Consider the following 43,205-nt stretch of genomic DNA (forward strand, 5'->3'; position numbering starts at 1 on the left):
AGCCCAGTTGAATGCTGCTACGGTATTGAGTACGGTGGAGGGAACAGTTGTTGAAGTGAATCGTAACGTTTCAAAATCTCCAACAGGAAATAGTCAAGTTTTGGTTCATATCGTAAGTAACGATAACTTGCAGGTCAAGGGAGAGCTTTCTGAGTACAACCTTGCCAATCTATCTGTAGGTCAAGAAGTCACTTTCACTTCCAAGGTTTACCCAGATAAAACTTGGAATGGTAAGATTAGCTATATTTCAAATTATCCAAAAAATAACAGTGAAGCAAGTAGTAGCTTGGCTGGTTCAAACACAGGGTCTAAATATCCATATACAGTCGATGTAACTAGTGAAATCGGTGATTTGAAACAGGGCTTTACAGTCAGTGTCGAAGTGAAAAGCACTAGCAAAGCATTGATTGTTCCGATCACCAGCGTAGTCATGGAAGAAGAGAAAAACTATGTTTGGATCCTTGATGAAAATCAAAAGGCCAAAAAAGTTGAAGTTGGATTGGGCAATGCAGATGCAGAAAATCAAGAAATCACATCTGGTCTGACAGATGGAGCAAAAGTCATCAGTAATCCGACAGCTTCCTTGCAAGAAGGAAAAGAGGTGAAGACTGATGAAGCAACTAATTAGCCTCAAAAATATCTGTCGTAGCTATCGCAATGGTGATCAAGAACTTCAAGTCCTTAAAAACATTAATCTAGAAGTTCACGAGGGAGAATTCGTAGCAATCATGGGACCATCAGGTTCTGGTAAGTCCACCCTCATGAATACCATCGGTATGTTAGATACACCTACAAGTGGTCAGTATTTTCTAGATGGAAAAGAAGTAGCTGGTTTAGGTGAAAAACAATTAGCCAAGGTTCGAAATCAGGAAATCGGCTTCGTCTTTCAACAATTCTTTCTCTTGTCCAAGCTCAATGCTCTTCAAAACGTAGAACTGCCCTTGATTTATGCGGGAGTTTCAGCTTCAAAACGTCGCAAATTAGCAGAAGAGTATCTGGAAAAGGTTGAACTGACAGAGCGTAGTCATCACTTGCCTTCGGAGTTGTCAGGTGGTCAGAAGCAAAGGGTTGCCATTGCGCGTGCTCTAGTCAACAATCCTTCAATCATTCTAGCAGACGAACCGACTGGAGCACTTGATACCAAAACAGGAAATCAAATCATGCAACTCTTGGTTGAATTAAACAAAGAAGGAAAAACCATCATTATGGTTACGCATGAGCCTGAAATCGCTGCTTACGCTAAGCGTCAGATTGTCATTCGTGATGGCGTCATTTCATCTGATAGTGGTCTCGTAGAAAAGGAGGAAAACTAAGATGCAGAATCTGAAATTTGCCTTTTCATCCATTATGGCCCACAAGATGCGCTCCTTCTTGACCATGATCGGTATTATCATCGGTGTTTCCTCAGTTGTCGTGATTATGGCCTTAGGTGATTCCATGTCTCGTCAGGTCAATAAAAATATGACCAAGTCCCAGAAAGATATCCATGTCTTTTTCTCACCTACAAAGAGTAAGGACGGTTCCTTTACACAAAGACAATCTGCATTGACCTTGTCTGGTGGTCGAGAAGAAGATTTTGTTGAACCACCAAAACCTCAAGAAGCATGGGTCAAGGAAGCTGCTAAGCTTAAGGGAGTGGATAGCTACTATGTGACCAACTCAGCCAATGTGACCTTGACTTATAAGGATAAAAAGGTCGAACACGCTAACATGACGGGTGGGAATGTCACCTATATGGATGCGGTCGAAAATGAAATCATTGCAGGTCGTGGCCTTAGAGCGCAAGATTATAAGGATTTCGCAAGTGTGATCATTTTAGATGAAGAGCTTGCCAATAGCCTTTTTGGTTCAGCACAAGAAGCTCTCAACCAAATTGTTGAAGTAAATGAAATCAGTTACCGTGTTATTGGTGTTTATGCAAGTAAGGAAGCTAAGGCTGCGAAAACATTTGGTGTCGGAGGACTACCAATCACGACCAATATTTCCTTAGCAGCTAATTTTAACACAGATGAGATTTCAAATATTGTCTTTCGTGTCAATGATACTAGCTTAACCCAGACTTTAGGACCAGAGTTGGCAAGAAGAATGACAGAGATTGCAGGTCTTCAACAAGGGGAATATCAAGTTGCAGATGCGTCTGCTGCCTTCCAAGAAGTTCAACAACTCTTTGGCTTCATAACAACGATTATTAGTGCCATTGCAGGGATTTCCCTTTTTGTCGGTGGTACTGGTGTTATGAACATTATGCTCGTTTCAGTGACAGAGCGTACCCGCGAGATTGGTCTACGGAAAGCACTAGGAGCAACTCGGGGTAATATTCTGGTTCAGTTCTTGATTGAATCCATGATTCTAACCTTGTTAGGAGGGGTCATCGGTCTGGTGCTGGCTGCAGGGGTGACTATGCTTGCAGGTGTCCTTCTTCAAAACATGATTGCAGGAATCGAAGTTGGCGTATCCATCCCAATCGCTCTCTTTAGTTTAGCTGTCTCAGCTGGTATCGGTATGATATTTGGTGTTTTACCAGCCAACAAGGCTTCTAAACTAGACCCGATTGAAGCCCTTCGATATGAATAAAATAAACAACAGGAAAAACAAGATGGACACTTGTCTATCTTGTTTTTTGTATGGATTTCCATTTCGAAAATCACTAAAAATATGGTATAATGAAGTGTTAGAAAAACAGGTTTCATTAGCCTGGAAAGGAAATATTATGTCTGAAAAGAATTTTTATATAACAACACCGATTTACTATCCATCTGGTAAACTTCATATCGGTTCTGCCTACACAACTATTGCCTGTGACGTCCTAGCACGATACAAACGCCTTATGGGATATGACGTCTTTTATCTGACTGGTCTTGACGAGCATGGTCAAAAGATTCAACAAAAAGCAGAAGAAGCTGGGATCACACCTCAAGCCTATGTTGATGGCATGGCAGTTGGAGTCAAAGAACTCTGGCAATTACTGGATATCTCATATGATAAATTTATCCGTACAACTGATGACTACCATGAAAAAGTAGTGGCTCAAGTTTTTGAACGCTTGCTTGCTCAAGATGATATTTACTTGGGTGAATACTCTGGTTGGTATTCAGTTTCAGATGAGGAATTCTTTACAGAAAGTCAACTTGTGGAAGTTTTCCGTGACGAAGCAGGAAATGTAACCGGCGGTATCGCTCCATCAGGTCACGAAGTGGAATGGGTATCTGAAGAATCATACTTCCTTCGCCTCAGCAAATACCAAGATCGTTTGGTTGAATTTTTCAAATCACATCCTGACTTCATCACTCCAGATGGACGTCTCAATGAAATGTTGAAAAACTTTATTGAGCCCGGTTTGGAAGACTTGGCAGTATCACGTACAACCTTTACATGGGGTGTGCCAGTTCCATCAAATCCAAAACACGTTGTCTATGTTTGGATTGATGCCCTTCTAAACTATGCGACTGCTCTTGGTTATGGTCAAGAGGATCATGCTAACTACGATAAATTCTGGAATGGAACAGTCTTCCACATGGTTGGAAAAGACATCCTTCGTTTCCACTCAATCTACTGGCCAATCCTTCTCATGATGTTGGATATGAAATTGCCTGATCGATTGATTGCCCATGGTTGGTTTGTCATGAAAGACGGTAAGATGTCTAAGTCTAAAGGAAATGTCGTTTATCCTGAAATGTTAGTAGAACGTTATGGACTTGATCCACTTCGTTACTACCTCATGCGTAGCCTTCCAGTGGGTTCAGACGGAACCTTCACTCCTGAGGACTACGTCGGCCGTATCAACTATGAATTGGCCAATGACCTTGGAAATCTCCTCAACCGTACGGTTTCAATGATTAACAAGTACTTTGATGGTCAAATCCCTGCCTATGTAGAGGGTGTGACAGAGTTTGACAATGCTCTTGCTGATGTTGCAGAACAATCAATCGCTGACTACCATACACACATGGAAGCAGTTGACTATCCGCGTGCGCTTGAAGCAGTCTGGATTCTTATCTCACGTACTAATAAATACATCGATGAGACAGCTCCATGGGTACTGGCCAAGGATGAAGCTCTTCGTGACCAATTGGCAAGTGTTATGAGCCACTTGGTAGCCAGCCTTCGTGTCGTAGCTCACTTGATTGAGCCATTTATGATGGAAACCAGTCGTGCAGTTTTGACTCAACTTGGACTTGCAGAAGTTTCTAGCCTTGAAAACCTGAGCTTGGCTGATTTACCTGCAGGTGTAACTGTAATTGCCAAAGGAACACCTATATTCCCACGTCTGGATATGGAAGAAGAAATCGCCTATATCAAGGAACAAATGGAAGGTAACAAGCCAGCCGTCGAAAAAGAATGGAATCCAGATGAAGTTGAACTCAAACTCAACAAGGATGAAATCAAATTTGAAGACTTCGATAAGGTTGAAATCCGTGTTGCTGAAGTCAAAGAAGTTTCTAAAGTAGAAGGTTCTGATAAGTTGCTTCAATTCCGCTTGGATGCTGGAGATGGTGAAGATCGTCAAATCCTCTCAGGAATTGCTAAGTACTATCCAAACGAACAAGAATTGGTCGGCAAGAAAGTCCAAATCGTTGCCAACCTTAAACCACGTAAAATGATGAAAAAATATGTCAGCCAAGGGATGATTCTCTCAGCTGAACATGATGGCAAATTAACCCTTCTCACAGTTGATCCAGCCGTACCAAACGGAAGTGTGATTGGATAAGATTTAAAAGAACCAGTTTGAACTGGTTCTTTTCTTTTGTATGACTATAGTTGATAAAAGAGGCATTCTGCTTTATAATGAAGAAAAACGGAGGAAGTTGCCATGAAATACATTCCATTCGGTCAAGAGAAAAGAGAATTGTCCGAAATCGTCCTAGGCATGATGCGAATCAGTGACAAGTCGGTCAAAGAAGTTGAAGAGCTGGTAGAAACAGCCCTATCTGTGGGAATCAACGCCTTTGACTTGGCAGATATCTATGGTCGTGGTCGGTGCGAAGAATTGTTGGGTCAAGTGTTAAACAATCGTCCTGACCTGCGTGAAAAGATGTGGATTCAGTCTAAGTGTGGCATTCGCATAGAAGAATTTACCTATTTTGATTTTTCAAAAGATTATATTTTAGAGTCAGTTGATGGGATTCTACAACGATTGCAGGTTGATTATCTAGATAGCTTGCTTCTCCATCGCCCAGATGCCTTGATGGAAGCTAACCAAGTGGCAGAAGCTTTTGATATTCTACAAAAATCAGGTAAGGTTCGAGACTTTGGTGTATCCAACCAAAATCCAATGATGATGGAATTACTGAAGAAAGAGGTTAAACAACCTTTATCTATCAATCAATTACAGCTAAGCGCAGCTTTCACGCCAGGTTTTGAATCAGGTTTCCATGTCAATATGGAAGGTGACAAGGCAGCTTTGCGTGATGGTAGCGTCTTTGAATACTGCAAACTGAATGATATGGTCATTCAGGCTTGGTCAGTCTTGCAGTTTGGCTATTTTAAGGGTAATTTTGTTGGAAAAGAGCAATTTCATGATCTAAATGAAGTTCTAAATCGACTAGCCTTAAAATACGGTGTAAGCCCATCAGCCATTGCTATCGCTTGGGTGTTACGCTATCCAGCCAAGATGCAAGCTGTAGTAGGGACAACAAATCCAAAACATTTGCTAGAAGCAAGCCAAGCAAGTAACTTTAGTTTGACTCGAAAAGAATGGTATGAGATTTACCTAGCAGCAGGAAATGATTTGCCTTAGAATTAAAACGAAATCCATTCAAGAGCGAGATTTTATCTCGCTCTTTTTGTTAAAAAAAATTTATATAATTGTTTGAAAATACAAACTAATAATAGTATAATAAAATAAATATTTTTTTGAAAAGGAAGTAAATATGAAAAAAATTGTAGTAGTCATATCAATTATGATATTTGCGATACTAGGTGTTGGTTTAGGTTATTACTTTTTATCTTATGTACCTTATAAAACTGCTGTCAGTAATTTTGAAAAAGCTTCGGTATCTCTAAAAGAAAAAAATAAGGATATTGAAGACTTAGTATCTGAGGCCGAAACGGTAGTTGAAAAAGGCGAAGAAGCATTAGAATCAAATACTTTAGATGACTTAAAGAATTCTGTAGAAAAAACTCAAAAATCAATAAGAAAAGTACCAGAAATGGAGAAAAAAACAAAAGATATTGAAAATCAAATTAATGAAATGAATCAACCAATAAGTTATGAAGAAAATCAAAATGAATTAAAGAATAAACTTGAAAAATACAAAAATAGCGTCACTCAATTAAAACAAATTACGAATCCATCTAGTACATTTATTGAGGAAAGACTTAAAGAAGTTGATACAATTACTGGAGTACAATCTGTGACAGAAAGTAATGATCCTAATAAGCATCTAAATAAACAAGGTGGTTATACGGCGTCTGTTTATTTTGTAGATAATCAAGTAACTCCTCCGGTGGAGGGTTCTGATATTATTCAAAAAGGAAATGATGCAGGCGGAAATATAGAGGTATATAAAACAAAAGAGGAAGCAGAACAGCGTAATAAATATATTAGTACATATGATGGAACCTCTCTTCAACCTGGTTCTCATTATGTATATGGTACAGTTCTGATTCGTACCTCTTCACGACTAACAGCAAGCCAGCAAGAAGAATTAACTAAGAAAATATATCAGAAATTTATAGAAATAAAATAATCAAAAGAATTAAATTTTTAAAATATGATTTAAGCTTTTCTATTTTTACATTAACTTTTATTCAAGAGCGAGATTCTATTTCGCTCTTTTTGTTTAAAACAAAGTATAAATTTCTAATTATCTTTTTATATTTTCTTAAATGCTCGTAAAGCCTTATTCTATGTGCTTTCGAGTATTTTTACTGTAGGAAGATACTTCACGTTTCTTTGCATATTTCCTCATGTCTTAGCTGTCAGAAGTGGTAAATAAGTAGTAAATTCATTTGTACTACTAAGCAACAAGACGCTCCTGTTGCTTCTCTTTATTCAAGCGTTTCATTTCTGCCATTGCAGAATCGAATGTTGCATGTGCGTAATAGTTCAGCGTCATGGCTATATTAGCATGTCCCATAATGTACTGTAATGCCTTTGGATTCATTCCTGCATTTGCATAGTTGGTACAGAATGTATGTCGCAAACTATGTGGAGTGATGTGTGGCAATTTATCCTCGTTATACTTATTGTATTTCTTAACAAGACCTTTCATCATGCCGTTGTAATCACTTGCCACTTTTGGATAGTTCTTTCTATTTAAGAAAGAGGAAATCACTATATCCATCAATCTCAACACGCTTATCATTCTTTCGATTCGCTAACACTCGCTTAAATGCTTGATAGGCTTCTTCAACCATAGGAACTTGACGTTCGCCACTTTTGGTCTTTGGTGTTTCAATGTAGTACCCAATTTCAGTATCTCTCAATAGCTGATGGTCTATATTGACAAGACGATTCTCAAAATCTAAATCTGGAAGTGTCAAACCACCAAACTCTGAAATACGAAGACCTGTTTTTAAGAGTATCAGAATTTCATCATAATTTTTGCTGTAGGTTTTATCAGCTTTTGCAAAGGCTAACAGTTTTTCTTCCTGTTCTTCTGTTAGTACGGTCTTAGGGACAGTATCATCATCAAGAACTGCTTTCAGTTGAAAGTCAAATGGATTCTTCCGAACACAATCATCTTGTATAGCAATATAGAATGAAGCCTTTAAAGAACGTTTGTAGTTATTGATGGTTTGATAAGCATAACCATTTTCACTCATTCTAATAGCCCATTCTTTAGCGTCTGATGGCTTAATACTGTCAATACTTCTTACACCTAACTTGTCTTTCTTCAAAATATCCATAAGATATTTGCGTCCAGTTTCAGTGTTTTTTCTAACCTTTGGTCTTTGAGCGTTCTGTTTTGCGTAAAGCTGGCAGAGTGTCATTTTCTTTCCTACAACATCAATACCATCATGAATGTCTTTCTGTAACTCTGCGATTTTCTCTCTAAGTGAGATACAATCACGCTTTCCTGCTGGTACTCGGTCTGTAGCCACAAGTTTCCACGAGTAAACAAATTGCGGTTCTCCAAATGAATCTATATATTTGTATAAGTATCTTCCGTCTTTTCGTTGGCTCTCTCCAGTCTTTAAGATTCGACCTTTATTGTCACGTCTTTTTTCTGACATGGCATTTGCTCCTTTCCTTTATGGAAAGAGCCTTGATACGACTTAATACTATTTTATCATATACAAGACCCTTTGGCGACGCTAGATTGCGTCCAATGTATCTATAATTTTTTCAAATTGTTTTCGTTTAATCTGAATACGATTGCCATTCATAATCAGCCAATTTGCATTTTTATTTTCCTCTGCCAAGCGTCGTAGCTTGTTTTCGCCAATACGAAAATATTTTGACGCTTCTTCAATGGTTAGGGTATAACGTTCCCAAATAGGAATGTCAGTCTGCTTCATAAAATCCTCCTTTCCAAATCACTTATTTGGATTTCATAAAAGTTGTTTTACCAGCAATCGAACAGCTTTAGCAAAGCTCACGGGAGTTCCACCCCTGCATGGTTCTCATGTAGCCATACTCATTGCCTGCGACGGTTTTATCACGCTCGGACTATTGACTGTATGGGAGTATCATTATCACGATAAGAATGTCGTTGCAGGCAATCCTGCTAAAGATTGCTTCTCGGATCACTAACATGAATCGCTCGCTATCTTTATAAGATAGGTCATGGCGGTTAGTTCCGTTGGCTCTTTTCTTATCGAAACGTATTCGATTACTTTTATTCAGTTTTCAAAGAACAATGGCTCGTTAGCCTATCAAAACACATTGAAAGCTCAATATGCTTTGGTGGAATAACAAACCTCCCTGTTCGGGAAGCGTGGAATGGTTTAGCACGCTTCCACGAAAGGAGAGAGGATATTACTTAATTTCAAATGACAAAATCTTTGTAATCAGTCTGGTTTCCATTCTTCCACGTAAGACTTCATCAACGACCATACTTTGATTGCCATATTCATCTTTCATAAGTCGTAGGGAACGCTTCGTTATGTACCCTCTGTAATGATGTAGAATCTGGTTAATCGCTTCGGTATCGCCATCTGTTGCCTTTACAATGAGAGGAAAGGGAATCATAGGATATTGTGTTTTCATTCTTCAAATTCCTCCATAAACTTTTTAATTAAGGCTAGTCCACTGGTTCTATGCCGATAGACAGTAGAACGGTTCAATTTCAACAGGTCTGCAATTTCTGAATCGCTCATGTCCATAAAGTAAAACAGCAGTAGAATTTCACGTTTCTTGTCTGGCAACTCACGTAATGCTTCACTCAACAAATCATTTTCAACGCCTACTGATAACCCATTGAGTGTAAAAATCTGAAAGTCAGTTGAATAGTTATCTGTTGTCGCAAACTGGCTAACAAGATAATCGCCAACATCCGAAAAGGACACCTCACGCTTTGCAATCCTTGAAAGATAAAGCATATAATTCTTTCGCTCGTCTTCCATAGCACGTTTACAGATATAGTCAAACTGATTTTCTATTGTGGTCTGAAAAGAAGATGGTTTCATGTTTCTCACCCCCTTTCTGTCTAGGAAAGGAAGTGAGCCTTGCTCGTTTATCTCCTTTCACTCTTAGTCCCAATGTGAAAGGGGGATTTGTTGCATTACTGATAAATAAACTTTGTAAAAAAGTTCTGAATAGCCAAAAAAGCATATAAACAGATTTATTTCTCTGTTTACATGCTTCTGTTATTCTATCTATATGATTTATAAAACCACATTGGTGGACGTACTTATCTATTGCAGATAGACGACTTTTTTTGACAAGAACCCAATGTAAGGAAATTTATTGTATATGATGTACTTCATGGCGACGTTGACCTCCAACAAACCGCCATTTGGAAGTAATATACAATATTTTAACAGCGTAAATAGCACTACCATATAACGGTTTTTTTTATTGGCGTTTAGTAGTGCTTTTTATTAAATATAAACCTATAAACCATATAACACGTTTTTCTATACCTGTTTTTAATTCAGTAGGAACAATAAAATGTATAGAGGTGGTCTACTATGCGTAAAAAAGAAGATAAATATGATTTTAGAGCCTTTGGTTTAGCCATTAAAGAAGCTCGATTGAAACGAGGTTTAACTCGTGAACAAGTGGGAGCATTGATTGAAATTGACCCACGGTACTTAACTAATATTGAAAATAAAGGGCAACACCCCAGCATACAAGTTCTTTATGACCTTGTATCGTTACTTCATGTTTCCGTTGATGAATTTTTCTTACCTGGGGTCCCGAGCGCTTAGTGGGAATTTGTATCGATAAGGGGTACAAATTCCCACTAAACCAATGTTTCAAGGCCTATTTATTTTTTATATTCAATTCTCTTAAGTGTTTAGGAATAGATAACAAGTCAAATTTATACTCTCCAAGAAAAGTGATATGCTCCCAATTAATAGGAGATACATGCTTCATATACTTAGTTACTTCGGGATCTATTTTGACGAGATAATTATAAGCTGCTTGTAAGTAGACGGCGTTCCATATACTTATTGCATTTATTAACACATTAAGCGCACTAGCACTTTGAAGTTGTCGGCGAATATCGCGCTCCATAAATTTTCCGCGTCGCCCAAAAAATAGTTCTCTAGCTAAAGCATTAATCGCTTCTGTCTTATTTAGTCCATGAGTGATCCTTCGCCGTAGCTCACTATCTGTAATATAATCTATCATAAAAATGCTCTTTTCAATGCGACCTAGTTCTCTCAGTGCAAGAGCTACTCTATTCTTACGTGCGTATGAGCCTAGCTTTCCTAATAGTAAAGAACTAGATACTTTTCCTGTTTGAATCGAATAGGCGATTCGTTTAATTTCATCATAGTTTTCTTCAATAATTTTTACATTGATTTTTCCGCTTATATCTTCTGATAAGTTAGGGTAGTAGGAAGGTGATTTGATAGAAAATAATTGTGATTTTTTTATATTTCTGATGCGAGGTTCAAAATCAAAGCCTAGTAATGCGGTCATTCCAAACACCTGATCAGAATACCCATTTGTATCAGTAAAATGTTCCTCAATATCTAGATCTGTTTCATGATAAAGTAGGCCATCAAGGGTATGAGTAGCTTCCCTTGTATTAGTTGAAGCAACCTCGATATGATGAGTCGTATGCCTATCATTTATTGATCGAATCATTGTAGCTCCTTTTTCCATACTTTTGTAATGTGGATTAACATCGGATTTTAGAGCTGAGACGCCCACTGGGACGCGCATTCCGTCTGAAGCAGTGGTTTTTCCTTCACCCCAAAAGTCTGCAACAGGAAGCTTTAACTGATAATTAACCAAAACAGATTGAGCACGAGTCAGAGCTTCTTTATAAAAGCGCCATTGTTTGGCATTGGCTAACTGAGAATAAGAAATTCCAGGAGTTGATTGGGCCATTTTTTCAAGACCAATATTCATCCCTAAACCCAGCAAAGCAGCAAAAATAATTTTTCTTTCTTGTTCACTCGGCGGTTTCCCTGTAGAATCATGACTAAATTCTTGTGAAAAGTTGGTCCAACTGTCCACCTCAATTAAAAGATCACTAAGCCTTATCTTAGGAATTATTGAATAAAGTTTTTTTCTATATATTTCTGCTTCGCTAGGTGTAACTTTTTCCAACTTTTTAAGGTTTGCTCTTGAAATTCTCTTATCAACTGTCGAATAAAATTGAAGCTGTAAATCTAAAATTATTTCCCGATCCTTTAAATAGTCCTCAAACGTGTCTGGAATAGTTTCTGAATCAATACAAGCAGATAAATCAACTAAGTAATCATCAATATTTCGATGGATCATACTTCCTTCAACTGAAATATCTCCTGATCGAATATTGTTCTTTAGCTCGGTGAAAGCTACTAACTCATAGTAAGACCGATCTATTTTCCCCTCTTCTGGCCGAACAAGGCTTTTCCATTTTTTACTCACAAAATCAGTAGAAGTATCTGCCGGTATTTTTCTTTTACCACTATTGTGTAAATCAGTTAGTTGAGTTAGGGCCATGAGGACTGGATTTGCTGCCGGAGTTGCTTTGAACGAAAGGGTCCTCAATAACATTGGCGTGTATCTTCGGAGGTAATTAGCTTTATTTCGAACCATTTCTAAATAGCCATGATTTTTATTACCTGTAATTTTTTTAGCTTCTTCTCCATCTTGTACTAAATCTTCCCAAGGCATGATTCGTTCAATTTCGTCAAAAGGATTACTATCATTATCTTTTGCAAAGTGAAGAGCATCAATTAAAGAAGCATAATGTTCCAATTTTTTAGTAGCCAATTTTCCTTTTTCTTTTAACTGTTCTTGTGAATCACGTGTCCCTTTGCGTTTAATACTTGCTAAAATGCGGTCATTAATCTCAATCAGTTGATCGATCAGATATTGATGATGATTGACTAAAAAAGCAATAAGTAAAGAGTATCTTTTTTCAAGCTCAAAACGGGAGAAGTCATATGCATCATAATTTTCCCCTAGTCTAGCTAGCTGAAGAAACCTGTTCCGATTAATATGGGAGACATTAATTGTCCCGAGTCCCATGGAAGCAATCACTTCCACTTTTTTACAAATACTCATAAAGCTTTCTGGATTTGCCTTACCTGGAATGTCTTTTAGCCAAGCGAGTTTAGTTATTTTCGTCTCTTCATAAATTTGAAACAAACTCTCTAGTTTTTCAATTTGTATATCTGTTAATGAACAGAGTAATATTGAAAATAAGTTGTTTTCTGCTTTATCTCGACAGCGGCTTATAATGTCTTCAAGTGTAGCTATAGATGGAAAAATAATTCTTTTTCGAGTTAAGAAATCAATTGTTTTTTTCATTAGATAGATAGAGTCATCATTTTCTAAAGCTAGTTCAATTAAATATTCTATTAACTGTTTTTGTGTATTAGCACTACCGAATCGATGATAGTTGAATACTTCTAAGATCTCGTTGAAGTGATTTGCACGTGTATTTCTATGATCATATGAATTTAAATCAATTGCATCAAGATGGAGCTGTCGACTCACATAAGAAGTTAGTCTGGTTGATTTAATCGGCCAATTACTTAAAGAACACCCAGGATACCGGGCCAAACAAAGTTGTATCGCAAATCCTAGTTTATTGACCTTTCCACGGTGTTGATTAATAACCTCCAGATCATAATCAGAAAAACTAAAATACGCTTTAAAATCCTCTTCTGATAAGTGGTCTACAGAAAGAAGTTGTTCACGCTGTGAAGTAGTTAAAATTCTTTTCATAGCCATATCTTAAGCATTCCTTTTATTGAGGTAACGGTAAAAGGTTGTTTTGCTTAATTTAGAGGCATCAAGAATTTGACGAATAGAATACTCTTTGCTGTCATACATTTTTAAAGCTAAATCAATTGATAGCTTACCTTTACTTGGACGGCCCCCTTTTTTTCCTCGGACTCTGGCTGCCTTAAGACCAGAGTTAGTTCGTTCAATAATAATATCCCGTTCCAGTTCTGCTAAACTAGCCATAACTCGGAAAAAGAATCTTCCCATAGACGTTGAAGTATCTACGTTATCTTGAATAGATATAAAATTGACACTAAGTTCTTCAAATAATTCAGAAAGTTCAATCAAATGTTTAGTTGATCGTGAAATTCGATCTAACTTGTAAATGACAACAGAATCTCCTTCACGTAGTAGGTTGATCATTTCTTCTAATTGCGGTCGGTCTTTTTTCGCACCAGTTACTTTTTCTTGAAATAATTTATCAATTCCATAATGAGTAAGTGCATCAATTTGTAAACTAAGATTTTGATCATCCGTACTCACTCGAGCATAGCCAAAAATCATAAAAAAACCTCCTTAATTTTATAATTTAAATGTACCATAACTCATTAAGTATAACTATATAGGAACTATGAAAAAGGAACGGATTTTGGTACTTGATTTACTTAAAAAACATTTAGAAAAAGCAGGAAAATGAAAAGGTACCATAAACGGTCGTTTATGGTACCATTCAAATTTATCCTTATTGTACAAAATAACAGCGAAATTTTTAAATCTATTCCTTATCGATACAAATTCCCCGTAGGCGCTAGGGACCTCTTTAGCTCCTTGGAAGCTGTCAGTAGTATACCTAATAATTTATCTACATTCCCTTTAGTAACGTGTAACTTTCCAAATTTACAAAAGCGACTCATAGAATTATTTCCTCCCGTTAAATAATAGATAACTATTAAAAATAGACAATACTTGCTCATAAGTAACGGTACTTAAATTGTTTACTTTGGCGTGTTTCATTGCTTGATGAAACTGATTTTTAGTAAACAGTTGACGATATTCTCGATTGACCCATTTTGAAACAAAGTACGTATATAGCTTCCAATATTTATCTGGAACATCTGTGGTATGGCGGGTAAGTTTTATTAAGACACTGTTTACTTTTGGTTTAGGATGAAAGCATTCCGCTGGCAGCTTAAGCAATTGCTGAATCGAGACTTGAGTGTGCAAGAGCAACCCTAGTGTTCGGTGAATATCCAAGGTACGCTTGTAGAATCCTTCTTCAACAATCAGATAGATGTCAGACGCATGGCTTTCAAAAACCACTTTTTTAATAATTTGTGTGCTTAAATGGTAAGGAATATTCCCAACAATTTTATACCTCTGTTTGTTAGGGAATTGAAACTGTAGAATATCTTGGTGAATTAAAGTGACACGAATGTTCAGTTTTAATTTTTCTGACGATAAGTTGAATAGATGACTGTCTAATTCAATAGACGTTACCTGTTTACTTATTTTAGCCAGTTTCGTCGTTAAATGCCCTTTACCTGTTCCAATTTCGTAAACGGTATCGGTTTCTTTTAAATTCAATTGTTTTATTATTTGGTTGAGTACTTTTTCACTCGTTAAAAAGTTTTGAGAATATTTTATATTTTTGTTCATGTAATCACTCCTGAAGTGATTACATCTATAAATAAATACAGAAGTTAAACGATTTGTTTGTAATTTTAGTTATCTGTTTAAAAAGTCATAAGATTAGTCACTGGTAGGAATTAATCTAACGTATTTATTTATCTGCGTAATCACTGTTTTTAGTCTGTTTCAAAACAGTAGATGTTTTATCTACATTACGCATTTGGAATACCAACATGACGAATCCCTCCTTCTTAATTACAAATTTTTAGCATCTAATTTAACTTCAATTCCTATTATACAAAATTTTAAGATAATGCACAATCAACACACTCTTAAGTTTGCTTCTAAGTCTTATTTCCATAACTTTAGGGTTAACCATACGCAAGACCAATCACTCTCGGACAATACTCATGATTTTAATGATAAAATCCATGTTAAACCCATAGATAAGAAATACACCTGCAATAACCGTTACCTGTTTGTGCCAATTTAAAAATGCACCACTTTTTTATAATTAAAACGGTTGAAAACTGTACCACTAATAACTCACAATAGAGAGATGTCACCGTCAAGTTAAATGTACAAAATAACAGCGAAATTTTTAAATCTATTTCTTATCGATACAAATTCCTCGTAGGCGCTCGGGACCCCTACCTGCTAATAACTTGGTAAAAAGCACCCGACGATTACAGATAGAGAAATACATGGATAGCTTTACAGACAAAGAACTATCCTTAATGGAATCTTTAGCCAGCGGTATCAACGAAGCAAGAAACATCGAAGACTAATTAAAAGAATCCATACATAACGGAAAGAGCCGATAAAATGAGATTGTATTAATCTCATTTTATCGGCTCTGCGTCTTTGCGTCTGGCTCTGTAATCACAGTTACTTTGAACTGCTTTATTTCAATTAAATTTTCTTGTCTGCATTTCGGACAATAGAGGGGGAATTTTTTTAATTCAGTATCTTCCCTTATCTTTAATCGTGTTTTATTTCCACATACAGGACACAATATCCACTTGTAGTTTATAATAACTATCTCCTCCTTTACACTTTAATTCAAATCTTTATTAAAGAATATTTCATCTTATTTAACAAGAAACCATATTTATATAACAACATAAAATACACTAAGTTATTTTATTGAACATATATCGTACTTTATCTATCCGACTATTTGGACGACGGGGCTGGCAAACAGGTTCACCGGTAGTAACATGGTACCCTTTTAACTCTGTTAAACAAACACTACGTCCATTTGTAAAGAAAGTTAAATCACTACGATATTCTTGAATACACCGAGCAGGGATTTCTCCACTAAGAATGACCTCATTATTTTTCAATTGAGTGTCTACGATGTTCGCACAATATTTAGGAGCATCGTTGTATGCTCGTGAAAGATATTCCTTTGGCGCATAAATTTTAAAACTAAGATATGGCTCTAACAATTCTGTTCCAGCTTTTTTTAAGACTTGTTCCAATACAATAGGAGCAAGCATCCGAAAATCTGCTGGGGTACTAACAGGGCTATAGTATAAGCCATACTTAAAACAGATTTTACAGTCCGTCACATTCCAACCATACAATCCTTGTTCACAGCCATAGCGTATCCCCTCCATAACTGCATTTTGAAACGATTGATTTAAGTATCCAAGAGAAACCGAGCTCTCATACTGTACTCCGCTCCCTAATGGAAGCTGTGCTACAGATAGACCAATGGAAGCCCAGAAGGGATTCGGTGGAACTTCGATGTGAATGGTATACTCTGCTTTTTTTAACGGTCTTTCCATATAAATGACTGTAGGCTCTTTTATTTCTATCTCCACATGATACTTTTCTTGCAGCAGAGCACAAGTCACTTCCATTTGTACTTTCCCTAAGAAAGAAAGTATGATTTCATGTGTCGCAGAATCCACATAATATCGCAGAAGCGGGTCACTGTCGGAGATTTCTAAAAGTGCATCAAGTAACATTTCCCTTTGTTGAGGTTTGCTCGGTTCAACAGTCGTTTGCAGCAGAGGGAGGGGATTTTCAATTCTCTCTCTCTGTGGCAATAGCTTTGTATCTCCAAGAACACTATTTAACTTCAAAAACTCATTCTGCAAAATAACAATTTCCCCGGAATAAGCCTTATCAATTTTACATAATTCACCATTTATTGAAGTATACATTTCTGTAATTTTTATTTTTTCCTTTTCCGATATTCTAACCGAATCTCGCAAATGCAGTACGCCACTATAAAGACGTATATATGCAAGACGCTGTCTTTTTTCCGAATACTCAATTTTGAAAACTTTTCCGCAAAGTTCAGACGGACCTCGATGTGTTGATGAATAAAATTTATTAGTAATAACTTCTATAAGGTTATCAATCCCTATATTACTTTTTGCACTTCCATGATAAAGAGGGAACAGAGAACAATTCTGAAATCTTATGCTTTCCTCTTGTTCGAGTTCCAATGCTTCTAATGATTTACCGGACATATATTTCTCTAAAAGGTCATCGTTTCCCTCTATTACCGTATCCCATTGTTCAGATTCGGTAAAGTTCGTCACACACATATTAGGATACAGTTCTACCTTCTGTTTGATTACAATTTCGGCAGAAAGTTTCTCTTTAATATCCTGATAAACCGTTGATAAATCAATTCCATTTTGGTCAATCTTATTGATAAAAAAGATTGTGGGAATACCTATTTTCCTAAGTGCATGAAACAATATACGAGTTTGTGCTTGTACGCCATCTTTTGCAGAAATCAGTAGAATTGCCCCATCTAAAACTGATAATGAACGATATACTTCTGCTAAGAAATCCATATGTCCTGGCGTGTCTATGATGTTCACCTTCGTATTTTCCCACTGAAAAGAGGTTATTCCTGTCTGAATTGTAATTCCTCTCTGACGTTCTAAAAGCGTATTATCCGTCCTCGTTGTACCTTTGTCCACGCTTCCTAATTCTGTAATCGCTCCACTGTTATATAATAAGCTTTCTGTTAAGGTAGTTTTTCCTGCATCAACATGAGCTAAAACTCCAATATTAATAATTTTCATGTGATTTTCCTCCATTCAAAAACCCAAAAGGGCATAAAAATCCCAGTGATAAATACTTTTATCACTGGGATTTTTATGCATAACCATAGGCATACAAAGCATACAGATATTCTCCGGATACTTTAGAATCACATGATAAAGGTATTCTTAAACTGGGTACAAAAAACTAAGCCCTCCTAAAAAAGGACATCCAATTATTTGTTCCCACTATCAAATTGACAGTTTATTTAAGAATACCTTGCCGCATATTTATTAACTCCTTTTAAATAGATACTTAAATTATAGCACGTAAGAGCATATTTGTAAAGGAATCTCCAATTTTTTATCAAAGAGAGTACGTGATTACAAAATAGCTGTAATAATGTACCAATATTTGTTATTCTATAATCTTCCAATTACTCCCGTTCTTTTCAAGTACCAAATCAAATTGAGATACCTGCGTTGCTTTGGTCTGCTGGTCGATATACTCCACTGTCAGCGATACCGTGACTTGATTATCCTTACGATTGTGAATAGGATTTACCAGTTCTTGAAAGATGTACTCTTTTCCGATTGGTTTTAATATCCCGTCATTCACATAGTAGGAAAGTTCACTGGCTGTCGCTGTAGGATAGAGCTTGAAGAACGTCGTTAAAAACTCATTGATTTCATTGGTTGTAATGGAATCAACCGTCCCCTCACTTTCAATGGCTTTTGGTTTATAACTTGATTTCTTAGGTATGTTGGTAATGGTCGGATTCTTAACCAGTACCATATTTCCAGAACCATCTACATAGACACTCACTATATAAGCAGAGTGGACGGTCTTTGTATTTTCTCCCTCTGTAATGAGCTGGTCTACACTGTAGGTTACATTAAACTCATTGTCGCCAGTTGGCTCTACCGTCCATATCTGAAATCCTCTTACAGAAGACGATACAGGAATATCTTTGCGTACTGTATCAACATTGAGAGCTTGAAGTTCATCTGTCAGATAGCCTTTTAGACTTTCCATTCGATTATCAATGGACTTATCGGATTGCTCCCATGAATAGTAGACTTTCGCAAAGTTCTCTACAAAATTTTCTACATGATGAGTATCAACGTATTCCTTTTCTATGATAGTTGTTTCGTGAATAGTATGAGTATCTATAGCTGTAAAGTGCTTGAATATCGCAAAGCTGAAACTAAGCCCTAAAAGTACCCACAAGGCAATCACAACCTTTTTATGAGGATTGACCTTATAGTAGACACGAGGTTTCTTTTCCTTTGGTATCTGTTTTTCTTTATTCTGATTTTTTCTAAATTTCATCATTAAATCTTCCTTTCTCATTGTTTGATTCGTCCTGCTCCCACTAAATGCTGTTGCCAGTAGGGGCTTGTTAAGTCGGCATAACCGATTGGGTCGCCTGCATGAAACATACGGTTATTGCCAAGGTATATCCCAACATGAGTAATATAAGAGCCAGCGTTATAGGTAGAATGAAAGAAAACCAAATCGCCAGCTTGTGCTTCCGATAGTGGGATATGCTGGGTCACATCATATTGCTGTTGTGCGGTTCGTGGTAAGTTAATTCCAGCTTTTCCATACGTCCATTGTGTCAGTCCGCTACAATCAAAAGAAGTAGTCGGGGAAGCTCCACCGTAAACGTATCGCCAGCCCTCATATTTCAGTGCTTCGTCCATGATGGCTTGTACCGTATCATCATCAAACTCTGTTGTGACAAGATACTGCGTTACCAGTTGCACATAAAACATATTGCCATAGTTGTATCGCCAGCCCCCATTGATAGGTATGGCTATGGGATTGGGGTAAGACACTTTTTCGCCACCTGAATACTCTTTTGAGAAACTTTGAGCCAGTTCAAAGGTATATTTATTTCCACGATTAGCCACATACCCTAAGAAACCACCACCATAATTGTAGGACTGGATAACCGATTCTAAATCTACACTGAGCCTTTCGCTACTGGCTAATAATTCACTGAAATACTTCACACCTTGCTTAATGGATTCTTCTGTACTCAATGAATTAGGTGGAAGACCGAGGGATTCCGAGGACTGCATAACATCTTCCGCAGTACCGCCCGATTCCACCTGTATAATCGCAAGAAGTATGTTGACATATTCTTCAACGCCATATTCTTTGGCATATTTTTCTACCATAGGCTTATGAGCCAGCACTTCTGCGGAAACATTCACACCTCCATAATGAATATTGGAAATTCCGCTGTCCTGTTCATCTGAAAATAAAATGGCAACAAACAGAAGCAGTGAGAAGACCATCAAGAATAATCCAGAACCACCAATCACTAAAGTTTTCAACTTCATGGTTTCTTACCGACTTTCTTAATGGTGGCGGTTTTGATTGGTGGTCTACTTCTTGTATTTTGTAGTGGTACTCTTTGAACAGTAGACGGACGTTCTTTTGTGATTGGACGTTGTGAAGTTCTATCTGCTGTAGTGGTTGAAGTTGCTGGCTTTTGAACGGTTTTTTCTTGAACGGTATTGCCTTGGCGTTCCACTTTTGGACTTGAAAAATCGGACTTAACTGCTGGACGCTCTTGTTTGGCTTGTTGAGATTCCTTATATGAAGTCTGAATATTAGACTGTTTTGAGGTCTGTTCATCATGATATTGTTCTTGTCTTGTAGTCGGTCTTTCATGAACAGAAGAAGCAGGCTGTTTTTTCTGTTTGACCTGTTCCATTTCAGAGCGACGCTTCGCAATGGTTTTTCGCCTTTGTTCCTGCTGTTCCTTGCGTCCACTGGCTCTGTCCGCTTTGGTTTGAGAAATACTACTGGTTAAATCACGGACATTCTCTTTTACTTTGGATTTTCCTTGATATACTGCATATCTTGCATTGGTCGGCAAATCTTTAACCTGTTCTTTCAAACCACTAGCAGTGTCTACCATTCTGTCTTTGGTATCAGCTACTGTACCGATGGTTTGACCGATACGTTTTCCAAGTGTTGATTTTTCCTTTCCGTCTGGTCGGGAGTGATCTGCTTGTGTCCTTGCAGAACTCCCCGAACCCGACTGTCCTTTTTTACCTGTAACAATGGCAGACCCAGCCCCTAGAGTAGTCATGGAACGTCCAAGTTTCCGCTGTAGACGGTGCATGTGAGCGTGCATAAGCATACGAGGTTTTCTCATCACACGACTTCCCACACTTTGAGAATCGTTACTCTGTAGAGAAAACATACTCATTAAATCGCCCAGCTTGAAGTAGATTCCTGCAAAGGTCACAATCTGTAGAAAAGCAATCAAAAAGAACGGATAACCAGCCGATAAGGTATAGAGCATGGTTGAAATACTAAATGCTGTCGTAATAATCAATGTGATTCCAGCTCGTGTCAAAATGGTATTAAAGAGCTTTGTTATGGCTCGTTTTGACATACCATCAAATGATGGAATCATGCTTAAAATAAAGCTCACAGGCAGAAACATAGCATAGATGATAAAAAGTACCTGCGAGAAAATCATGATTCCTGTTAATAGGAATACAAATATGGAAATCCCAATATTGAAGACAAATAGGAAGAAGACTGTACCTAAACGGTTAATGGTCTTTGTAATGGTTAGATTGGTATTGCTTCTGTCTTCAATTTCTTCCGCAACAATTTTTTCTCTGTCTTCGCCATTGTTGGAATCTGGGCTGGTGGAGAGCAGGCTTTCCACACGGTCAATACCGATACTTTCAATGTCTGAACTGTTGTATTGAAGCAGTAGCCACGGTTGCTGAACCTGTATGGAAAACAGGCTATCTCTGATTAAGTCCACGCTGTCCTTGCCTTGACTATCGGAATGGGGCATGACAATCTTCGTGCCAAGTGATAAACTGGCATTACTGATGTCTGATGAAAAGTCATTGATTTTTTTAATGTAGTCGGGAGCGTAGGCAATAAAGGAAGCCGATAGGATAAACACCAGCACAAAATTCATAATGGCATGAATTGCCTTTGTGGTTTCTCTCTTTATCAGTCCCGTATAGGCAACATAAACCCCAAGAACCAAAATCAAGAGTAAGAGGAATCCAACATAGAAACCCTCTGTTGAAAATCCGTTTGCACTCACACCAGCTAAGGTCTGCATATTCTTACCAATGGAATCTGCTGTAGCGGAAATGAAGTCTAAGGAATAGGCTTCCTGTACTAAGTAACCTGTCGCATTGGAAACATACAAACTGATTGTCCAAATAAAATTGGTAATGGCATATAGTCCATACATGACCTGTTTTCCAATCCCGTCCGACCAGTTCCACGGAAGCCAGCCCCAGCTATTATCCACATAAAAATCCAGTTGATAGTTTTCAAGTGGGTATCGGCTGTATTCATTTGCCACATTGACCGTATCATCTACCAAGCCCGCAGCTTGAACCACCGTTCCCAGCATGGCTAAAAGAAAAATGGCAATCACAAGTGTGAAAGCCACTGTCATTGCCACTTTACCTAGACGTTTCAGCGTCCAGTTTGATTTTATTCTGTTTACTATTGATGGTTTCACATTTACACCTCTTTTCGCACAGGTGGTCTGGTATCAAAGGCATGGAGCAGTTCTTCAAATACAGGGTGGAACTGTATCACACCGACACGACCATATAAATCACTGATAAGGCATTGCCCGTTTTCCAAATCACGCAATCGCTTCTGATTGTTTTCGTCCTCTGGGTCTACACCAAAAAAGGCTAAGGTCTTTTTAATCTCGTTAAGGTCAGTGGAACGAAATGCAAATTTTAAGCCGAGGTTATTTTTCAGTTTTTCATCTAAGAGGTCGTCTGTATTTTGGGTCACGAAATATACCCCAGCGTTCATAGCACGACCAGCCCGAACCAGCTTCATAGATAGTGTTTTTCCTTGTGCTACCTGTAAAAAGCTCCATGCTTCGTCTAAATCTACAATCTTGAAAATGCTTCGGTCTGTATGGATAAAGTCTAAAGCAAAGGTACTAATGACAATCAGCATAGCAACGGATAAAAGCTCCATAGTGGTATATTCCTCAAAGGAAGTTTCCTTGTCGGGAAGTACCAAGTCCGCAACCTGTATAATGTTCAGTTGTTTTTCTAAGCTGATAGACTGCTCCACATAACCATTACTGAATAATAAATGTGCAAAGTCATAGTCTGTAAAACTTTCGATATGGTCGGCTATACTGGTACTTAGTGGCGTATTCTCAACCCGTAATTCCTCAATCACTTTCATCAACCCTCGTACTTCACTATTGGTTACTGCACGAATGGCTTTTCTAAGGATTGGGAAGCGTTCCCCATCACGAGAGGAAATCCCCGTAAGGAATGTCAGAATATCAATAGCCAGTGATTCAGAATCTTTGGGATTTTTCATAATCACATAAGGGTCAAGTAAGCCTTTGTTTTTCTCATCAGAAGTCAGAGTGACGATATTGATTTCATGGGAAATCTCTGGCAAGGTTTCTTTCCATCTGCCACGTTCTGCTTTTGGGTCTACAATCACTGCTTGTGCCCCATAAAGCACCGCATAATAGACGATAAGGTTATTCGCAAAGGATTTACCACCACCCAGCGAACCAACAAAAGCCGACGCTAACGCATTGGTTACTGAACCCTTAACCCCTTGACTGGCAAGAGCAGGTTTCAGATAGACATTGCGTCCAGTATCTAAGCTGTAGCCAACATAAATCCCCTCATTTTCCCCCAGCATTTGAGTAGCACCAAAACCTAAACCAGCGAGGAAATCAGAGGTCACGTATTGAATATAATCATTCATATAACGCTTGCTGGCAGGTAAAAATTCTTCATGTAAGCCGAGCATATCCCCAAATGGTCGTACCAGTTTTACGCTTAAATCGTCATAAAAATCTTTCACTTCATTACAACGACGTTTGAGTTCGTCAAGATCATTTGCTGATACCCTTACCACATAAGACAGCTTGTACATAGATTCCTTGCTTTGGTCTAAATTGGTTTCCAGCTCATTCACACTTTCCAGAGCTTCCGCCACATTGGAGCTGGTTTCATTATCACTTTGCCAAGCGTGGTTATCCAAGTCTTTCAGTTCTTTCTTTTTATTGCGGACAGTAGATAGGGCTTTACGATTCGCTACAATTTCCACATTCATTGACGTATCAATCGGAAAGGTAAATTGCTGTTGCTGGTAGTAGAAGATTTCAGAGGACGGGAAGTCCAGTTCGCCGACAATACTGTTGATGGTAAAGTAAGCTACATAGGCGGTTTCGTCTTCCTGCTGGATTTTCAAATATCGCTGTTTTTCTTCCACCAGACAGCGAGTAGGCTTAATGAGGTCATAGGTTTTAATCAGTGTTTCATGTTCCAGCTTTTTCTTTGATAGAGGATACTCATACTCTTCATAGGCAGTGCCTGTCTGTCCGTAAAGGTGTTCAATCAGATAGCCGAAGTCGTCCTTATCTAATCTTCGGATTTTGAAACGACGGGAGATTTTATTTTCTAAAAGCTTTTCCATCTTCTGAAAACGCAGGATTTCATCATTACTCATACTAACAAAATCGCCCATCAGCTTATGGTTCACATCATAGACAAAATCAGTAAAAGCATTTTTTGCTTCAACGGTAAGACTTTTCATAGAAAACTCCTGATCGTTGAGAAGCAACTTAAAACCGATAAAGAAACGGTAGTCCACTTGATTTTCGCCAATCATGGATATTAAAGCGTCTGTCTGTTGGTCGATTTTGTCATAGGCAACCGTTTTGAGCTTTCCAGTGACTTCATTTTTGGAACGTTCTTGTGCAGAAAGTATGCTGGATTCTGTACTGATTTGTAAAGCATGAATCTTGCCATCACGATTTTGTGCGATAAGCTGTCTGAAAGAATCATGTACTTGTATTTTCTGTTCCGGACTTAGAAATGAGTAATTGTAGGGAACAAGCTCATAGTAAGCGTAACATTCCCCATCTTTATTCCAGACCAGATTGTTTTCAATATATTTAATTGGATATGCCATAAAATTCACTCCTAACTGCTGTAATGGCTTCTTGTGGCTGGTTTCTGCCAAGCGTTACTTTTTTTCCTGCATAGGTCAGTTTTCGTCGCAGTGCATAAGCAATGACAGACTTCAAAAATCCATAAGGCTTTTTACCATCAAAGGTTTTTGTAGACATAAACCATGTGAAAGCCACAGGAATCCCAAAGTATTTGAGAAATGCTCCCTCTATCATAGAAAGAGGGGGCAAGTTGCCAAGTATCATAACTGCAAAGAGTGACACGACAAACCATGTCATTTGCGTAAAGGTTATGGGAAACGGAAGTCTAAAGTCATTGATGGAGTACAACACTTTCTCAACAGACCAGATACTGGTATAGCTTCGTATTTTCTTCATGTAATCAATCCTTTCATAAAAATGGGGATAGTCTTTTGACTACCCCGTAAACAAGAAAATCTGCCAGTAAGAATGTACCGACAGATTTAATAGACGATTTCAAAAATCCCGTGATTGGTTGAGATAAACGTTCCCGAAAGGTCTAAATCCCGACCATAGGATTCATAATCAATATAGTTTTGAAGACTGGCTGGCACTTCGCCTAAAGCACCCGTTTCTTCAATGTAGTAGCGTGCCACGTCAGACATATCATCACAATCGGAATGAATGATAATATCTTCTTGATGTTCGCTTAATTCTTCAATACTTGAAAAATGAGTGAGCAGAGCAGATAGCTCCGATTGTAGTTCTTCTGGCAACTCCGATACCATTTCCCATAGGCGATTGAGTTCGCTAATAGAAGTGTATTCGTCAACCGTAAAGGGTAACTCGTAATCATGAATGGCGTATTCCTCATATTCATCATTCAAGCCGATTTTCTCTTTGACTTCCTCAAAATCAATGGGAAAGGTAAACCATGCACCAACTAATTCGCCCTCATTGTATTTGCCTAAATTGGCAATGTAGACTTGCATATCGTCCATGTATTCACACGTCCTTTCTTTATAGAGATTCAAAAATCCCTACCGCACTTCGTTTGGTGTACCATTCTTTTGCGGAACATAAGAAAACCACTTATATTCCACAAAATAACGGTTTAATTTAAGCACCAATAATGCGATTGAATAGCTCTAGTAAAATGTCTTTTACTCCAGCAGCGTTGAAGACTAAGCCTACCGCAATAATCGCAATAATGAGAAAGCCAATGAGTTTACTGAACTCACGCTTGAAGCCAAGATACAAGCCAATCACAACGATTGCTAAAAGTACCAGTGATTGAGCGTTTGATAGAAACCAGTTATAAAGGTTTTGTCCAAAATTCATAAAAATGTTCTCCTCTCTATATTCAATGAATTTGTGTTTAGGTTATTTCTTTGTCGTTATCACGTCCTGTTCTTTTACTGACTGTTGCTTCAAAATCTGCTTGTGTCGGTCTGTCAGTTTCGCATGGTCGAGAATGTCTTTTACAACCTGCGTCTGGTTGATTTCATCAAGTTTAATCGCAACCTTTAAGGTCGGGGCAACTTGATGAGATAGCCAGTTCAGCGTCCTTTGGAAGGAGTAAGGCTCTGGTTTTGTGGTTAGTTTTAATCGTTCACGATTGTTCCCAATAAACCAAGCCCATTCTTCATTCAGTTTCCAATCAGAACGAGGTTTGGAATCGTCTTTATCTACAAAACGGATATACCGATTGATAATTTTAAAGGCGGTATGCTCTGGATTGTCATAGACGAGTAAATCACGGACTGCATAATAGGCACGCTCATTTTTCAATCGAATCTCAAAACGGTTTTTTACTTCTGCGTCTTCAATGGGAATATCATTTTTCTTGTACTGCTCGTAGTCCTTTTCATAGATACAGAAATAAACTTCACTTTGTAATGAACCGATATAGAGGGTGTTTCCCATACATTCCTTTTCCTCTTTGCGTACCAGTTCGCCACTGCGATAGCTTTTAAAACTGCGGAAGACGGAGATACATTCTTCCTGTTGGCACTTTTCAGTGAGTACAGGGATATTCAAAATCCCTGTCTTATCGTTAATGGCAAGGTCAAGGCGTTTCATCACACCGCCAGCCACCAAAACGTCCATAAAGAACTCATACCAGCTTCTTTGTTGTGCCAGAAGATAGCTTTCAAATTGTCTGCACCCACGACCTTTCAATTCCACCAGAACTCCTTTGTCCAGTTCATGGGAGCAAAGGACGAATATGTCGCCTAAAGCATAATGCTCTGAATAAGAATAGAAACCATAGTCCTCATGAAGAAAATAGGACAGTTTCAGTTGTAAGATGTTTTCGACCACCTGCTGTACGTCTGTTGTCGGAAAGCGAATCCTTACATAATCAAACAGCATTTCAAGGGGAGCGTCGGGATTGAAGCGTTCCAGAGCTTCCCAAAGGGACTGCTGTAAATCCTCTGATGGCTTGACTTTTCCTGTTTCAATATCGCTTAGATACTGCCTTGTAATACCAGTCGCAACAGCTAAACGGTTTTGAGATAGTCCATAAGCCAAGCGTTTTTCTTTTAAATGCTGTAACCAAGTTTGTTCATTCAGTAAAAATCCCTCCAATCAAAAAGGCGTATGTCAACTTTTAAAGCCCATTTGACATACGCTGAAATTTTGTAAATCCCTTGTAACCAAAGGATTTTCTAATGTTTTTTTGACTGTTTCCTGTCGATTTGTACCCCCCTGTTAGATACGGGGGGTTAAGTGCTGGCGTGGCTATTGCCACACCAGCCAGCAAGATCAGTCCACACCTGCGACTTCCGCTTCGCACGTCGCCTGCGTGGACTGTCTGCTGTTGGATAACTTTTTAATTTCCTCCAAGAAATCATATCCTTTTGGTACAAGGGGAGTATAAAACTCTGATATGACACTTGTTCCTACATCAACATAGCCACGACCTTTGATTCGCTTTAAGAAGAAATCCTTTTGTACGTCACTGCCAAACATCATGCCATAGCCCATTTCAGACATACGACCTAAAGCCACTCTGAAATTAAACTGATCACGGATTCCGTCGCCTAAATATTTTGCGTCTGGACGTTGACAAGCCAGTATTAGAAAGAAGCCAGCTTGACGACCTAACATGACAATCTGTTTCAGCTTATTCATAACTGCGGTGTTTTCTTTTGTTCCCAGCATTTCCATGAAAGCGACGTATTCATCAAAGATTAAGAAGTGTGCCGGGAGACCTAAGTAAGCATAATTTTTGCCAGTCTTATAGTTCTTCATCTGCTTCATTTCCTCACTACGTTTCATCATTTCTTCATAGAATGTTTCAATGCAAGAAAGCAAGTCTTCTTTTCTATAGTAGACATTTGCCATCACAGAACCTAAGTCCGCAAGGTCAGCATTTTTCGGGTCAAGAATATACAGTTTTGAATCTGTATGAAGCAAGGCTTCAATCAGTGTCAGTATAAAGTAAGTTTTACCGCCACCTGTACCACCAGCAATCAACATATGAGGGAGCTTATCATATTCCCACCATACGTTTTTCATTAAGCGAAGTTTACCATCTTTAGCTTCTACTTCATCAATAGAAATACGACTGGCTATGGTGTCATAGAGCAAAGTATATTCCACATAGGAATCCTTTAACTCTTTATCCGTCAGCTCACAGTACAAGCCACTCTCTAATTTCTTTTCCAAGTGTAAGAGTTGGTCTTGATATTTTCCCAGCGTGATTTCCACCCGTATCTGTATCAAGCCATTTTTAAGTCGATAATACATTTTAGGGAAGTAGGTTATCTTTTCCTTTGTACGACCAGCACTATCTTTAAAGAAACCCTCTGTTTTGACCTGTTCAGATTCATACCACTTGTTTTCAAGTATCATCTTTGCCAGTTTTTGACGGTGGTAAAGTTGTTTAACCGTATCATAGCGAACCCGTTTGAATACAAACGCTACCAGCAAGCAGATAAGAATTGCGACACTGAAACTGATAATTAAATAGGGAATGTCAATCTTATCTGCTTGTGATAGGTTAAAATCCTGCCAGTTGATCTGCTGGATTGTCTTCACATGAAACAGTCCGACAACCAGCAGGAAAACAGGCAGGAGTGACGCTATCGTAAAATGAAAGACTAAATCTTTACCAGATGGGCGAATCCTTTTACCACGCTGTTTCATGCGAAAAAGTCTCCTTTCTACCTAGCGACTATTTGTCTTGTGTCGGTTCTTTCTTTGCTTGTGGTTGAGCTTTGAATGAACTAGAATCCTTTGTCAGCACAATATCGTCTGCCTTGATATACCAGTCAACATCTGCTCCTTGATAGGTGGCAGTAGCAACGGTGTCCGCAATGGGATTGATAAGTTCCACCCGTGCGTTATAATCAAACTCTTTCAAAGGCACGCTGGCAGGAATACTTACTTGAATCATGCGTCCTTGTCCTTTGGATTTTAAGTCATAGGTACGTTCCTTGATTTCATCTGAAACCGACCCGTCTTCATTTTGGATTCTCACTTCACGACGTAGAGCAGAGAATTTCAATTCTCCAAAAGTCGTGTCTTTATCTAATACAATGCCATTTGCTAATCTCATCATTTTTCCTCTCTTTCTTTATTCTTTTATCATGTCGTCAGCATGTAAAAGGTAATTTGTAAAACCACGAGTGCCGATTTTGTAGCCCTCTGCGGTAATACGTGGATTGACTAACTTCACACGTTCCTCAAAGCCGAAATGTTTTTCGCCAGCTTCAGCAGGAAGCACCACCACAATATCATCTGCTCTTTGAACATCAGAATAGAGATTATAGCTTCTTGATAAGACAGTTAGCCGTCCGTTGATTCTTCGCTGAACGACTTTATCCTCGCCAGCAAATTCTAAATTGCCGAATGTTTTTTCCATGTTGGGAATCACAAATTTAAGTTCCATATTTTTACCTATCCTTTCTTTTTTATTGGCTGAATGAATGTTTGATGGTCTTAAAGAGTGGGGAACGACCTTTTGATTCTTGATTTTTTGTTTTCATAAGTTCACTTCCTTTCAAAATCGGGTAAAAAAATAGACACCTCATTTTTTGAAGTGTCTACCTATTAAATATTCAAATTTTATTGGAAGTATCTTTATATCTTCACTTTTCAAGGATAAATCGTCGTATCAAAGCTCATTCATAAGTAGTAAATTAGTAGTAAATTGAGTGGTTTTGACCTTGATAAAGTGTGATAAGTCCAGTTTTTATGCGGATAACTAGATTTTTATGCTATTTTTATATAAAAAAATTTATATAATTGTTTGAAAACACAAACTATAAATGATAAAATGGTATAAAATAACAATATAATAAATATTTTAATAATTTAGGAGAATATAGAATGAAAAGAATAGTTTTGACTTCTGTTGTTTTACTATCGTTGCTGACATCAGTTGGTTGCTCGAAACATAAGGAAGAGGCGAAAGTAACTGAACCTGTAACGACTGAACAGACTACGCAGGATAATACAAAATTGTACAAGGAAGCTGGTTTACTTACTTTTAGAAACGAAAAGCAACTTGAACTTGGAGAACTGGATTCCAAATCTCGTGCAACTTATGCTCACATTCAGCTAAAAGATAGTGATGAGCCTAAAGAAAAGAGAGAAGCTAAATTAACCTTTGATCCAGTTGGATGGCATAACTATAAATTTTACTACGGAGATGGTTCTAAAGAGGCTTGGCTGATGAATCGCGGTCATTTAGTTGGGTATCAATTTAGTGGACTTAACGATGAAGGCCGTAATCTAGTTCCTATGACAGCCTGGTTAAATACAGGTGCCTTTACTGGAACGGATGACAAAAATCAAAGTAGCATGCTCTATTATGAAAATGGACTTGATTCATGGCTTGCAAATCATCCAAACTATTACCTTGACTATAAGGTGACAGCTGTCTATAAGGATAATGAATTGATTCCAAGACAGATTATCTTACAGTATGTAGGGATTGATTCGGATGGGAATTTACTCGAGATTAAATTAGGTAGTAGTAAGGAAAAACTTGATAAGTATTCCGTGACCCATGTAACTTTAGAGAATGTTTCAGCAAATGCAGAGATAAATTATGCTGACGGTACTGCAAAGAACACAGTCAAATCAGCTGAGGAACGCGCCGCTGAGCAAAAGGCAGCCGAGGAAAAAGCTAAGAAAGAGGCTGAAGAAAAAGAAGCGCAAGAAAAAGCTAAAAAAGAAGCAGAAGAGAAGGCTAAAGAAGAACAGACACAGTAGGAAACTGAAGCACCAGCACCAGCAGAAGAAGAATCACAAAGTAGTAATACAGGTGGCTACTTTAGAGATAGAAATGGACGATGGCATCGACCAAATGGAAAGTTTGCCTCTAAAAAGGAAATTAGAGAAGCTGGGTTGCAATGGTGATAGTTTTTAAAGCTATATAAATCAGAATAATCACAGTCAAAAAGCCGTTGAAAAACGGTTTTTTGTTATAATTAAATTAAGATTCATAGATAACAAAGGAGAAAAACATGACATTCGAAGAAATTTTGCCTGGACTAAAGGCTAAGAAAAAATATGTACGTACTGGCTGGGGTGGGGATGAAAACTATGTCCAGCTTTTTGATACCATCGAACAAAATGGGGTCGCCCTTGAAGTGACACCCTATTTCCTCATCAATGTATCTGGTGAAGGAGAAGGTTTTTCTATGTGGAGTCCGACACCATGTGATGTCCTAGCGACGGATTGGGTGGAAGTCCATGACTAAACGTGTCTTAGTTACGGGCGTTAGTTCAGGGATTGGTCTGACTCAAGCTCGATTCTTTTTAGAGAATGGTTATCAGGTTTTTGGTGTGGATCAGGGTGAAAAGCCTGCCTTACAAGGTGACTTTCACTTTCTACAACGTGATTTAACACTGGATTTAGAACCTATTTTTGACTGGTGCACTCAGGTGGATATTTTATGTAATACGGCAGGTGTATTGGATGACTACAAGCCCTTACTAGAACAATCTGCCCAAGAAATCCAAGAGATTTTTGAAATCAATTACGTAACTCCAGTAGAGTTGGCCCGCTATTATCTGACTCAAATGTTGGAAAGCAAGAGAGGAATCATCATCAATATGTGCTCCATTGCCTCAAGTCTGGCAGGCGGAGGTGGGCACGCCTATACCTCTTCTAAACACGCCTTGGCTGGATTTACCAAGCAATTAGCTCTGGACTATGCAGAAGAAGGTATCCAGGTCTTTGGAATCGCACCAGGTGCAGTTAAGACGGGTATGACGGCAGCTGACTTTGAACCAGGTGGTTTGGCGGACTGGGTAGCTAGTGAAACACCCATCAAACGCTGGATAGAACCAGAAGAAGTAGCAGAGATTAGCCTTTTCTTAGCAAGTGGAAATGCATCTGCCATGCAAGGGCAAATTCTCACTATTGATGGTGGTTGGTCTTTGAAGTAATATAGTTGATATTCAGTGAATATGTGGAGGTAAGCTATGAAAAGAGATGAGTTTGGATTTGTCTTGCCCAATCTCTACTATCAGTTTTTAATGGAGTGGGAAGATATTGACCCCTATGAAATTGGAGATTCAGGCATCTGTTTGTATGCTAAGGAGGATCTTCAAGAGCGTAATGAGACTTATCAGATTGAGGAAGTAGAGCCAGATTACTTTATGATTGGACAGGAAGGAGATTTGGCTTACTTTATCAAGAAAAATTCTGATGATTGCATTTATGAAAATGACTTGGGAGCTATAGGTTCCTTAGAAATGCAAAAAGTTGCTAAAAACGTAAATGACTTTATTGATAAGGTATTGGAAGAAGAATTGTAGAAAACTGAAGGGAGAAATCATGTTTAGAGTGCTAGATGCAGATTCACCGATTTCAAAAGAAGACCTTTTACAATTTGAGGAGATTCTTGGAAAGAAATTGCCAAAAACTATGTTGGATTTTTATCTCAAGCACAACGGTGGTCAGCCCCAAGTAAGTGGTGTCCACGATGAACATCACCTCTTTCCTTTCAATTCCTTTAATTCACTTGAGGAGATGAGGAAGTCTCTTACATGGTTTGATGATGAGGTGGTACCTGCGGGATTTAAGGCAACAGACCTTCTCCATTTCGCCTATGATCCTGGTTCTGGCAACTATGCACTTTCTCTAAGGGCAGAGGATTATGGCAAGGTGTACTTCTATGTTCTAGAAGAAACAGCCGAGATCTACGGTCAATGGGCTTCTTTTGAGGAATTTTTGAACTCTTTTGTTGAAGAGTGAGATTAAAAAGGAGACGGGATGCGAAAACACCAAGAACTTTCACTAGAGCAGATAATTGAGCAGGTGCGCGTAGATCAATTGGTATCAGATGATTTTTGCCTTTATGGCAAGGAGAACTGAAACTGGATAGCCTTTATTGGGTATCAGAGTATCCGGATGTCGTGGAAGACAGTGATGTCTATCCTGCTGATGCATCGGAGCAAGATCTCCAGCTAGTCTACTATGGAGAGCAGTTGATTGACGTTCTTGCAGTCGCACTTGAAGAAAAAACAGATGCAAGTCTCCAAGACTTGGTCGAAACTTTGAATTATTATAATCAGTACGATAGCTTTATGAACTTTGAAAGCTAGTAAGCATACTAGATTTATGCAGTTTCATTGATAATTAACAAATACAATAAGGAGTTAAGAAATGATAGATTACGAAAACATAAATGAAAAAATTGCCCCTTTTAGCCTGCTTGTATATGATGAGGATCCTAAAAATGTTCGAGGGTCACTCATTTATTACCCTGATGGAGAATACAGACAGGAAGTGTTTGATACTCGAGAAGACGAAGGAGCCGAAGGAAATGGCTACGATTGGGAATCGCTAGCTTTGGTATTTTTGGAGGAAAAAATGCCTGAATTAAGCGATGCTATCGACTTTGATCCTGAAGGAAGTATGTTTTGTGCCTATTCTTCCAAGGTGGACGCCTTGGCTAAATTCTCTTTAGAATTTAAAGAATTTTGCGATGATATCGAAGCAATGAAAGACTTGTTCAGTCGAGCAGAGTTGGATTAGTTGACTAAAATCTCTTTAAATTTTTTAAAAAAGAATAGAAAGGATTTCAAATGAAGCCACCAGAAGTAGTTGAACAACTGGAAAATCATCCAGACTACATCTCTATTTAGATAAAATATTAAAAAAGAATAAAAAAAACCAAGCTAGCTATCTCGAGTCGCTGAATCATCTGGCCTATCTACTTTATCTGGATGGTCAAGAGGAAATTGCTAAGAAATTATTGGAGAGTGTCATACAAGTCCCATTTGAAGGAAATTATAACACTTGGACTTTTGTTGATAGTTCTCTGGTTTTATTAGCCTATCTGGAAAGAGAAAAAGAAAATCAGGTATTCGTCTATAAAAAGCTCCTTTTGTCTCCGTTAGAACAAGGGGAGGAATCAACTCAAAAAATAAGAAGGAGAGTTCATCAGAGATTTTTGAATGGTGATAGCTTGGAGCAAAAGCTTGCAAAAATCGAGCAAGCTTCAAGTCCTGAATCGGAAATGGAACGCCGTTTGCTATACTTGACAGATTTATTGAAAATTCACCTCTTTATTGCTGAGTCAACGTGTGAAGAGACAGATATCCAAGCAAGAATCGAAGAGAATATAGAGATACTAAAGAAGTATATTAAGGAGCATGAGATCTATAGCCTCTTTCCTTTTAAGGGATAAGGTGTTCTAGCAATCTTGGACTTTTAGAAAGAGTGGAAAATGGAAATCAAACATCACTTTGGTGTCTACGGAATCTGTCTTCAAGACGGGAAATTGCTTTGCATTGAGAAAACGAGAGGGCCTTATCAGCATCGTTTTGATTTACCTGGTGGTAGTCAGGAACTCGGTGAGGGTTTGACAGAAACCCTCAAGAGAGAAGTTCTGGAAGAAACAGGATATACACTTAACAGTTACTCAAATCCTAGGATTTATGATGTGCTGGTTCAAGAAGAAGGGCAAGACTTCGCAGTACATCATATCATGGCCTTTTATGATATAGTACTTGATTTAGAAGGCTCTCAAAAATCCCTTCCTCATGAAGTTCTTGATGGAAGTAACGATTCAGCAAAGGCAATTTGGCTTCCTCTTGAGCAAATTACCCAAGAAAATGCCTCACCCTTAGTATTGAAGGTGAAGGCAGAGTTATTAGGATTTCCAGAATTAGAACGGACAAGCTATAGTAATTGGAAGGTGAAGTAGGGGGATAATGGAACTATTTAAAACATGGAAGAAAAATATGGTTTTCTATGGTCTTAAATCTCAAATCGGAACTGTCTACCGAAACAGTGATAGGACAACAAGCTTTTATGATGTTGGGAATTTTCTATACCTAGCAGGAGAGTTGAATTCCAGATTTTGGGAAGATTTTGTTAGGCAATATGGTTTAGATTATAAGATTATTATTTCAGAAAATACCAATTGGCAAGATTTTCTGCATCAGAAAGTGGAGCTAATTTCTTTTACTCGCTATTCTTTTAAGGATAAGGCAAATTTTCAAGTTGAATTTCTAAATGATCTAGTTAGTCATTTAGAGGAAGGTTACAATATTGTGCCTATTGATAATCATATTTATAACTGCTTTTTTGAGGAAGAATGGTCACAAGATTTAAAGGGAGATTTTGAGTCTTATCAGGATTTTTCTTTAAAAGGTGGATTTGGCTTTGTGGTTCTTAAAAATAAAGAACTGATTGCTGGGATTTCCTCAGGGTTAGTTTACCGTGGAGCAGTTGAAGTGGAAGTTGCAACTAGACCAAACGAACAAGGGAATGGCTTTGCTAAAAAGCTTGGTGCTGCAATGATTCTAGAGAGTTTAAATAGGGATATATTTCCTCTTTGGGATGCTCATAACGAGGCTTCCAAAAAAGTAGCAGAATTTTTAGGATATGAGTTAGTTGAACCTTATGAAGCTTTTGAACTAGATGAAAGCGTCATATAATGATATCTGATATTGTATCTATTAAGACGAGGTGAATGGACATGCAAAACCAACTAGCTCTTAGTGGAGAAAAAATTATTGAAAAAGTTTATCCCCATTTATTGCACCACGTCGGTTTGATTCGTGGGGAATACTTGCTAAGAGAGCTTAATCAAAACATCCTGTTACCAAGTTGTCAGCAATTTGTAAAAGATTATCTAGACACTATTTGCCATTTGTACTCAGATGAAGAAGTCTGGTATCGCTTTTCAGAGTTAACAAATACAGAAGCAAATAGTCTAGACGGGACTAAAGAGTATTTTGACGAACGCCACCCATTATTTGGATACAGAGGGACTAGGCGTTTATTGGCGTGTCCAGATGAATTTCAGGCTGAGGCACATGTTGTTACAGAAGTTTATCAAACTAATCCCAATTTGTCTGTTATTTTTCCTTTTGTCAATGATGCCGACCAATTAAAACAAGTTATTAGAGTGTTACGTCAGTATGGTTTTACTGGAAAAGTTAGCACGATGATTGAATTACCGTCAGCTTATTTTGACTTGGACAGGATACTGGAAACTGGTATTTCAAAGATTGTAGTTGGAATGAATGATTTGACTTCCTTTGTTTTTGCCACTGTGAGAAATAGTCAATGGCACGATATGGAAAGTCCAATAATGTTAGATATGCTGAGACAGATGCAGGATAAAGCAAGGACGAAAAAGATAGATTTCGCTGTAGCAGGTTATCTGAATGCTTCTTTCATACAAAAAATGAATCAGATGGGGATTGAGTGCATTATCCACTACAGTTCTATTCCGGAGATTTTTAATTTAGAGATTGACCATCCAGATCATCTCAAACGTGTAAAAGAAGAAAGTAAAAAAATACAAAGGAGCAACCCATGACACCGCAAGAAATGTGGAATATCTACAAGAAAATCAATCCCTCTATCGGAGATGAAATCGACGCTTGGGCCTTTGGAGTGGAACCAGACCTTTTAGCTGATTTGGTGTTTAAAGGTGAAAAGACGGCAACAGCCTCTGCCTACGACCTCTATGCAGTAGAGGACGAACCCCTTCCCCGAGAAGGGATCTTTGATGTTATTTTAGACAGTAAGGATCAAGCTATCTGCATTATTGAAATTACAAAGGTTTCCGTTCAGCCTTTCTATCAAGTGTCAGCCGACCATGCCTACAAGGAAGGAGAAGGCGATAAATCCTTAGACTACTGGCGTCAAGTTCATGAAGACTTTTTCAAAGACTGGTTAGGAGAAGCAGGTCTGACTTTTACACCTGACAGCAAGGTTGTTTTGGAAGAGTTTCGCAAGGTCTACCCTCTGTAGACTACTAGTAAGAAGAAAGTTTTGGAAATCACCGTCCAAAGCTTTTTTCTGACTTAAAATATGATAAAATAGGTATGTTTGAACTAGAGCATTTGCTCAGAAATATAGAATAGGAGAAAATGATGCAAGCAGTTGAACATTATATCGAAAAACTTGTTCCTGAACATTATGATTTATTTTTAGACTTGAGTCGTGAGACCAAGACTTTTTCAGGAAAAGTAACTATTACTGGTCAAGCTAAAAGTGACCGTATTTCCCTTCACCAAAAAGACTTGGAAATTGCTTCAGTTGAAGTAGCAGGTCAAGCTCGTCCATTTACAGTTGATAACGAAAACGAAGCCCTTCATATCGAACTTGTAGAAGCAGGTTCAGTTGAATTGGTTATTGCTTTTTCAGGTAAAATCACAGACAACATGACAGGAATCTATCCATCATACTACACAGTTGATGGTGTCAAGAAAGAAGTTTTGTCTACTCAGTTTGAAAGCCACTTTGCCCGTGAAGCCTTCCCATGTGTGGATGAGCCAGAAGCTAAAGCAACCTTTGACCTAGCTCTTCGTTTTGACCAAGCAGAAGGTGAACTTGCCTTGTCGAACATGCCGGAAATCAATGTTGAAAACCGCAAAGAAACTGGCATCTGGAAATTTGAGACAACTCCACGTATGTCTTCTTACTTGTTAGCCTTCGTAGCTGGTGATTTACAAGGTGTAACTGCTAAGACAAAAAATGGTACTTTGGTAGGTGTTTACTCAACCAAGGCACATCCACTTTCAAACCTTGATTTCTCACTAGACATCGCTGTTCGTTCTATCGAATTTTACGAAGACTACTACGGAGTCAAGTACCCAATTCCTCAATCTCTCCACATTGCCCTTCCTGACTTCTCAGCAGGTGCTATGGAAAACTGGGGTCTTGTGACTTATCGTGAAGTTTACTTGATTGTGGATGAAAACTCAACCTTTGCTAGCCGTCAACAAGTTGCTTTAGTCATTGCCCATGAGCTTGCTCACCAATGGTTTGGTAACCTTGTAACTATGAAGTGGTGGGATGACCTCTGGCTCAATGAAAGCTTCGCGAACATGATGGAATACGTCTGTGTGGATGCCATCGAGCCAAGTTGGAATATCTTTGAAGATTTCCAAACAGGTGGAGTACCTCTTGCTCTTGAACGCGATGCGACGGATGGCGTTCAATCTGTTCACGTTGAAGTCAAACACCCAGATGAAATCAATACGCTCTTTGATGGAGCTATCGTCTATGCCAAAGGAAGTCGCCTCATGCACATGCTTCGTCGTTGGTTAGGGGATGCTGATTTTGCCAAAGGTTTGCATGCTTACTTTGAAAAACACCAATACGGAAATACCATTGGTCGTGACCTTTGGAATGCTCTCGGACAAGCATCTGGTCGTGATGTAGCAGCATTCATGGATTCTTGGTTGGAGCAACCTGGTTATCCAGTTTTGACTGCTACAGTTGAAAATGATGTTTTGAAGATCTCACAAAAACAATTCTTCATCGGTGAACACGAAGATAAGAACCGACTTTGGGTAGTGCCACTCAATAGCAACTGGAAAGGTTTGCCTGATACACTTGAAACTGAAAGTATCGAAATCCCTGGCTATGCAGCACTTCTTGCTGAAAACAAGACAGCCCTTCGTCTTAACACTGAAAATACAGCCCACTACATTACTGACTATCAAGGTCAATTACTTGATGCTGTGCTTGCAGACCTAGTAGAACTTGATAACACAAGTAAACTTCAAATCGTCCAAGAACGTCGTTTACTTGCTGAAGCAGGGCACATTTCGTACGCAGACTTGCTTCCAGTAGTGGATCAATTAGCACAAGAAGAATCTTATCTCGTTGTTTCAGCAGTTTCACAAGTTATCGGAGCGTTTGATCGCTTTATCGATGAAGGAACTGAGACAGAAAAAGCCTTTAAAGCCCTTATTGCTAAACTGGCTCGTTACAACTATGACCGTCTTGGCTTTGAAGCTAAAGAGGGTGAATCTGATGAAGATGAATTGGTTCGTCAATTGACAATTTCTATGATGATTCGTTCAAATGACGAGGAAGCCAGTCAAGTTGCTAGCCAAATTTTCGAAGCCCACAAGGATAATCTTTCAGGACTTCCAGCGGCCATTCGTTCCCAAGTTCTCATCAATGAAATGAAACACCATGAGACTAAGGAATTGGTCGCAACTTATCTCGATCTTTATACTCATGCCACAGATGCTGCCTTTAAACGCCAATTGGCAGCTGCTCTTGCCTACAGTACAGATGCGGATAATATCCAAACCTTGATTGCTTCTTGGAAGGACAAATTTGTGGTAAAACCACAAGATTTGTCTGCATGGTATTATCAGTTCTTAGGTCATAAGGAAACTCAGGAACCAGTTTGGGCTTGGGCGCGTGAAAACTGGGATTGGATTAAGGCTGCTCTTGGTGGAGATATGAGCTTTGATAGCTTTGTTATTCTGCCTGCCCATGTATTTAAGACAGAGCAACGCTTGACAGAATACAAGGCCTTCTTTGAGCCACAACTTTCTGACCTTGCCCTTAGCCGTAACATCGGTATGGGAATCAAGGAAATCGCAGCACGTGTTGAATTGATCAAGCGTGAAAAAGCAGCAGTTGAAGCAGTTGTTGCTCAATATGGAAATGCTTAAAATTCAAAGGTTATAAAAGCTATAAAAACTCAACTTTCTCTTGAAAAAACAAGGGAAGTTGAGTTTTTTTTAAGATATTTTTGCTATAATAGGTATAATAAGGAGGAATTTTTGATGATCAAGATTCTATTAGTGGAAGATGACCTAGGCCTTTCAAATTCAGTCTTTGACTTTCTGGATGATTTTGCGGATGTCATGCAGGTTTTTGATGGAGAAGAAGGTCTCTATGAGGCTGAAAGTGGCGTTTATGATTTGATTCTGCTTGATTTGATGTTGCCTGAAAAAAATGGTTTCCAAGTCTTAAAAGAATTACGTGAAAAAGGGATTTCGACTCCTGTTCTGATCATGACAGCCAAGGAAAGTCTCGATGACAAAGGTCATGGATTTGAGCTTGGGGCAGATGATTATCTAACAAAACCATTCTACCTAGAAGAACTCAAGATGCGTATTCAGGCGCTGCTCAAACGTTCTGGTAAATTCAATGAAAACACCCTTTCCTATGGTGACTTGACAGTCAATCTATCTACCAATGAAGTTAAGGTTCAGGATACCTCTGTTGAGCTGCTCGGTAAAGAATTTGAACTCTTGGTTTATTTCCTCCAAAATCAAAATGTAATCTTACCCAAAACCCAGATTTTTGACCGTTTGTGGGGATTCGATAGTGACACAACCATCTCCGTAGTAGAAGTCTATGTGTCAAAAGTTCGTAAGAAATTAAAGGGCTCAGTCTTTGCTGAAAACCTCCAAACCTTGCGTAGTGTTGGGTATATTTTAAAACATGTTTAATAAATTTAAAAAGAATTGGTATGCAGAAGATTTTAGCTACTTTATCCGTAACTTTGGAGTATTTACTCTGATTTTCTCTGCTATGACTTTGATTATCTTGCAGGTTATGCACTCCAGTCTCTACACCTCAGTGGATGAGAAGCTTCTGTCTCTCAGTGGCAATCCTCAAGATGTCATCCAGTTGGCTGTCAATCGAGCAACAGATGAAGTCAAAGATCTCAATAGTCAATCCGTTCCTCCATCAACGGATAAAAAACCAACGGTCAGTTCCAATACAGAAGTGATTTTGTTGGATTCAAATTTGAATCAATTAGTGACTGGCAACCGCTTTTTAGGTCTTGATAAGATTACTTTTAATCAAAAGGATTTGAATCATATTCGACAACTTCATGTTCAGAATAGTTACGGTCAGGATGAGATTTACCGAGTGATTCTATCAGAAATAAATATCGATTCTGTCTCGACCAATATTAAGTATGCAGCGGTTTTGATGAATACCAGTCAGATAGAGCAAATCAGTCAAAATCATGAGCAATTAATCGTAGTCGTTATGGCCAGCTTCTGGATTATATCCATTCTTGCCAGTCTTTATCTTGCTCGCGTTAGTGTCAAACCCTTGCTTGAAAGTATGCAGAAGCAGCAGAGTTTTGTTGAAAATGCCAGTCATGAGCTACGTACTCCACTTGCTGTTCTTCAAAATCGCTTGGAAACTCTTTTTCGAAAACCGGAAGCTACTATTATGGAATCTAGCGAGAGTATTGCTTCTAGTTTAGAAGAAGTTCGAAACATGCGCTTTTTAACAACCAATCTCCTAAATTTAGCCCGTCGTGATGATGGTATCAATCCTGAACTAGGAGAAGTACAGCCAGACTTCTTTAATACAACCTTTACCAACTATGAGATGATCGCATCTGAAAATAACCGCGTTTTTCATTTTGAAAATCGCATCCATCGGACCATCATAACAGACAAGCTTCTTCTTAAGCAACTGATGACTATCTTGTTTGACAATGCTGTCAAGTATACTGAAGAAGAAGGAGTTATTTATTTTGTCATCGCTGCGACAGAGCGTAATCTCTATTTGTCAGTGGCTGATGATGGAATCGGTATTTCTGCAGTAGATAAAAAGAAAATCTTTGATCGTTTTTACCGGGTAGACAAGGCTCGTACTCGTCAAAAAGGTGGTTTTGGGTTAGGCTTATCTTTATCCAAACAGATTGTCGATGCTCTTAAAGGAACCATCAGTGTCAAAGATAACAAACCTCATGGTACGATTTTTGAAGTAAAAATCGCCATTCAAACACCATCCAAGCGTAAAAATAAATAAGAAAAGGCTGTGACTTAGAAAGCGGTAGACCAAGTATCGCTTTTCTAGTCGTAGCTCTTTAGCTATCGTAGAAAAAATAGGTCGGGACAAAAATCCCGACCTTTTGAATCTAATATAATTTCTTCTTAATCATTGAACGTTGAAAGTTTGATGCCGCTAAACTCAAGGCAATTGCTAGGCTAAAAGCCAGAACTGTATTAAACTTGAGTGCTAAAAAGATAAAGCTAAACAAGGCTAAAAAGACGCAAAAACAAGCAATGTTTACAAAGAAAAGAACTTCCTTCAAACTAGCAACGGAAGTGGTTTCTGGAACATAGTCTTGGTATAGCGTTGTTTGAGTTTCCTCTTCTTCAAACTCATACGATTGATATTTTCTTACGGGCATGATTCTCTCCTTAACAGTACTCTTTCATTTTACCATTTTTCAAGAAAAAAATTATTACAGTAAGGTTACAAAAAGAATAAGGTCTGTTTTCAAATGATGAAACAAATTTCTTGACACTCTTACCCAAAGGTGATACGATGGGTGAACAACTCAAAACATCTTGTCTGTTCAAGTTTTTGTAATGAGGAAGCGAAATAAATATAAGTAGCAATTGCTGGTTGTTTCCGTAGATTTAGAACCACTTTGTAGGATGAATGAAAAGATTTGCATGAAAGACAGATTTTTCTGTCTCAGATTGAAGACAAAGTCCTTGGAAGTCAAGTTTCTAAGGGCTTTTCTTTGTGTAAAGTCGTATAATAGAGGTAAGAAGAGTTGTGAGGTAATCCCTATGTTTCACAAAGAAAAACCTGATTATAATCGTAAGCAATATGGTTTCTATACAATAGACGAATTGGTCCCTAAAGATCACTTTCTTCGACAAGTTGATTCAAAGGTTGATTTTGACTTTATCTATGACTTGGTAGAAGATACCTATAGTCCAAATAACGGTCGTCCTAGTCTTGATCCCGTCATGTTAGTCAAAATTCCTTTAATCAAATGTTTTTATGGCATTCGTTCCATGCGCCAAACCATGAAAGAGATTGAAGTAAACGTTGCCTATCGTTGGTTTCTCGGACTAACTTTAGATGATAAGGTTCCTCATTTTACTACCTATGGCAAGAATTACAGCCGTCGTTTTCAAGATAAAGAACTCATTTCTGAGATTTTTTCCCAAGTTCTCAACCAAGCTTTGTATGCTGGCTTAATTGATCCTTCTGAAATATTTGTGGATGGTACCCATATCAAAGCAGCGGCTAATAGTCACAAGTATCGTAAGGAAATGGTAGAGCAACAAGCTAAATTTATGAGTGAACAATTGGCAGTTGAGATTGATTTAGAT

40 protein-coding genes and 8 pseudogenes (1 of these 48 cut by a window edge) are annotated in these 43,205 nt (G+C 38.3%); 24 read left to right on the top strand and 24 right to left on the bottom strand.

Annotation, left to right across the window (positions count from 1 at the left end):
* The 6 genes from QEZ38_RS03885 to QEZ38_RS03910 form a co-directional block, all read left to right on the top strand.
* On the top strand, window positions 1-628 hold the 3' portion of the coding sequence (locus tag QEZ38_RS03885; RefSeq protein ID WP_281335105.1) for an efflux RND transporter periplasmic adaptor subunit. 560 nt of this gene lie to the left of the window's left edge; only the last 628 of its 1,188 coding nucleotides appear in the window; its start codon lies off the left edge, out of view; it ends in the stop codon at window positions 626-628.
* Window positions 612-1,313, top strand: coding sequence for an ABC transporter ATP-binding protein (locus QEZ38_RS03890; RefSeq protein WP_045615203.1), 702 nt, complete (start codon window positions 612-614; stop codon window positions 1,311-1,313). The genes QEZ38_RS03885 and QEZ38_RS03890 overlap by 17 nt, the downstream gene beginning before the upstream one ends.
* Before the next feature lies 1 nt (window position 1,314).
* Window positions 1,315-2,574: an ABC transporter permease gene (locus QEZ38_RS03895; RefSeq protein WP_281335106.1), complete on the top strand. Its 1,260-nt coding sequence runs from the start codon at window positions 1,315-1,317 to the stop codon at window positions 2,572-2,574.
* A 136-nt stretch (window positions 2,575-2,710) separates the two neighbouring features.
* Window positions 2,711-4,708 (top strand): methionine--tRNA ligase, encoded by a 1,998-nt coding sequence (gene metG, locus QEZ38_RS03900; protein WP_281335107.1) that lies wholly within the window; start codon window positions 2,711-2,713, stop codon window positions 4,706-4,708.
* A gap of 102 nt (window positions 4,709-4,810) precedes the next feature.
* Window positions 4,811-5,737: an aldo/keto reductase gene (locus tag QEZ38_RS03905; RefSeq protein ID WP_248035431.1), complete on the top strand. Its 927-nt coding sequence runs from the start codon at window positions 4,811-4,813 to the stop codon at window positions 5,735-5,737.
* A 133-nt stretch (window positions 5,738-5,870) separates the two neighbouring features.
* Entirely contained in the window at window positions 5,871-6,689 is an 819-nt protein-coding gene (locus QEZ38_RS03910) for an EbhA (RefSeq protein WP_248035507.1), read from the top strand.
* 270 nt (window positions 6,690-6,959) lie between these two features.
* Here QEZ38_RS03910 and QEZ38_RS03915 read toward each other — a convergent pair.
* The 4 genes and pseudogenes from QEZ38_RS03915 to QEZ38_RS03935 form a co-directional block, all read right to left on the bottom strand.
* A pseudogene (locus QEZ38_RS03915) lies at window positions 6,960-8,178 on the bottom strand (tyrosine-type recombinase/integrase).
* Window positions 8,179-8,259: 81 nt separating this feature from the next.
* Complete coding sequence (locus QEZ38_RS03920) at window positions 8,260-8,463, bottom strand: excisionase (RefSeq protein WP_000814511.1); 204 nt, start codon at window positions 8,461-8,463, stop codon at window positions 8,260-8,262.
* A gap of 460 nt (window positions 8,464-8,923) precedes the next feature.
* Window positions 8,924-9,154 carry a helix-turn-helix domain-containing protein gene (locus QEZ38_RS03930; RefSeq protein ID WP_000857133.1) on the bottom strand — a complete coding sequence of 77 codons (231 nt, stop codon included), beginning with the start codon at window positions 9,152-9,154 and terminating at the stop codon, window positions 8,924-8,926.
* The gene (locus tag QEZ38_RS03935; RefSeq protein ID WP_000804885.1) at window positions 9,151-9,573 is read right to left on the bottom strand and encodes a sigma-70 family RNA polymerase sigma factor; all 423 of its coding nucleotides are present in this window, start codon (window positions 9,571-9,573) and stop codon (window positions 9,151-9,153) included. The genes QEZ38_RS03930 and QEZ38_RS03935 overlap by 4 nt, the downstream gene beginning before the upstream one ends.
* Before the next feature lie 504 nt (window positions 9,574-10,077).
* Here QEZ38_RS03935 and QEZ38_RS03940 point away from each other — a divergent pair.
* Window positions 10,078-10,299, top strand: a pseudogene (locus QEZ38_RS03940) (helix-turn-helix domain-containing protein); the annotation flags it as partial.
* Window positions 10,300-10,372: 73 nt separating this feature from the next.
* Here the strand turns inward: QEZ38_RS03940 and QEZ38_RS03945 are convergent.
* The 5 genes and pseudogenes from QEZ38_RS03945 to QEZ38_RS03965 all read right to left on the bottom strand — a co-directional run.
* Window positions 10,373-13,291: a Tn3 family transposase gene (locus tag QEZ38_RS03945; RefSeq protein ID WP_001240982.1), complete on the bottom strand. Its 2,919-nt coding sequence runs from the start codon at window positions 13,289-13,291 to the stop codon at window positions 10,373-10,375.
* 3 nt (window positions 13,292-13,294) lie between these two features.
* Window positions 13,295-13,849, bottom strand: a complete 555-nt coding sequence (locus tag QEZ38_RS03950; protein WP_000576156.1) for a recombinase family protein — start codon at window positions 13,847-13,849, stop codon at window positions 13,295-13,297.
* A gap of 354 nt (window positions 13,850-14,203) precedes the next feature.
* Window positions 14,204-14,941, bottom strand: a complete 738-nt coding sequence (gene erm(B) / locus QEZ38_RS03955; protein ID WP_001038790.1) for a 23S rRNA (adenine(2058)-N(6))-methyltransferase Erm(B) — start codon at window positions 14,939-14,941, stop codon at window positions 14,204-14,206.
* A 124-nt stretch (window positions 14,942-15,065) separates the two neighbouring features.
* Window positions 15,066-15,149, bottom strand: coding sequence for a 23S rRNA methyltransferase attenuation leader peptide (locus QEZ38_RS03960; protein ID WP_001814874.1), 84 nt, complete (start codon window positions 15,147-15,149; stop codon window positions 15,066-15,068).
* Window positions 15,150-15,197: 48 nt separating this feature from the next.
* Window positions 15,198-15,281 (bottom strand): annotated as a pseudogene (locus tag QEZ38_RS03965) (MLS leader peptide); the annotation flags it as partial.
* Between the two features lie 283 nt (window positions 15,282-15,564).
* Here QEZ38_RS03965 and QEZ38_RS03970 point away from each other — a divergent pair.
* Window positions 15,565-15,702, top strand: a pseudogene (locus QEZ38_RS03970) (XRE family transcriptional regulator); the annotation flags it as partial.
* Window positions 15,703-15,761: 59 nt separating this feature from the next.
* Here the strand turns inward: QEZ38_RS03970 and QEZ38_RS03975 are convergent.
* The 14 genes and pseudogenes from QEZ38_RS03975 to QEZ38_RS04045 all read right to left on the bottom strand — a co-directional run bounded on the left by QEZ38_RS03975 (window position 15,762) and on the right by QEZ38_RS04045 (window position 29,757).
* The gene (locus QEZ38_RS03975; protein WP_000336323.1) at window positions 15,762-15,929 is read right to left on the bottom strand and encodes a cysteine-rich KTR domain-containing protein; all 168 of its coding nucleotides are present in this window, start codon (window positions 15,927-15,929) and stop codon (window positions 15,762-15,764) included.
* A 118-nt stretch (window positions 15,930-16,047) separates the two neighbouring features.
* Window positions 16,048-17,967 carry a tetracycline resistance ribosomal protection protein Tet(M) gene (tet(M), locus tag QEZ38_RS03980; protein ID WP_044812736.1) on the bottom strand — a complete coding sequence of 640 codons (1,920 nt, stop codon included), beginning with the start codon at window positions 17,965-17,967 and terminating at the stop codon, window positions 16,048-16,050.
* A gap of 15 nt (window positions 17,968-17,982) precedes the next feature.
* A pseudogene (locus QEZ38_RS09820) lies at window positions 17,983-18,030 on the bottom strand (hypothetical protein); the annotation flags it as partial.
* 313 nt (window positions 18,031-18,343) lie between these two features.
* Window positions 18,344-19,279, bottom strand: a complete 936-nt coding sequence (locus QEZ38_RS03990) for a conjugal transfer protein (protein ID WP_001224320.1) — start codon at window positions 19,277-19,279, stop codon at window positions 18,344-18,346.
* The gene (locus QEZ38_RS03995; protein WP_000769868.1) at window positions 19,276-20,277 is read right to left on the bottom strand and encodes a bifunctional lytic transglycosylase/C40 family peptidase; all 1,002 of its coding nucleotides are present in this window, start codon (window positions 20,275-20,277) and stop codon (window positions 19,276-19,278) included. The genes QEZ38_RS03990 and QEZ38_RS03995 overlap by 4 nt, the downstream gene beginning before the upstream one ends.
* Window positions 20,274-22,451, bottom strand: a complete 2,178-nt coding sequence (locus tag QEZ38_RS04000; RefSeq protein WP_000804748.1) for a CD3337/EF1877 family mobilome membrane protein — start codon at window positions 22,449-22,451, stop codon at window positions 20,274-20,276. The genes QEZ38_RS03995 and QEZ38_RS04000 overlap by 4 nt, the downstream gene beginning before the upstream one ends.
* Before the next feature lie 2 nt (window positions 22,452-22,453).
* Window positions 22,454-24,901 carry a conjugal transfer ATPase TcpF gene (gene tcpF, locus QEZ38_RS04005; protein ID WP_050197513.1) on the bottom strand — a complete coding sequence of 816 codons (2,448 nt, stop codon included), beginning with the start codon at window positions 24,899-24,901 and terminating at the stop codon, window positions 22,454-22,456.
* Complete coding sequence (locus QEZ38_RS04010; protein WP_002345009.1) at window positions 24,885-25,277, bottom strand: conjugal transfer protein; 393 nt, start codon at window positions 25,275-25,277, stop codon at window positions 24,885-24,887. Before QEZ38_RS04010 ends, tcpF begins: the two co-directional genes overlap by 17 nt.
* Window positions 25,278-25,363: 86 nt before the next feature.
* Window positions 25,364-25,861: an antirestriction protein ArdA gene (locus QEZ38_RS04015; protein ID WP_002345010.1), complete on the bottom strand. Its 498-nt coding sequence runs from the start codon at window positions 25,859-25,861 to the stop codon at window positions 25,364-25,366.
* 118 nt (window positions 25,862-25,979) lie between these two features.
* Window positions 25,980-26,201, bottom strand: a complete 222-nt coding sequence (locus tag QEZ38_RS04020; protein WP_001009056.1) for a hypothetical protein — start codon at window positions 26,199-26,201, stop codon at window positions 25,980-25,982.
* A 42-nt stretch (window positions 26,202-26,243) separates the two neighbouring features.
* On the bottom strand, window positions 26,244-27,449 hold the full coding sequence (mobT, locus tag QEZ38_RS04025; RefSeq protein ID WP_000398284.1) for a MobT family relaxase: 1,206 nt from the start codon (window positions 27,447-27,449) through the stop codon (window positions 26,244-26,246).
* 177 nt (window positions 27,450-27,626) lie between these two features.
* Complete coding sequence (locus QEZ38_RS04035) at window positions 27,627-29,012, bottom strand: FtsK/SpoIIIE domain-containing protein (protein ID WP_000813488.1); 1,386 nt, start codon at window positions 29,010-29,012, stop codon at window positions 27,627-27,629.
* 28 nt (window positions 29,013-29,040) lie between these two features.
* Entirely contained in the window at window positions 29,041-29,427 is a 387-nt protein-coding gene (locus QEZ38_RS04040; protein WP_000985015.1) for a YdcP family protein, read from the bottom strand.
* A gap of 15 nt (window positions 29,428-29,442) precedes the next feature.
* Entirely contained in the window at window positions 29,443-29,757 is a 315-nt protein-coding gene (locus tag QEZ38_RS04045; protein WP_000420682.1) for a YdcP family protein, read from the bottom strand.
* Between the two features lie 440 nt (window positions 29,758-30,197).
* Here QEZ38_RS04045 and QEZ38_RS04050 point away from each other — a divergent pair.
* The 15 genes and pseudogenes from QEZ38_RS04050 (at window position 30,198) to QEZ38_RS04120 (ending at window position 41,880) form a co-directional block, all read left to right on the top strand.
* Window positions 30,198-31,232: pseudogene (locus tag QEZ38_RS04050) on the top strand (DNA/RNA non-specific endonuclease).
* A 107-nt stretch (window positions 31,233-31,339) separates the two neighbouring features.
* The gene (locus tag QEZ38_RS04055) at window positions 31,340-31,576 is read left to right on the top strand and encodes a DUF2829 domain-containing protein (protein WP_281335108.1); all 237 of its coding nucleotides are present in this window, start codon (window positions 31,340-31,342) and stop codon (window positions 31,574-31,576) included.
* Complete coding sequence (locus QEZ38_RS04060) at window positions 31,569-32,267, top strand: 3-oxoacyl-ACP reductase (protein ID WP_281335109.1); 699 nt, start codon at window positions 31,569-31,571, stop codon at window positions 32,265-32,267. The genes QEZ38_RS04055 and QEZ38_RS04060 overlap by 8 nt, the downstream gene beginning before the upstream one ends.
* A gap of 36 nt (window positions 32,268-32,303) precedes the next feature.
* Complete coding sequence (locus QEZ38_RS04065; RefSeq protein ID WP_281335110.1) at window positions 32,304-32,639, top strand: hypothetical protein; 336 nt, start codon at window positions 32,304-32,306, stop codon at window positions 32,637-32,639.
* A gap of 19 nt (window positions 32,640-32,658) precedes the next feature.
* Complete coding sequence (locus QEZ38_RS04070; RefSeq protein ID WP_281335111.1) at window positions 32,659-33,078, top strand: SMI1/KNR4 family protein; 420 nt, start codon at window positions 32,659-32,661, stop codon at window positions 33,076-33,078.
* A gap of 18 nt (window positions 33,079-33,096) precedes the next feature.
* A pseudogene (locus QEZ38_RS04075) lies at window positions 33,097-33,428 on the top strand (DUF7716 domain-containing protein).
* Between the two features lie 61 nt (window positions 33,429-33,489).
* Window positions 33,490-33,861 (top strand): Imm51 family immunity protein, encoded by a 372-nt coding sequence (locus tag QEZ38_RS04080; RefSeq protein ID WP_281335112.1) that lies wholly within the window; start codon window positions 33,490-33,492, stop codon window positions 33,859-33,861.
* Window positions 33,862-33,911: 50 nt separating this feature from the next.
* Window positions 33,912-34,516 (top strand): annotated as a pseudogene (locus QEZ38_RS04085) (DUF6707 family protein).
* 39 nt (window positions 34,517-34,555) lie between these two features.
* Window positions 34,556-35,035, top strand: coding sequence for an NUDIX hydrolase (locus QEZ38_RS04090; RefSeq protein ID WP_248035490.1), 480 nt, complete (start codon window positions 34,556-34,558; stop codon window positions 35,033-35,035).
* Between the two features lie 7 nt (window positions 35,036-35,042).
* A complete protein-coding gene (locus QEZ38_RS04095; RefSeq protein WP_281335114.1) occupies window positions 35,043-35,771 on the top strand; it encodes a GNAT family N-acetyltransferase in 729 nt (242 codons plus the stop codon).
* 41 nt (window positions 35,772-35,812) lie between these two features.
* Entirely contained in the window at window positions 35,813-36,661 is an 849-nt protein-coding gene (locus QEZ38_RS04100; protein WP_281335115.1) for a putative PEP-binding protein, read from the top strand.
* Window positions 36,658-37,098, top strand: coding sequence for an ASCH domain-containing protein (locus QEZ38_RS04105; RefSeq protein ID WP_281335116.1), 441 nt, complete (start codon window positions 36,658-36,660; stop codon window positions 37,096-37,098). The genes QEZ38_RS04100 and QEZ38_RS04105 overlap by 4 nt, the downstream gene beginning before the upstream one ends.
* A gap of 122 nt (window positions 37,099-37,220) precedes the next feature.
* Window positions 37,221-39,767 carry a M1 family metallopeptidase gene (locus QEZ38_RS04110; RefSeq protein WP_281335121.1) on the top strand — a complete coding sequence of 849 codons (2,547 nt, stop codon included), beginning with the start codon at window positions 37,221-37,223 and terminating at the stop codon, window positions 39,765-39,767.
* 114 nt (window positions 39,768-39,881) lie between these two features.
* Entirely contained in the window at window positions 39,882-40,553 is a 672-nt protein-coding gene (locus QEZ38_RS04115; RefSeq protein ID WP_281335117.1) for a response regulator transcription factor, read from the top strand.
* Window positions 40,546-41,880 (top strand): sensor histidine kinase, encoded by a 1,335-nt coding sequence (locus QEZ38_RS04120; protein ID WP_281335118.1) that lies wholly within the window; start codon window positions 40,546-40,548, stop codon window positions 41,878-41,880. Before QEZ38_RS04115 ends, QEZ38_RS04120 begins: the two co-directional genes overlap by 8 nt.
* Before the next feature lie 109 nt (window positions 41,881-41,989).
* Here the strand turns inward: QEZ38_RS04120 and QEZ38_RS04125 are convergent, their stop codons facing one another.
* Window positions 41,990-42,265 carry a DUF3270 family protein gene (locus QEZ38_RS04125; protein WP_001145235.1) on the bottom strand — a complete coding sequence of 92 codons (276 nt, stop codon included), beginning with the start codon at window positions 42,263-42,265 and terminating at the stop codon, window positions 41,990-41,992.
* Window positions 42,266-42,653: 388 nt separating this feature from the next.
* On the opposite strand from QEZ38_RS04125, the gene QEZ38_RS04130 reads away from it, so the two are divergent.
* Window positions 42,654-43,205 (top strand): transposase (locus QEZ38_RS04130; protein ID WP_281335119.1); only part of this gene is annotated, 552 nt, incomplete at its 3' end.

This window comes from Streptococcus taonis (genome assembly GCF_029948085.1).
Classification (GTDB): Bacteria; Bacillota; Bacilli; order Lactobacillales; family Streptococcaceae; genus Streptococcus; species Streptococcus taonis.

Excerpts from the sequence above, each read along its gene's own strand:
- QEZ38_RS03890 (WP_045615203.1), top strand. The coding sequence starts at position 612 with ATGAAGCAACTAATTAGCCTCAAAAATATCTGTCGTAGCTATCGCAAT.
- QEZ38_RS03895 (WP_281335106.1), top strand. The coding sequence starts at position 1,315 with ATGCAGAATCTGAAATTTGCCTTTTCATCCATTATGGCCCACAAGATG.
- metG (WP_281335107.1), top strand. The coding sequence starts at position 2,711 with ATGTCTGAAAAGAATTTTTATATAACAACACCGATTTACTATCCATCT.
- QEZ38_RS03905 (WP_248035431.1), top strand. The coding sequence starts at position 4,811 with ATGAAATACATTCCATTCGGTCAAGAGAAAAGAGAATTGTCCGAAATC.
- QEZ38_RS03910 (WP_248035507.1), top strand. The coding sequence starts at position 5,871 with ATGAAAAAAATTGTAGTAGTCATATCAATTATGATATTTGCGATACTA.
- QEZ38_RS03920 (WP_000814511.1), bottom strand. The coding sequence starts at position 8,463 with ATGAAGCAGACTGACATTCCTATTTGGGAACGTTATACCCTAACCATT.
- QEZ38_RS03930 (WP_000857133.1), bottom strand. The coding sequence starts at position 9,154 with ATGAAAACACAATATCCTATGATTCCCTTTCCTCTCATTGTAAAGGCA.
- QEZ38_RS03935 (WP_000804885.1), bottom strand. The coding sequence starts at position 9,573 with ATGAAACCATCTTCTTTTCAGACCACAATAGAAAATCAGTTTGACTAT.
- QEZ38_RS03945 (WP_001240982.1), bottom strand. The coding sequence starts at position 13,291 with ATGGCTATGAAAAGAATTTTAACTACTTCACAGCGTGAACAACTTCTT.
- QEZ38_RS03950 (WP_000576156.1), bottom strand. The coding sequence starts at position 13,849 with ATGATTTTTGGCTATGCTCGAGTGAGTACGGATGATCAAAATCTTAGT.
- QEZ38_RS03960 (WP_001814874.1), bottom strand. The coding sequence starts at position 15,149 with ATGTTGGTATTCCAAATGCGTAATGTAGATAAAACATCTACTGTTTTG.
- QEZ38_RS03990 (WP_001224320.1), bottom strand. The coding sequence starts at position 19,279 with ATGAGAAAGGAAGATTTAATGATGAAATTTAGAAAAAATCAGAATAAA.
- QEZ38_RS03995 (WP_000769868.1), bottom strand. The coding sequence starts at position 20,277 with ATGAAGTTGAAAACTTTAGTGATTGGTGGTTCTGGATTATTCTTGATG.
- tcpF (WP_050197513.1), bottom strand. The coding sequence starts at position 24,901 with ATGGCATATCCAATTAAATATATTGAAAACAATCTGGTCTGGAATAAA.
- QEZ38_RS04010 (WP_002345009.1), bottom strand. The coding sequence starts at position 25,277 with ATGAAGAAAATACGAAGCTATACCAGTATCTGGTCTGTTGAGAAAGTG.
- QEZ38_RS04015 (WP_002345010.1), bottom strand. The coding sequence starts at position 25,861 with ATGGACGATATGCAAGTCTACATTGCCAATTTAGGCAAATACAATGAG.
- QEZ38_RS04020 (WP_001009056.1), bottom strand. The coding sequence starts at position 26,201 with ATGAATTTTGGACAAAACCTTTATAACTGGTTTCTATCAAACGCTCAA.
- QEZ38_RS04035 (WP_000813488.1), bottom strand. The coding sequence starts at position 29,012 with ATGAAACAGCGTGGTAAAAGGATTCGCCCATCTGGTAAAGATTTAGTC.
- QEZ38_RS04040 (WP_000985015.1), bottom strand. The coding sequence starts at position 29,427 with ATGATGAGATTAGCAAATGGCATTGTATTAGATAAAGACACGACTTTT.
- QEZ38_RS04045 (WP_000420682.1), bottom strand. The coding sequence starts at position 29,757 with ATGGAACTTAAATTTGTGATTCCCAACATGGAAAAAACATTCGGCAAT.
- QEZ38_RS04055 (WP_281335108.1), top strand. The coding sequence starts at position 31,340 with ATGACATTCGAAGAAATTTTGCCTGGACTAAAGGCTAAGAAAAAATAT.
- QEZ38_RS04060 (WP_281335109.1), top strand. The coding sequence starts at position 31,569 with ATGACTAAACGTGTCTTAGTTACGGGCGTTAGTTCAGGGATTGGTCTG.
- QEZ38_RS04065 (WP_281335110.1), top strand. The coding sequence starts at position 32,304 with ATGAAAAGAGATGAGTTTGGATTTGTCTTGCCCAATCTCTACTATCAG.
- QEZ38_RS04070 (WP_281335111.1), top strand. The coding sequence starts at position 32,659 with ATGTTTAGAGTGCTAGATGCAGATTCACCGATTTCAAAAGAAGACCTT.
- QEZ38_RS04080 (WP_281335112.1), top strand. The coding sequence starts at position 33,490 with ATGATAGATTACGAAAACATAAATGAAAAAATTGCCCCTTTTAGCCTG.
- QEZ38_RS04090 (WP_248035490.1), top strand. The coding sequence starts at position 34,556 with ATGGAAATCAAACATCACTTTGGTGTCTACGGAATCTGTCTTCAAGAC.
- QEZ38_RS04095 (WP_281335114.1), top strand. The coding sequence starts at position 35,043 with ATGGAACTATTTAAAACATGGAAGAAAAATATGGTTTTCTATGGTCTT.
- QEZ38_RS04100 (WP_281335115.1), top strand. The coding sequence starts at position 35,813 with ATGCAAAACCAACTAGCTCTTAGTGGAGAAAAAATTATTGAAAAAGTT.
- QEZ38_RS04105 (WP_281335116.1), top strand. The coding sequence starts at position 36,658 with ATGACACCGCAAGAAATGTGGAATATCTACAAGAAAATCAATCCCTCT.
- QEZ38_RS04110 (WP_281335121.1), top strand. The coding sequence starts at position 37,221 with ATGCAAGCAGTTGAACATTATATCGAAAAACTTGTTCCTGAACATTAT.
- QEZ38_RS04115 (WP_281335117.1), top strand. The coding sequence starts at position 39,882 with ATGATCAAGATTCTATTAGTGGAAGATGACCTAGGCCTTTCAAATTCA.
- QEZ38_RS04120 (WP_281335118.1), top strand. The coding sequence starts at position 40,546 with ATGTTTAATAAATTTAAAAAGAATTGGTATGCAGAAGATTTTAGCTAC.
- QEZ38_RS04125 (WP_001145235.1), bottom strand. The coding sequence starts at position 42,265 with ATGCCCGTAAGAAAATATCAATCGTATGAGTTTGAAGAAGAGGAAACT.